This is a genomic window from Methylocaldum sp. GT1BB (genome assembly GCF_051027545.1).
GTDB lineage: Bacteria > Pseudomonadota > Gammaproteobacteria > Methylococcales > Methylococcaceae > Methylocaldum.
On sequence record NZ_CP194901.1, the window covers coordinates 57,672 to 113,776 of the forward strand.

At 59.6% G+C, this 56,105-nt stretch carries 56 protein-coding genes and 1 pseudogene (1 of these 57 only partly in view); 23 read left to right on the forward strand and 34 right to left on the reverse strand.

All coding sequences use genetic code 11. The features are described from left to right. From ACR2TX_RS00270 to ACR2TX_RS00280, 3 genes are all read right to left on the reverse strand, one after another. Positions 1-161: the start of a DUF5131 family protein gene (locus tag ACR2TX_RS00270; RefSeq protein ID WP_086135658.1), read on the reverse strand. Its footprint begins 436 nt before the window's first position; only the first 161 of its 597 coding nucleotides appear in the window; its start codon is at positions 159-161; its stop codon lies beyond the left edge, outside the window. Between the two features lie 79 nt (positions 162-240). Continuing rightward, positions 241-366, reverse strand: coding sequence for a hypothetical protein (locus tag ACR2TX_RS00275; protein WP_434129758.1), 126 nt, complete (start codon positions 364-366; stop codon positions 241-243). A 54-nt stretch (positions 367-420) separates the two neighbouring features. Then, positions 421-1,932 carry a bifunctional metallophosphatase/5'-nucleotidase gene (locus tag ACR2TX_RS00280; protein WP_434129760.1) on the reverse strand — a complete coding sequence of 504 codons (1,512 nt, stop codon included), beginning with the start codon at positions 1,930-1,932 and terminating at the stop codon, positions 421-423. 441 nt (positions 1,933-2,373) lie between these two features. Here ACR2TX_RS00280 and ACR2TX_RS00285 point away from each other — a divergent pair, with 441 nt between their 5' ends. Further along, on the forward strand, positions 2,374-2,694 hold the full coding sequence (locus ACR2TX_RS00285) for a hypothetical protein (protein WP_086135660.1): 321 nt from the start codon (positions 2,374-2,376) through the stop codon (positions 2,692-2,694). A gap of 123 nt (positions 2,695-2,817) precedes the next feature. Here ACR2TX_RS00285 and recD2 read toward each other — a convergent pair whose 3' ends face one another. After that, positions 2,818-5,055 carry an SF1B family DNA helicase RecD2 gene (gene recD2 / locus ACR2TX_RS00290; protein WP_434129762.1) on the reverse strand — a complete coding sequence of 746 codons (2,238 nt, stop codon included), beginning with the start codon at positions 5,053-5,055 and terminating at the stop codon, positions 2,818-2,820. A 730-nt stretch (positions 5,056-5,785) separates the two neighbouring features. Here recD2 and ACR2TX_RS00295 point away from each other — a divergent pair. Then, the gene (locus ACR2TX_RS00295; protein WP_086135693.1) at positions 5,786-6,469 is read left to right on the forward strand and encodes an SOS response-associated peptidase; all 684 of its coding nucleotides are present in this window, start codon (positions 5,786-5,788) and stop codon (positions 6,467-6,469) included. Positions 6,470-6,644: 175 nt separating this feature from the next. Here the strand turns inward: ACR2TX_RS00295 and ACR2TX_RS00300 are convergent, their stop codons facing one another. The 5 genes from ACR2TX_RS00300 to ACR2TX_RS00320 all read right to left on the reverse strand — a co-directional run bounded on the left by ACR2TX_RS00300 (position 6,645) and on the right by ACR2TX_RS00320 (position 9,641). Beyond that, complete coding sequence (locus tag ACR2TX_RS00300) at positions 6,645-7,211, reverse strand: Uma2 family endonuclease (RefSeq protein WP_086135694.1); 567 nt, start codon at positions 7,209-7,211, stop codon at positions 6,645-6,647. A 146-nt stretch (positions 7,212-7,357) separates the two neighbouring features. Then, positions 7,358-7,834, reverse strand: a complete 477-nt coding sequence (locus ACR2TX_RS00305) for an AP2 domain-containing protein (protein WP_086135695.1) — start codon at positions 7,832-7,834, stop codon at positions 7,358-7,360. A gap of 99 nt (positions 7,835-7,933) precedes the next feature. Continuing rightward, positions 7,934-8,413 (reverse strand): HAD domain-containing protein, encoded by a 480-nt coding sequence (locus ACR2TX_RS00310; protein ID WP_086135696.1) that lies wholly within the window; start codon positions 8,411-8,413, stop codon positions 7,934-7,936. Continuing rightward, a complete protein-coding gene (locus tag ACR2TX_RS00315; protein WP_086135702.1) occupies positions 8,410-8,808 on the reverse strand; it encodes a DUF4326 domain-containing protein in 399 nt (132 codons plus the stop codon). Before ACR2TX_RS00315 ends, ACR2TX_RS00310 begins: the two co-directional genes overlap by 4 nt. Next, positions 8,805-9,641 carry a phage Gp37/Gp68 family protein gene (locus tag ACR2TX_RS00320; RefSeq protein WP_086135697.1) on the reverse strand — a complete coding sequence of 279 codons (837 nt, stop codon included), beginning with the start codon at positions 9,639-9,641 and terminating at the stop codon, positions 8,805-8,807. The genes ACR2TX_RS00315 and ACR2TX_RS00320 overlap by 4 nt, the downstream gene beginning before the upstream one ends. A gap of 88 nt (positions 9,642-9,729) precedes the next feature. On the opposite strand from ACR2TX_RS00320, the gene ACR2TX_RS00325 reads away from it, so the two are divergent. Continuing rightward, a complete protein-coding gene (locus ACR2TX_RS00325) occupies positions 9,730-10,023 on the forward strand; it encodes a type II toxin-antitoxin system RelE/ParE family toxin (protein ID WP_086135698.1) in 294 nt (97 codons plus the stop codon). Between the two features lie 3 nt (positions 10,024-10,026). Beyond that, on the forward strand, positions 10,027-10,338 hold the full coding sequence (locus ACR2TX_RS00330; protein ID WP_086135699.1) for an addiction module antidote protein: 312 nt from the start codon (positions 10,027-10,029) through the stop codon (positions 10,336-10,338). Between the two features lie 18 nt (positions 10,339-10,356). On the opposite strand, the gene ACR2TX_RS00335 is transcribed toward ACR2TX_RS00330, so the two are convergent. The 4 genes from ACR2TX_RS00335 to ACR2TX_RS00350 form a co-directional block, all read right to left on the reverse strand. Then, positions 10,357-11,814: an RNA-guided endonuclease InsQ/TnpB family protein gene (locus tag ACR2TX_RS00335; protein WP_086135700.1), complete on the reverse strand. Its 1,458-nt coding sequence runs from the start codon at positions 11,812-11,814 to the stop codon at positions 10,357-10,359. A 14-nt stretch (positions 11,815-11,828) separates the two neighbouring features. Then, complete coding sequence (locus ACR2TX_RS00340; RefSeq protein WP_086135701.1) at positions 11,829-12,602, reverse strand: antA/AntB antirepressor family protein; 774 nt, start codon at positions 12,600-12,602, stop codon at positions 11,829-11,831. A gap of 6 nt (positions 12,603-12,608) precedes the next feature. Further along, positions 12,609-13,178 carry a conjugative transfer protein MobI(A/C) gene (mobI, locus tag ACR2TX_RS00345; protein ID WP_205781165.1) on the reverse strand — a complete coding sequence of 190 codons (570 nt, stop codon included), beginning with the start codon at positions 13,176-13,178 and terminating at the stop codon, positions 12,609-12,611. Positions 13,179-13,930: 752 nt separating this feature from the next. Next, positions 13,931-14,881, reverse strand: coding sequence for an IS1595 family transposase (locus tag ACR2TX_RS00350; protein ID WP_434129768.1), 951 nt, complete (start codon positions 14,879-14,881; stop codon positions 13,931-13,933). Positions 14,882-14,993: 112 nt separating this feature from the next. On the opposite strand from ACR2TX_RS00350, the gene tnpB reads away from it, so the two are divergent. The 8 genes from tnpB (at position 14,994) to ACR2TX_RS00390 (ending at position 25,317) form a co-directional block, all read left to right on the forward strand. Beyond that, on the forward strand, positions 14,994-16,148 hold the full coding sequence (gene tnpB / locus ACR2TX_RS00355) for an IS200/IS605 family element RNA-guided endonuclease TnpB (protein ID WP_086132921.1): 1,155 nt from the start codon (positions 14,994-14,996) through the stop codon (positions 16,146-16,148). Positions 16,149-16,203: 55 nt separating this feature from the next. After that, positions 16,204-17,256: a PRTRC system protein D gene (locus ACR2TX_RS00360; protein WP_086132922.1), complete on the forward strand. Its 1,053-nt coding sequence runs from the start codon at positions 16,204-16,206 to the stop codon at positions 17,254-17,256. Next, positions 17,249-17,500: a hypothetical protein gene (locus tag ACR2TX_RS00365; protein WP_086132923.1), complete on the forward strand. Its 252-nt coding sequence runs from the start codon at positions 17,249-17,251 to the stop codon at positions 17,498-17,500. The genes ACR2TX_RS00360 and ACR2TX_RS00365 overlap by 8 nt, the downstream gene beginning before the upstream one ends. A 63-nt stretch (positions 17,501-17,563) precedes the next feature. Next, positions 17,564-18,550 (forward strand): conjugal transfer protein TraF, encoded by a 987-nt coding sequence (traF, locus tag ACR2TX_RS00370; RefSeq protein ID WP_086132924.1) that lies wholly within the window; start codon positions 17,564-17,566, stop codon positions 18,548-18,550. Positions 18,551-18,570: 20 nt separating this feature from the next. Continuing rightward, positions 18,571-19,935 (forward strand): conjugal transfer protein TraH, encoded by a 1,365-nt coding sequence (locus ACR2TX_RS00375; RefSeq protein WP_434129771.1) that lies wholly within the window; start codon positions 18,571-18,573, stop codon positions 19,933-19,935. Between the two features lie 93 nt (positions 19,936-20,028). Next, the gene (locus ACR2TX_RS00380; RefSeq protein WP_168183695.1) at positions 20,029-20,172 is read left to right on the forward strand and encodes a hypothetical protein; all 144 of its coding nucleotides are present in this window, start codon (positions 20,029-20,031) and stop codon (positions 20,170-20,172) included. Positions 20,173-20,174: 2 nt separating this feature from the next. After that, positions 20,175-21,470, forward strand: coding sequence for an RNA-guided endonuclease IscB (gene iscB, locus ACR2TX_RS00385; protein WP_240506750.1), 1,296 nt, complete (start codon positions 20,175-20,177; stop codon positions 21,468-21,470). Between the two features lie 112 nt (positions 21,471-21,582). Beyond that, positions 21,583-25,317 carry a conjugal transfer protein TraG N-terminal domain-containing protein gene (locus ACR2TX_RS00390; protein ID WP_240506752.1) on the forward strand — a complete coding sequence of 1,245 codons (3,735 nt, stop codon included), beginning with the start codon at positions 21,583-21,585 and terminating at the stop codon, positions 25,315-25,317. 64 nt (positions 25,318-25,381) lie between these two features. Here the strand turns inward: ACR2TX_RS00390 and ACR2TX_RS00395 are convergent, their stop codons facing one another. Beyond that, positions 25,382-26,104 (reverse strand): cold shock domain-containing protein, encoded by a 723-nt coding sequence (locus tag ACR2TX_RS00395; RefSeq protein ID WP_086132926.1) that lies wholly within the window; start codon positions 26,102-26,104, stop codon positions 25,382-25,384. A gap of 186 nt (positions 26,105-26,290) precedes the next feature. Between ACR2TX_RS00395 and ACR2TX_RS00400 the strand changes: the two genes are divergently transcribed. Then, a complete protein-coding gene (locus tag ACR2TX_RS00400) occupies positions 26,291-26,548 on the forward strand; it encodes a type II toxin-antitoxin system Phd/YefM family antitoxin (RefSeq protein WP_240506754.1) in 258 nt (85 codons plus the stop codon). Then, positions 26,548-26,970 (forward strand): PIN domain-containing protein, encoded by a 423-nt coding sequence (locus ACR2TX_RS00405; protein WP_086132927.1) that lies wholly within the window; start codon positions 26,548-26,550, stop codon positions 26,968-26,970. The genes ACR2TX_RS00400 and ACR2TX_RS00405 overlap by 1 nt, the downstream gene beginning before the upstream one ends. A gap of 117 nt (positions 26,971-27,087) precedes the next feature. Here the strand turns inward: ACR2TX_RS00405 and ACR2TX_RS00410 are convergent, their stop codons facing one another. From ACR2TX_RS00410 to ACR2TX_RS00420, 3 genes are read right to left on the reverse strand one after another with little or no spacing between them, the layout of a single operon-like run. Next, positions 27,088-27,738: a FlhC family transcriptional regulator gene (locus tag ACR2TX_RS00410; protein ID WP_139840973.1), complete on the reverse strand. Its 651-nt coding sequence runs from the start codon at positions 27,736-27,738 to the stop codon at positions 27,088-27,090. 48 nt (positions 27,739-27,786) lie between these two features. Continuing rightward, the gene (locus ACR2TX_RS00415) at positions 27,787-28,110 is read right to left on the reverse strand and encodes a flagellar transcriptional regulator FlhD (protein WP_026608621.1); all 324 of its coding nucleotides are present in this window, start codon (positions 28,108-28,110) and stop codon (positions 27,787-27,789) included. Positions 28,111-28,131: 21 nt separating this feature from the next. Next, on the reverse strand, positions 28,132-28,701 hold the full coding sequence (locus ACR2TX_RS00420; protein ID WP_086132928.1) for a transglycosylase SLT domain-containing protein: 570 nt from the start codon (positions 28,699-28,701) through the stop codon (positions 28,132-28,134). 313 nt (positions 28,702-29,014) lie between these two features. On the opposite strand from ACR2TX_RS00420, the gene ACR2TX_RS00425 reads away from it, so the two are divergent. The 3 genes from ACR2TX_RS00425 to ACR2TX_RS00435 all read left to right on the forward strand — a co-directional run bounded on the left by ACR2TX_RS00425 (position 29,015) and on the right by ACR2TX_RS00435 (position 32,675). Continuing rightward, a complete protein-coding gene (locus ACR2TX_RS00425; protein ID WP_139840974.1) occupies positions 29,015-29,944 on the forward strand; it encodes a hypothetical protein in 930 nt (309 codons plus the stop codon). Between the two features lie 117 nt (positions 29,945-30,061). After that, positions 30,062-30,976: an ABC transporter substrate binding protein gene (locus tag ACR2TX_RS00430; RefSeq protein WP_086132930.1), complete on the forward strand. Its 915-nt coding sequence runs from the start codon at positions 30,062-30,064 to the stop codon at positions 30,974-30,976. Between the two features lie 121 nt (positions 30,977-31,097). Then, complete coding sequence (locus ACR2TX_RS00435) at positions 31,098-32,675, forward strand: sensor histidine kinase (protein ID WP_168183696.1); 1,578 nt, start codon at positions 31,098-31,100, stop codon at positions 32,673-32,675. A gap of 10 nt (positions 32,676-32,685) precedes the next feature. On the opposite strand, the pseudogene ACR2TX_RS00440 reads toward ACR2TX_RS00435, so the two are convergent. Then, positions 32,686-33,828, reverse strand: a pseudogene (locus tag ACR2TX_RS00440) (cytochrome P450); the annotation flags it as partial. A 43-nt stretch (positions 33,829-33,871) separates the two neighbouring features. After that, a complete protein-coding gene (locus ACR2TX_RS00445; protein WP_168183697.1) occupies positions 33,872-35,896 on the reverse strand; it encodes a TonB-dependent receptor in 2,025 nt (674 codons plus the stop codon). Positions 35,897-35,991: 95 nt separating this feature from the next. On the opposite strand from ACR2TX_RS00445, the gene ACR2TX_RS00450 reads away from it, so the two are divergent. The 4 genes from ACR2TX_RS00450 to ACR2TX_RS00465 all read left to right on the forward strand — a co-directional run bounded on the left by ACR2TX_RS00450 (position 35,992) and on the right by ACR2TX_RS00465 (position 39,649). Next, complete coding sequence (locus ACR2TX_RS00450; RefSeq protein ID WP_434129778.1) at positions 35,992-36,945, forward strand: response regulator; 954 nt, start codon at positions 35,992-35,994, stop codon at positions 36,943-36,945. Positions 36,946-37,260: 315 nt separating this feature from the next. After that, positions 37,261-38,346, forward strand: coding sequence for a hypothetical protein (locus tag ACR2TX_RS00455; protein ID WP_086132935.1), 1,086 nt, complete (start codon positions 37,261-37,263; stop codon positions 38,344-38,346). 703 nt (positions 38,347-39,049) lie between these two features. Next, complete coding sequence (locus ACR2TX_RS00460) at positions 39,050-39,292, forward strand: hypothetical protein (protein ID WP_086132937.1); 243 nt, start codon at positions 39,050-39,052, stop codon at positions 39,290-39,292. Positions 39,293-39,337: 45 nt separating this feature from the next. Beyond that, positions 39,338-39,649, forward strand: a complete 312-nt coding sequence (locus tag ACR2TX_RS00465) for a hypothetical protein (RefSeq protein ID WP_139840977.1) — start codon at positions 39,338-39,340, stop codon at positions 39,647-39,649. Positions 39,650-40,588: 939 nt separating this feature from the next. On the opposite strand, the gene ACR2TX_RS00470 is transcribed toward ACR2TX_RS00465, so the two are convergent. Further along, entirely contained in the window at positions 40,589-43,456 is a 2,868-nt protein-coding gene (locus ACR2TX_RS00470) for an adenosylcobalamin-dependent ribonucleoside-diphosphate reductase (protein ID WP_086132938.1), read from the reverse strand. Positions 43,457-44,024: 568 nt separating this feature from the next. On the opposite strand from ACR2TX_RS00470, the gene ACR2TX_RS00475 reads away from it, so the two are divergent. Further along, positions 44,025-44,564: a hypothetical protein gene (locus ACR2TX_RS00475; protein WP_086132940.1), complete on the forward strand. Its 540-nt coding sequence runs from the start codon at positions 44,025-44,027 to the stop codon at positions 44,562-44,564. A 672-nt stretch (positions 44,565-45,236) separates the two neighbouring features. Here the strand turns inward: ACR2TX_RS00475 and ACR2TX_RS00480 are convergent. The 6 genes from ACR2TX_RS00480 to ACR2TX_RS00505 form a co-directional block, all read right to left on the reverse strand. After that, on the reverse strand, positions 45,237-46,991 hold the full coding sequence (locus tag ACR2TX_RS00480; protein WP_086132942.1) for a hypothetical protein: 1,755 nt from the start codon (positions 46,989-46,991) through the stop codon (positions 45,237-45,239). An 80-nt stretch (positions 46,992-47,071) separates the two neighbouring features. Continuing rightward, positions 47,072-47,299 (reverse strand): hypothetical protein, encoded by a 228-nt coding sequence (locus ACR2TX_RS00485; protein WP_086132943.1) that lies wholly within the window; start codon positions 47,297-47,299, stop codon positions 47,072-47,074. Between the two features lie 14 nt (positions 47,300-47,313). Beyond that, positions 47,314-48,381 (reverse strand): DUF3150 domain-containing protein, encoded by a 1,068-nt coding sequence (locus tag ACR2TX_RS00490; protein ID WP_086132944.1) that lies wholly within the window; start codon positions 48,379-48,381, stop codon positions 47,314-47,316. Positions 48,382-48,593: 212 nt separating this feature from the next. Further along, positions 48,594-48,830 (reverse strand): hypothetical protein, encoded by a 237-nt coding sequence (locus tag ACR2TX_RS00495; RefSeq protein WP_086132945.1) that lies wholly within the window; start codon positions 48,828-48,830, stop codon positions 48,594-48,596. Positions 48,831-48,915: 85 nt separating this feature from the next. Beyond that, positions 48,916-49,662, reverse strand: coding sequence for a hypothetical protein (locus ACR2TX_RS00500; RefSeq protein WP_434129783.1), 747 nt, complete (start codon positions 49,660-49,662; stop codon positions 48,916-48,918). Between the two features lie 2 nt (positions 49,663-49,664). After that, positions 49,665-50,609 carry an AAA family ATPase gene (locus tag ACR2TX_RS00505; protein ID WP_086132947.1) on the reverse strand — a complete coding sequence of 315 codons (945 nt, stop codon included), beginning with the start codon at positions 50,607-50,609 and terminating at the stop codon, positions 49,665-49,667. Between the two features lie 136 nt (positions 50,610-50,745). Here ACR2TX_RS00505 and ACR2TX_RS00510 point away from each other — a divergent pair, with 136 nt between their 5' ends. Beyond that, positions 50,746-50,955: a hypothetical protein gene (locus ACR2TX_RS00510; RefSeq protein WP_086132948.1), complete on the forward strand. Its 210-nt coding sequence runs from the start codon at positions 50,746-50,748 to the stop codon at positions 50,953-50,955. Here the strand turns inward: ACR2TX_RS00510 and ACR2TX_RS00515 are convergent. The 8 genes from ACR2TX_RS00515 to ACR2TX_RS00550 all read right to left on the reverse strand — a co-directional run bounded on the left by ACR2TX_RS00515 (position 50,926) and on the right by ACR2TX_RS00550 (position 55,859). Beyond that, the gene (locus ACR2TX_RS00515; RefSeq protein WP_086132949.1) at positions 50,926-51,213 is read right to left on the reverse strand and encodes a hypothetical protein; all 288 of its coding nucleotides are present in this window, start codon (positions 51,211-51,213) and stop codon (positions 50,926-50,928) included. The two genes, ACR2TX_RS00510 and ACR2TX_RS00515, sit on opposite strands and share 30 nt — an antisense overlap. 238 nt (positions 51,214-51,451) lie before the next feature. Further along, on the reverse strand, positions 51,452-51,652 hold the full coding sequence (locus ACR2TX_RS00520) for a hypothetical protein (protein ID WP_086132950.1): 201 nt from the start codon (positions 51,650-51,652) through the stop codon (positions 51,452-51,454). 132 nt (positions 51,653-51,784) lie between these two features. Next, positions 51,785-51,916 (reverse strand): hypothetical protein, encoded by a 132-nt coding sequence (locus tag ACR2TX_RS00525; protein ID WP_280860329.1) that lies wholly within the window; start codon positions 51,914-51,916, stop codon positions 51,785-51,787. 324 nt (positions 51,917-52,240) lie between these two features. After that, positions 52,241-52,603: a hypothetical protein gene (locus tag ACR2TX_RS00530; protein ID WP_086132951.1), complete on the reverse strand. Its 363-nt coding sequence runs from the start codon at positions 52,601-52,603 to the stop codon at positions 52,241-52,243. A 158-nt stretch (positions 52,604-52,761) separates the two neighbouring features. Further along, positions 52,762-53,760, reverse strand: coding sequence for a lambda-exonuclease family protein (locus tag ACR2TX_RS00535; RefSeq protein WP_086132952.1), 999 nt, complete (start codon positions 53,758-53,760; stop codon positions 52,762-52,764). Beyond that, complete coding sequence (locus ACR2TX_RS00540; protein WP_086132953.1) at positions 53,757-54,107, reverse strand: hypothetical protein; 351 nt, start codon at positions 54,105-54,107, stop codon at positions 53,757-53,759. Before ACR2TX_RS00540 ends, ACR2TX_RS00535 begins: the two co-directional genes overlap by 4 nt. Before the next feature lie 73 nt (positions 54,108-54,180). Beyond that, a complete protein-coding gene (gene bet, locus ACR2TX_RS00545) occupies positions 54,181-55,188 on the reverse strand; it encodes a phage recombination protein Bet (RefSeq protein WP_086132954.1) in 1,008 nt (335 codons plus the stop codon). A gap of 107 nt (positions 55,189-55,295) precedes the next feature. Further along, positions 55,296-55,859: a single-stranded DNA-binding protein gene (locus ACR2TX_RS00550; protein WP_086132971.1), complete on the reverse strand. Its 564-nt coding sequence runs from the start codon at positions 55,857-55,859 to the stop codon at positions 55,296-55,298. Positions 55,860-56,105: the final 246 nt, after the last annotated feature.

A 56,105-nucleotide genomic window follows, 5' to 3' on the forward strand; every position in this document is an offset into this window, starting at 1 on the left:
CATTGCTTGAAAAAGAAAGCGGTCTCTAAAGCGGCGCATTCGTCACGGAGCGCCCGCACCCAATCCGGACGCATCGGCCGGGCGTGAGGCCCGGTTTCCCCGCCGATGACCCAATCAAGATGCCCCTCGACGTGACGTAGCGCGTCGATGCCATCAGAAATGTCAACCGCCCGGTGTGGTGAACCCGCATGCCGGGCAGCGTGGGAGGGGCGCGCCCACTAGGGCGTCCCCCTATCCCGATCAAAGCAAAGAAACCAATGCTGCCACGATGCCTGTCGGGAAGGCCATCAGCGCGACAAGTCTGATGAGAAGGCGTAGCTCCACCTCGCTTGGGTCGCGGCGGAGCAGCTCCGCCTCGCAGGTCATGGAGACCTCCGGATGGACCAGAGGACAACATGACCGGCACGGATTCCAAGATCCTTAATACCAAACCGGGCCAGTATTGGCCTTTACGGTATGACTCAGTGCGCCCCATTGCGCCCGCATGTGCTCAATCACCGCGAACCGGATGTCTGTCACCGGAGCGATTGCCTCCACGCCAGCTATCTTTTCGTTCAGAAACTCCAGCCCTTGCTCCTTGCCTTTCATCAAGAAATCGAGGATTGCGACCCTGTAGACGAGTTTGGGATCGAGCAGCGCCCCCCCGACACTCCAATTGTCACCACGACGGGCGACACCGGCGGTTTGCAGATATCCGCCTTTCCCTCGGTTGGCCCGGCCTTGGTTAAGCACCTTGCTCAGTAAGTCGCCGCGCATATCCACTCGCAGAACCTGGCCGCCGAAAGGAATCATGCGCAACACGTCGTATTGGGTGATCGGCCCCGGCGGTACCACGTCGTCGATGCGTACCATGCCGCCGTTAAATATGGCGAGGTCGGCCCCCGGCACCGCCTTCCACATGGCGGTCGCGATGAGATCGGTCAGGTTGCCTGAGCCGTTGCGCACCGTTCCCTCCAGCCCGTCCAAGGCTTCCGGTGTGTTTGCCACTGCTTGGTCGGGCTGGAAGCCGTCGGCACGGAAGGCCGCATAGCCGCGTTCCACCCAATCCTGCACGACCTTCGCCGTCTCGTGGTCCTCGGGGAGGGCACTGGTGATCTTACGGAAATGCGGCTCCATCTTTACCAGGCGGCGCTGACCGGTGTCGTACCCCAGGTCCAGCACATATGCCGAGCGGGCATTGGCATCGGCCTTGAAGATCGGCGCGAACCGCAGCCCGCGCCATTGCTGCACGTTGTCGTGCTCGTGCCCCCCCAGCACCAGATCGATTTCCGGCGCCGCAGCCACCAGCTTTTGGTCGGCTTCGAGGCTCTGGTGAGTCACGGCGATGAGAATATCCACTTGGCCGCGCAGTTCGCGCGCCTGCTGCACGGCAGTGTCGAGGGGGTTGTGAAAACGCACCCAGGCAGCCTTGTTGCTGTCCAGGGTGACGCCGATCAGACCGATGCGCACGGTACCGCCGCTCTCACCCGTGGCCGTGAACACGACATGGGGTTTCACATGAGGAAAAGGCTGGCCTTCAGCGTCGACGACATTCCCGGAAAACCATGTGAACGTTGATTCCTCGATTCGCCGGAGGAACTGCTCGCGCGTCACGTCGAATTCGTGGTTGCCGAAGGTCGCGAAATCAAAGCCGACGGTATTCATGACGGCGATCATGTGTCGGCCGGCCAGTTTTTCCCCGTCCACTACAGCCGTACCCAACGCTGACGGGCTGAGGCAATCACCGCCCAGGATCGTGTAGGTGCGAGGATTGGCTTTCAGGAGTTGCTTGCGCAGGGTAGCTAACCGCGCCATTCCACCCTGTTGACCGCCGGCTACGGGCGTGATTTCGTAAAGGTCGTTCAGGTGCAGGAATGTAATCGGAACGATTTCGGCGCAAACCGGCGTGCAAAGACACAGCAGGATGATGGCCGCCCAGCGCTTGGCTTTCATGCTACCCCTCAGTTGGCAATACTTCCAGGGCGGCATTATATCGAGCGTTGAGACGTCTCCCAGCATAACCGTGGCACGCTACATCGGCTTAAAACCCCGCAGCTTCTCGCAGTCGCCGGCGAGCTACAGTCCCAAGGGGGTGGCCGGTGTCCCGGAATCAACGTGGCACCTCGCGTAGATCCACCGAGACAGCAGGATCGCCCGACAGTGCCTTGGGCTGTTTGCCGTCCTATCAGGCGAAATCACGGTTGCATGAGATCTAATTTTTTATCTGGATAAATGTCTAAGTATATTCCGCAAATATTTGCGGAATCTCGACAGATTGGCTTGATTGGCGGGGTTGTCGTGCAGGTTGCCTATGCCGCAAGACTTCCCTGAATGTACTTAGACATTACCTAAAAGTAATGGCTACTCGTCCTACTACCCCGTATTGCGACGCTGATGAACGCCGTACGAGACATCAAGATCAATCCGCAAAAGATCCGCCAGTTCCTGCATCTCTCCCGTGAGGCGATGGGCCGGATATTGCGGGTGAGCGCCAAAACTTTGGAATGCTGGGAAAAGCTGGATGGCGTGCGGAACCCGATCCGGGAGATCGGCGAACTCGCCCTCCTGGTTTACACGCCTGAAGGCGTAGCGGCCTTTCTCGCGACTCCACTGGCGGAATTTCACGGGCGAACCGTCCTGGACCTGATGAGCGTGCGCGAATGCGACACCGTCATCGCGGCACTGGCCGCGGATGTCGAAGGACTCGGCTACTAACCCGCCCTTTGATCCAATCGCACCTCAAAGCCTGGACGAACCCCGCTTATCGCCATTTCGTCCAGCCGCCGCCAGTTAGGTTTATCGACTAAACTTCATGTCGAGCTGGGCTCCATTTCGAACTCACGACGGCAAACTGACACTCGTTTCCGCGAAAGTGGCTAAGCCGAGCGTCGTTTCGAATCCGGCCAATCGTTCCGCCAGCCGTGTCACCCGCTTCTTCGCCTTGCGATTCCGTACGGCCATAGCCAACGCTTTCCGCTCCGCAATCACCACCACCAGTTTCTTCCCACGCGTGACCGCGGTGTACAACAGGTTTCTTTCCAAAAGCATGTAGTGCTGCAGGGCGAGCGGGATGACCACGGCCGGATACTCGGAACCTTGGCTCTTGTGAATGCTGGCCGCGTACGCCAGGGCTATCTCGTCCAGTTCCGAGAGGTCATAAGTGACTGTGCGGCCATCGAAATCCACTGTTAAGGTGCTTTCTTCCTGATCGATTGTAGTGATGCGGCCAATGTCGCCGTTGAAGACGTCCTTGTCATAGTTGTTCACCATCTGAATGACTTTATCGCCCGGCGCGAACGTGGTTCCGAACTTCGTCACTTTGGGCTCGGCCTGACCATTGAGCAATTGTTGGAATTCGATGTTCAACGCGCGCACGCCCAAGCCGCCGCGGTTCATCGGCGTGAGCACCTGAAGATCGTTGACGGGGTGAACATCGAATCGCAGCGGAATGCGTTCGACAACCGCCTGAATGAGCTTCTTCCGGACGTCCTCGGGCGATTCAGCCTCAATGAGGTAGAAGTCGCTGGCTTCGCCCTTGGGCGTGGCGACCGGCAATTCACCTCGGTTAATCCGGTGGGCATTAACGATGATTCTGGACTCTTGCGCTTGGCGGAAGATCTCGGTGAGCCGGACGGTGGGCACAGCCTCCGAAGCAATGAGGTCGGCGAGCACGGCGCCGGGGCCGACGGAGGGCAGTTGGTCCACATCCCCGACGATGAGGAGGCCCGCAGCATCCGGCACCGCCTTGAGAAGCTGATTCATCAGGACCACGTCCACCATCGAGGCTTCGTCGATGACCAGCAGGTCGGTTTCCAGCGGGTTTGCGTCATTCCGCTTGAACCTGAATTCCTTCGGATCGAATTCAAGGAGACGATGCACCGTCTTGGCCTCGAGCTTAGTGGTTTCGGTCATCCGCTTGGCCGCCCGTCCGGTCGGAGCGCACAACAAGACACGGACTTTCTTCGCCCGGAGAATCCGCAACACGCTATTGACCAGGGTGGTCTTGCCGACTCCCGGCCCGCCGGTGATGATGGCCACCTTATTGCCGAGCACCGTCGTGACGGCTGCCCGCTGCGATTCGGACAGGGTTAGCCCGGTCCTCTCCTCGACCCAGGGAATCGCCTTGCCGGCATCAATCTCACCCCAGGGTGACACGCCCTCGAGCAGACGTCGGATGTGGTTCGCACAGCCCGTCTCGGCGCGGTACAGCGGCGCCAGGGACAAGATCTCGCCATCCGGCGTGGTTTCCCCGATGAGATTGTCCGCCTCCAATTCGGCGCCGATAGCTTGCTCGATGATCGCTTCCGGGACTTCCAGGAGTTGGGCGGCCATCGAGACCAGCGTCTCCCTCGGTGCCGCACAGTGTCCCTGCTCCGACCAGAGCTGAAGGGCATGGCGTACGCCGGCCTGGGCGCGAATCAGAGAGTCCGATGGGATGCCGAGCTTCTGAGCGATGATGTCCGCGGTCTTGAAGCCGATGCCCCAGATATCCAGCGCCAGCCGATAGGGATTTTCGGTGACCTTGAGAATCGATTCATCGCCATAGGTCTTGTAGATACGCACAGCGCGGGATGTGCCAACCCCGTGCGATTGCAGGAACACCATGATGTCCCGGATGACCTTCTGTTCGGCCCAGGCTTCGACCACTCGCATGCGGCGCTTGCGGCCAATGCCCTCAAGCGTCTCCAACCGCTCGGGCTCCTGCTCGATCACCTCGAACACCGCTTCACCAAACGCCTTCACCAACTTTTTGGCGAAGTGCGGGCCGATCCCCTTGACCAGCCCGGACCCGAGATACTTCTCGATGCCTTCCAGCGTAGTGGGCGGGACGACCTTGAGGTGATGAGCCTTGAATTGCAGCCCATGGGTCACATCATTGAACCAGCGCCCTAAACATTCGATGAATTCGCCCGGCGAGACCGAAGCGGCCGAACCGATCACGGAGACCAGGTCGCGCTGCCCCTTGACCTTGACCCGCAGCACGCAGAAACCGGATTCCGCACTGTGGAACGTCACGCGCTCGACCGCGCCGGACAGCCGTTCGTAGGATGGGGGGTCGGTTTCCTGAAATGACATGGAAGTCGTCATGGCTACTTGGACAAGCAAGCGGCTCAAATTTTTATCAGCTTAACACGCTGACGAAGCAGAAACCTGGAACGCGACCAACCGGAATCTGGAGCGTTCAGGCCAAGGAGGATGTCAACTCAGTTTGTCCACGTCGACGTAAAACAGGCCCGCATGGATCAGGTATTCTGGACTCAAATCCCCTGGTCAGGCTCAGACCCACTATTGGCCAGCGGTCAGCAGTCGCCATCCGCTTATCCTGGTGGGGCTTTCCTGCCTACGTGCGGTAACATCCGCAAAAGCTCGTATAGAAGACGATGCAGCGCCGAGCGAGAATATAGTCACGCTGGACACAGGACCTCGCGCCAGCCTAAAGGGAACAAGCCCGAGACAGACGGGTATTCGCTGAGAAGCGAAACGGATTGGAAGAAGGGCCATCGGATGGCCCTTTTTGCTGCTCACTGTTTGGTCTTCTATTCAGTTCAATCATCTACAGTGACTGGAACTGTGAGGGCGTGAGCAGATTGCTCGCGGATAATAAAAGGCCCGGCTGTGGGGTGGAAAGCCGGGCGTGTGCCGCGTTGTCGTAAGTTCAGGCGCAAGCGCATTTTATAAGACAACAGCGCGGTTAATTGAAGGTTAGACCAGCTTCGGTAAGTTGCAAGCCTACGATCATGGCCGCTCTGGTTGAGTGGCCGCATCCTAGGTGACCGCTTTCCCCAGACAGCATACACTCTCCTTCATGTGCGGACGCTTTACCCAATACACCGATCCCAGACGACTGGCCCGGCAGTTCGAGATTTCGGAAACCAAGATCCGGGTTTTCGATATCCGGCCCCGCTATAACGTCGCGCCGACGCAGCCTGTCTTGGCCGTCCGGTTGGATCATGAGGGCGAGCGAGAGCTGGTCCCGCTGACCTGGGGCCTTCTGCCTTTCTGGGCCAAAGAGTCCAAACTGCCCTACTCCACCATCAATGCGCGGGCGGAAACGGTGGCCGACAAACCCGCTTATCGGCAGCCGTTTCGGAAGCGCCGCTGCCTTATACCCGCAGACCTTTTTTATGAATGGAAAGCGGAAGGAACGGGCAAACAACCCTATGCTATCGGACTCGAATCCGGGGAACCATTTTCCTTGGCAGGACTGTGGGACCGCTGGGAAGGCGACGGACAGACGATCGAATCCTGCACGATCATTGTGACGCAGGCCAATGCCCTCATGGCGACGATCCACGACCGCATGCCGGTGATCTTGCCACCGTCCGCCTATGACGTGTGGCTGGATCCTAAAACCCCGTTGGAAACCGCCCAGGCTCTCCTACAACCGTTTACAGCCGAACCCATGCGGCTTTATCCCGTGAGCCGGCGGGTAAACAGCCCGAAGAATGACGATCCCATGCTGGTGGAGCCGCTTGCCCAAGCGATCTGAAGGCAATCGGGCGAGTTCCACCGGCCGTTAGCCCGGTCGTCGAACCGGCGCCAAGCATCGCCTCGTAGGCCTGCAGAGCATGTGCCTGACGCCGCCCAGGGAGCGGCGAATCGTACCGATGCATCCCCAGCGTGGTTATCGGCCAAAACCGTGGATCAATCACACCGTCGTGGACTTATTCAAACAGATGAAACGCTACCGCCTCGAACGGCGGCGCCTGGATCGCCTCGCCCGGCCCGAACCGGCCGATCGGGCGAAAGCTGCCGCCGTCGAGGATCAGCGCTTCGAGCCAGGGCGCGTCAGGCTCGATCATCCAGACGAAGGGGACACTGTGGCGGGCATACAGCGGAAGCTTTTCGTTCAGGTCGTAATCGCGGCTCGTGGGCGACAGCACCTCGCAAATCCAGTCGGGCACAACCCGGAACCGATGATCCTCCGGCATCGAGGGAAGCCGCTCGCGCCGCCAGCCCGCCAAATCCGGCACCGTTACTTCCGCATCGAGGACGAAGTGAACTTCCGGTTCGTCCAGAATCCACCAGCCGCCCGGACCTCCCACACCGTCCTCGAACGGGTCGCCCAACCTTCGGCCAAGCACACTGGCGCTATGAATGTGTTTGCCCCTGGGGCGCGGCAGCGCGTGAAGACGGCCGTTGACGAGTTCCGCCGTGTAGCCGGCCGGCACCGCTTCCAGGTCGGCGTAAGTTGCAGGGCCGGTAGAGACGAAATGGACTCGGGCACTCATTTGGAGTCAACCATTCGAAACGTGGGCGTTAGATATCATTGTATCGAGGATCGGGACTTATTCAGAGTTTCCTGCGGCTTTTTCGGGGCTTCCGCACATCTACGAATACAAACCGGAACTCGCACGTGCAACGTCGATGACACGACTCACCCTGCTTGCTCGATGTTCTTCAACCAGTGCTGCAACCACTCTGGCGGTGGCGGACAGGTTTTTGGCACCGGGTGACCGGTCGCCTGTCGTCGCACCTTGGCAGCCAGGCGGTACGCACCCTCGTAGCCGTACTTCCGAATTGAAAAAGACTGCTTGGCCTGCCGACCATCCCGGATAAATCGCGCGGTCCAGAAAGCTTTCGAGGGACGTTCGCGGCAATCCACAGTCACGGAAAGTCCGACATAGCCGTCCTGATTCCGCCGGTCGCGCGCGTGGTAACCGACTTTCGTGGCCGGTGGTATTCCATAAACCACGACCATTTCGTCGCGAAACCGCTGGGCGGCATTGAGAGCTTTCCGCTCTCCAGCATGGACGCTGTCTGAGAATAACCGTGAAGCGACCACCTTCCCGCCCTTGTAAACTCGTACCCACCACCCGCATGCGCTTGTGTCGAGGCGGGTGATGAAGCGCATCGGCTTCGGTGATTTCGAGCGAGGTCGCCTGGTCCGAGTCCTCGCCCTTTCCCGCTCGATCGAGCGTTCTCCTTTCAATTGACGGTCGTGCGGCATTGCCTATGCCCCTGTCCACAGAGAATGAGTCCACGCCGCAAGGCGGTCCGCCAGCCTCATCCGGCCGATGTCGTCCAAGGCCTCGGTTCTCGATAGCAAGATGAGCTGCGGGCAACCCGGCACGAACAGCGATTCACCGTCATCGATCGCAAGCCAGCGTTCGATGCCAAACGTACGACAAAACGCCTCGATCTCCCGTTGTCGAGCATACGGTCCGGGAAGGACCACGGTCGCCCCGATCAAGCGATCTCGGAATCCCGCCGAGAAATAGTCGAGAAGTTCGTCGAACGGCTCCCCTTCCCGCCAGTTTGATGAAATGACGATGTCGATGTCCGGATAGCCCCGCAGGGTCGCTTCGAACGCCGGCAGGTACCGGAACGTCGCCGATTGGCTGGGATGGAGCACACCGTCGAAATCCAGGAATAGCGCGAAGGGCTTCGGTCTGCGAATGCAGATGGGCAGGAGGCGATGGATCGGGTTCATCGATCGGTCGTCCGGTCCTGTGAATCCGGCCGCTTCTGAGCTTGAGGCGCGAGATCAGACCCGGCAGACCCCGCGATTTCAAGCAGCACGGCGGCATGGCAGTCGTCGGGTTCGCCCGGCTTCGGCAGCGGACACCAGCACGCGAGGTTCTTGCCCCAAAGCTCGCGACGCACGTCGGCGACAGTGAAACCCAGCCGGCCGGCCTCGAGGTCGGCCCGGAAGTCCGCTTGCGCACGCTGGCGCCGCTCGTCAACCGGCCACTCTCGAGGGTAAGCGTCCAGCGGATGCGGGTTGCCCCATCGGGTCGAGCGGTCCACCTTGACGGTATTCGGCGGCATACGCCAACCCTTGGTACGACGAAGTTGCACGCGGAATGGCGTGGTCGGTTCGTTCATCGGCGCGGCTCCGGGATCTGGTTCCATTCGCGTCCGTCGAGCAGACGACCCGCGACTTTCCTGCCCGCCCGGCAGAGGCGTGTGCCGTCGACATCGATCAGCCGTGCCGTGCGCGGATACGGTTCGGCCTCGAATAACGGCGCCCACTCGCCCCATTGCTTGAAAAAGAAAGCGGTCTCTAAAGCGGCGCATTCGTCACGGAGCGCCCGCACCCAATCCGGACGCATCGGCCGGGCGTGTGCGCCGGACTCGCCGCCGACGATGACCCAGTCGAGCCCGCGGCCTTCACTCGCCAAAAGCGGCGTTAAGCCAATCGCTCCAAGCAGCGGCTCGACGCTCAGTCCACGGACCCGTGCCGGCACGGCCAACAACTTCGGAATGTCGCGGCAGGCCTCGGCCTGATTGCAGACGGTGATTAGCAGCCAGACGTTCGGGTAACCCCGCGGCCCCCAGTCGGGCGGCAGCATCCGAGGGGCATTGCCGATGCGCTTCGTCACGAGTATCCAATCCAGCCAGGGCGTGGACCGAATCAGCGCCCACAGATCGGCGCGCCAGCCGTCTGGTACTTCGTTGTCGAACACGTCCGCCAGCGATGCGCAGAATACACGCGGTCGGGTGCCCGTCGCCACTGCCTCGCGGTTCCACTTCAAGGGCGTGCTCCAATAAGTCTCGCTGGTTCTCCGGCGTGGCCGGGAGGGTCCCCAGGTTACGAGGCCGCTCCGCTTCGCCCAGGTCTCGGCGTAGCAGTGGTCGCAGGCCAGACTCACCTTCGTGCAACCCACCCAGGGGTTGAAGGTGTGCGTGGTCCACTCGATCTTGCTGTGCTCGCCCATACTCTCGGCCGAAAAATTAAAGACCAAAAGGATTGTCGTTTGTGAACCATAGTTGACACGCGCTTCTGTGTCAACTATAAATCACACTATGGAACTCATCAAGAGCAGTACCTTTGATCACTGGCTACGCGGTTTGAAGGATCGCCGTGCCGTGGCACGCATCCAAGCACGGTTGGACCGTCTTGCAAGCGGAAATCCAGGCGACATTAAGCCGGTCGGCGAAGGTATCTCGGAAATGAGGATCAACTACGGACCCGGATACCGGGTTTACTTTATGCAGCGCGGGCCGGTCGTTGTCGTACTGCTTTGCGGTGGCGACAAGTCCAGCCAGGACCGCGACATTGCCTGCGCCAAAGTCATCGCCGCACAGTGGAAAGATTGAGTTATGAGCAGCGAAACCTTCAGCCGTTACGATACGGCCGATTATCTGGAAACCGAAGCGGATATTGCCGCCTACCTGGAAGCCGTTATTGAAGAGGGCGGCGACGATCCGGCCTTTATTGTCCACGCGCTTGGTGTTGTCGCCCGCGCGCGCAATATGAGCCAACTCGCCCGCGACGTGGGAATGAGTCGCGAAGGCTTGTATAAGGCTCTATCCGGGCAAGGAAACCCCAGCTTTGCCACGGTGGTGAAGGTGGCTCATGCCCTGGGGTTGCGGGTGACGTTCCAGCCTGAGACGCCGGCCGCCTGCAACTAGACATGAACTCTCCCGCCGCTAAACCGCTGGGGCGGTTGTAGCGGGGGTTTCCGGCCTTGCGGCTTTTGCTTCCTGGTTCCGCGTCCTCTGCGTCCGGCCGTTTCCGGCCGGACGGCTTACCGGGGACTCCCCAGGCGTGACTTCGGACCGTTCCGGCCCTAGTTTCCGCTCAGTCTGCCGGCGCAGGGCGCAGCGCGTGCGGCGCGGGGGTTGGTATTCCCCCGACAACAGCAGCCGTACGCCCCGGCGGGCGATCACCTGGCCCGCGTTGTGGTCGGCATGGTCGGTGTGCCCGCAGCGTTGGCAGACGAACTCGGACTGCGAAATCCGGTTCTCCGGGTGAATGTGCCCGCACGAGGCGCATTCCTGCGAGGAATGATGGGGCGGCACGCGCAGGCATAGTTTCCCGGCCCGCCGCGCCTTGTAGTGGGTGAAGGTGGCGATGCGTCCCCACGCGGACGCCAGGATCGCCTTGTTGAGCCCGGCCTTGGCGCGGGCGCCGTTCTTGAGCCAGCCGCCCGCGCCGTCGGGCTTGGCCTTGGGCGCGGCGGTCAGATTCCGGATCTTGAGGTCCTCGAAGACGTAAAGCACGTAGCGCCCGTCGGCCACCAGCTGGTGGCTGGCCTGGTGCGCGAAGTCTTGGCGGACGTTGCGGGTGTAGCGCTTGGCCGCGGCTACCTGGCGCTTCGCCTTCTCCCGGTTCCTCGATCCCTTCCGGCGCCGAACCAGGCGCCGCTGCCAGCGCCGTGCCCGCGCCTCCTTCTTGGCGATGCGGGCGCGCTGAACGAGTGAAAAGTCGAAGCGTTGGCCGTGATTGCCCGCCAGCGGGATTCCGACGCCCCGGTCGCCGCCGAAGGTTGCTGGCAACAGCTCCTCTTCGGAGAGTTGGCGAAGCCTGGAGAGGGTGTCGTTCTCGTCCGGTTCCGGCGCGCCGTCCTCGGCGCTGAACGTGAGATACCAACGCCCGCCATCGAGGACGAGGCGAATGGAGGCCGGGAGGCCATAGTCCTTGTGGGCGGTGAAGACGATGGGGCCGACCGGTGCCTTGCGGGTGCCGACCAGAAGCCGGTGGCCCAGGATTTCTCCGGTCTGAGTGGAGACGATAGGCTCGAACGCGAACAGCTCCGAGGTCAACCACAGGGATTGGGGACCGTGCCGCCGGTGAATCCTCGGCCGCCCGGCAAGCCCCTTGAAGAAGCGCTGATAGGCCTGGGCGAAACGCGCCGCGCCGTTGCGCAGGACCTGGGAAGGCACGTCGCGCAGCCAGGCGGTGTCGGGGCCGATGAATTGGCTGTAGGCCTGGTCCACTGGCGGCTGCGTGCCGGTCAGCGCCAGGGCTTTCCGGGCGAAGGCGCGGAAATAGCGGTCCTCGCCGACCTTAGCGTTGTAGATGAAGCGCTGGCATCCCAGCCAGCGCAGCAGGATTTGTTCCTGGGCCGGGGAGGGATAACAGCGGAAACGGTGGCCGATTTGCATGGGTCTATGATACGTTAGGGCGCATGACCCCCTCCTGGCCTTCGGCCCAGGAGGGGGAATGCGCGGGTGGGTTGTTCAAATGCCTTGTCGGTGTTTGCGATCATGGCGATATGTTTGGCGGCATCCATCGTTAGATGATACTCAACCCCCGGACGACCTCCCTTCGTGGAGTTATTCGGAATTTTCCGAAAAACTCCGTAATGCCTGTGTTCCTTGAGCCTGGCTCTCTTGAACTGGTCTTTTATCCAGTCCGCAAATTTGTCCCTCGATCCTAGGAATCCGTGCAAATCCCGCGCATTACACACCAGGTGCTCGATTCCGCCGATCGTCGCGGTGAACACGGGAATCAGTGGTCCGTTCCAGAGGGGTGCCTCCGCGGTTGTCGCCCCCGACTCATGGATCGGATTGCGTTGCTCGCTCGTCCGCCCCGGCACCGACGGCGGCATCGACATTCGTTCGAGCGAGGGCAACAGCTCAGTCGCCACCCATCTGCGAAACTCCTGTACTGCTTTCGGATTCTGGCCCGCGCGAATCAGTGCGCGAAGACCGGCCTCATCAACCACGGTCAGTTCCGTGGGACCGCTTGGTTCCTTCTCCAGGACGGCTGTACTTTTTTGGCTGTCGTCGATCCCGGCCAGCGCCGTCTGGCAGTCGCCAAGGCCGAGCGCGGCGCACACATCCACGGCCACGAACCAATTCCGCCCTTCACGACGGAGCACCCGCACGTCCAGATTGCCACCAAACGAGAAGGCTATCGCCGTCTCCAGGAAGACAGCGTTCGTTTTCACCCATCGTCAAGCCCCCTCCGTTTCGGTTTCTTTCGCCTTCGCCGATACCCGCTGCGCCGCCGCCTGCATCGCCTCCATAGCGGTGAACCGCGTGCCGCGCGTCTGCTTGTCGTAAGCCACCAAAGCATCGCGAATCCCGATCAGGAGGTCCATCTGCTTCCGGATATCGGCGAAGGCTGTTTCCACTTCCGTCACGAGTTTCGCAACCCACTCCGGCTCACCGTTTAACATCCGGTCCAAGGGATATTGGTAGCTGCGGCCGCGCGCGTAGGTCTTCCGCGCGATCGACCGCCGCTGGCCATCCAGGCGCATTACCCCCATTTCGTACCACTCGATGGAAAAGGCGCCGGTCTCCCGCACCTTGAGCCGCACCCCCAGCGAGCCCCGGGCGTGCAGCTTCTGGCCCACACGCCCGTCTTTCAGTCTGGCCCAATAGTCGTCGACCAGGAACTTCGCTTCCTTGCGCAGCGCGTCGAAGCGCTCCGCGAGCCAGACATAGGCCGGCTCCGTGCCGGTCACGACAGGCGGTTCTGGTTCGGTCCCTTCGCGCTTTTGAACAAGGTTGGAATGATTCATCGCGTCACCTAACTGTCCTATCTGGTTGGAACCACCCCATTCGGTTCCAATGGGTTTTCCAGCACCGCCCCGCGCGTTTGCCGTCGCGTTCACAATGTTTGGGAACCGGCATGGCCCTGACAACTTTTGTTGCCTTTTCACCCGCTTCGAGGCGGCTCCCTTACGACCCTAACGCCCAATCGGCCACTTGCAAGGGCGTTCTCAAATCGGCCGTTGACGCATCCTCCTTTCAATACTCAGGTCTATTCGCCCGGTTCCAACGACGTGGATTTTCGGACGGGCGCTCGGCAATCGGTCCTTGCCCCACGGTTCTCACAATGCGTTCCGTTCAAGCTTGCGATCGGCGGAAAGGCGCTGTCCAAAACACGATACCCCACAGGATGAAAAGCGGCGCTGCACAAAAACGGCAAAATCGGAATTTTGTGCAACGCCGCCCGGATCTCCCACCGCTATAGTGATCGGAACGTGCGACGACGTCGGAAGACGCCGCTGGAGACGATTTTCGACGTCTCCCGAGTCCTTTGGCGTCCGTTGCCGTCGCGCCCGCCAAGCGCGCGAGAGAACAGGGCGTCGCGCCGACACCTGTCAGCGGGTTTCGCCGCGTGTCGACACCAGTCAACTGTTCACGGAGATTTCTTGTGATGATCCGTCTGCGCGTCAGACCCCGCCGTTCAGGGCGGGGAAGGATAGCGCGGCGTTGAGCGGACGCAATGTCGGCGGAACGCCAAGGAGAGGCTTAAGGATTTTCCTGATTAGCGATGAACTTCAGCCAAGCGAATTTGCCACTCGGGTCGAGGCTTAGCGAACGCCGCGGCGCGCGCCAGCCGTTGAAGCAGGGTTTTGAGATTGAAACGCCGATTGAAGCGGTATTGGAACTCGGCCAGGTACCGCTGGGCGTATTTCTCGAATTTGAACGCGTGATAGGTGCCGGAAATGGCTGTCTTCAGGTTGCTCAACAGCGTATTTACCCAATGGAACTCCGGATGTTGCGCCGACTGCCGCCCAGAGCCCAGGATCAGGCGATGATGGCAAGCGACGACCTGGTGCAGCCTCCGAAACCCGCTCAGGCCATCGGTGAGTGCGTAGGTCGACGGGGCCAAGGCGCGTTGGGCCCAGACCGCGATAGCCTGCTGCGTGAACGGCAGGGGATCGACGCGCAGGAACAACGGACGCCCGTCGTCCGTGGTTTGTACCGCCATCACAAAGGCCAACTTGTTTTCGGAGCCACGCCCCGGTTTCCCCGGCCGCTCACCGCCCAGGTAGGCATCGTCGATCTCGACCCGCCCGGCCAGCTGCCGATCCGTTTCCCGTTCCGCCATCACCTGGATCAACTTGTGCTTCACCAGCCATGCCGTGCGATAACACACCCCGAGATGGCGCATCAGTTCCAGTGCCGAGACATTGTTCTTGGCCTGGGTCAGGAGATACATGGCCAGAAACCAGGTGGTCAGCGGCAGCTTGGTCGCTTGGAAGATCGTCCCGGCGATCAGCGTCGTTTGGCTCCGGCAGTGTCCGCATTGCCAGTATTTCCGCCCGGTCCGTTCGAACACCGTGTGGCGCGCGCCGCCGCAGACCGGACAGCGGAAACCGTCCGGCCAGCGCAGGGCCTCCAGTGCCGCTTCGCACTGCGCTTCACTGCCGTATTGCGTCAGAAACTCGGCCAACGACAAACCCTTTTGAAATTGCACCCGGTTCATAGGCATGGGACACCCCGCTTGTGATAGATGCCCATAGTCTAAGGACCCTAGCGGCTCACTATGTGAGCCTGTACTGAACTTCGTCGCTAATCAGGAGGATTTTTTAAATTAGCACATCATGAATGTCGTTCAGCGCGCCTACCGCTATCGTTTTTATCCGACTGCAGAACAGGAAACCATCCTGTCGCAAACGTTCGGGTGCGCCAGGTTCGTATACAACCATTTCCTGCGGGTTCGGACGGATGCGTTCTATCAGGAACAGAGGCGGATTGGGTACAACGAGACCGCCAAGTTGCTCACGAAATTGAAGCAGCAACCAGACATGGCCTTTCTGCAAGAAGTCTCGAATGTCGTCTTGCAGCAATCGCTGCGAAATCTCGACGCGGCATTCAAAAACTTCCTACAAGGTCGGGCGCAATATCCGACTTTCAAGAAGAAGCACGGCAAGCAATCCGTTCGCTACACGAGATCGGGGTTTCGCTGGAAGGACGGACAGATTTATCTCGCAAAGATGGATGAGCCTCTGAATATCCGTTGGAGCCGTTCATTCAAAGGGGAACCATCGTCCGTTACGGTCAGCAAAGACACGGTGGGTCGGTATTTCATATCGATTTTGGTCGAGGAAGAGATCAAGCCGTTACCGGTCGTCAACAAGATGGTCGGTATCGACTTGGGGCTGAAGGATGCTGTCATCCTGAGCGAGGAGGAGAAAATCCCCAATCCCAGCTATCTGCGCAAAGCAGAACGCAAGCTGGCCCGCGCTCAGAGGCGTTTGGCGAAGAAGCAAAAGGGGTCCAAGAACCGCGCTAAAGCTCGCCTCAAAGTGGCCAGGCTTCACGCGAAGATCGCCGACAGTCGCAAGGACTGGGCGCACAAACTCACATCACGGCTGGTGAACGAGAACCAAGTGCTGGCCGTGGAGAGTTTGCAAGTCAAGAACATGGTCAAGAATCCAAATCTCGCAAAGGCCATATCGGATGTGGGCTGGGCCGATATAACCCGGCTATTGGAGTACAAAGCCAATTGGTACGGGAGGACCTTTGTTCAGATCGACAAGTTTTATCCGTCGAGCAAACGCTGCTCGACCTGCGGTCACATCCTCGACACGCTCACGCTGGACGTTCGTTCATGGACCTGTCCGGAGTGCGGGGCCGAGCATTGCCGGGATGTCAACGCCGCCAAGAATATCCTGAGTGCAGGACTGGCAATACTCGCCGGAGCCGACGCGCTCAGGCTGCACGAGAAAAGTACCGCGGGGCACGCGGGAGCTTAGAAGCCTGTGGAGCTTGGGTAAGTCCTCGGCGGTTGAGCCAAAGAGGCACCGGGCGATGAAGCAGGAACCTGGAAGGCGACAACCAGGAATCCTCGGCCTTCAGGCCGGGGAGGATGTCAATATTGGGGTGGATGTCGGGTACGGAAATGTGAAATACGCCACGCGGCGCAGGGACGGTACCCTGGCCGCCGGACATTTCCCCTCGATTGCAGCCTTGTCCGTCACCCCCGAACTCAGCGATGGGGCGACGGACGGACTGAACGCGTTCCGGGTCGACGTCGGCCAGGAACATTACGTGGTCGGCGAGGATGCCGGGCTTGCCTTGGCCGGCCACGAATCCGGGCGGATCCTCAACCGCGCCTACCACGAATCGAAACCGTTCCTGGCCTTGTTTCGCGGCGCCCTCGCCTACCTCGGAAAACCGTCCGAGGTCGATCTGCTCGTAACCGGGCTCCTGGTGGAGTCTGTGCGCACCGGCCGGGAGCGGCTGGAGGAACGCCTGACGGGCGAGCACCCCTTGCCCGGCGGCAGCGTCACCCGCATCAAGCAAGCCTGGGTACTCCCCCAGCCGGTCGGCGGGTTTCTTCATCATGCGATCGGTCAGGGTGTCTATCAGGACCTCCGCGACAGCTTTTCGGTCATCATCGACTGCGGGTTCTTCACGGTGGACTGGATCACCGCCAAGGGACTCAAGGTCGCCTTCGATCGGTCCGGCAGCACCCCGGGCGGGGTCTCGCAGATCCTGGTCAAACTAGCGCAGGCGATAGGCGACGAACTGGGGGAACCCTTCGCTGACGTGGCCCGGCTGGACGAGGCTTTGCGGAACGGTCACCGTCTGGACTTATACGCCCGCCCTTTCGATTTCAGCCATTTGTGGCCGAGAGTGCGCCCGGTCATGGACCAGGTCTGCCAACGCCTTCTCGACACCGTCGGGACGATGAGCGATATCGGCGCCGTGGTTCTGGTCGGCGGCGGCGCTGCGCTCTATCAGGAATCCATCCGCAAGATTTGCAAACGAAATCCCCTGGTGCTGGTCAAGAATCCGATGTACGCCAATGTCAAGGGTTTCTACCTCGCCGGCGAGGAAAGGCTAAAAGCCCATGGCTGAGCCGATTCGCCTCAACCTCTTTATCGATCCGGAAGCGGATCCCGAACTGTATCGCTACCTGTCGGCGCTGCATCCGCGCCGGCGCTGCGAGCGTATCCGTTTTCTGGCCGAACAGGGCTTGGCGGCGGAGCGGACGGGCACACCGCTCCACACCCAGGCCGCCGAGGCACGGAACACCGGAGTCCGGAAGGCGGCGACCTCGGGTTCCCCGGATCTCGGCAGCGATCTCGCTGACTTGTACTAAAGAACCGCTTTTTTGGAATCTTTTGCAGCGCCGGCGCGCTGCATTTCTTGGAGAATCCCCCATATGCATCGGCATGTAACCCGCCTCTGGTTGGCGCTACTCGTCCTCGCGGAGCCTTCGGCCCATGCCCTGGATCCTTCATCCGGGGACGGGCCGTCTTTTTTTGACGATCACGCCCGCGGCTGGTTCTGGTACGAGATCACCCCCGAACCTGTCCCCGAAGCCAGACCGGAACCCCCGCCGAAACCGCCCGAACCGCCACCGTCGCCGGCGCCCGTGTCGCCCCAAACCGCTCCATCCGAAGAACCCGCGCCCCTGTCCGCCGAATGGTTCCGAAAGAATCTCGAACGCTACCGGGACCAGGCCATCGACGACCCGACCCCGGAAAATGTCGCCGCCTACTATTACCTGCAACGGGTGATGATGGACAAGGCCCAGCGCTTTACGGACGTAGCGCGGCACGTCGTCATGTCCGATCCTTATCTGGACGAAACGGTGCGCCGGCCGATCGCCACCTATGCGGCCAACGAGGCGAACCGTCAGTCTGGTCAAGCGGCGGGCGAGCTGCTGAACGAGATCGCCACGCAAGCCGGGATCCTGTTCTTTTTCCGCTCCGACTGCCCCTATTGCCATATCCAGGCTCCCATTCTCGCCATCCTGGAGCGCAATTTCGGTTTCACGGTCTATCCGGTGTCCCTGGACGGGAAACCCATGCCGCACGGGTATTACCCCACATTCAAGCAGGACCGGGGGCAGGCGGCCCGCCTGGGCGTCGTCTCGACACCGGCGATCTTTCTCATGAAGCCTCCTCACGAAGTCGTCCCCCTCGCGCAAGGCGCGCTGTCCCTCGAGGAGCTGACCGGGCGCATCCTGCTCGCGGCCAAGGAATCCGGATGGATCGACGAAACGCGCTACCAACACACGCGAGGGCTCCGCCCGGCGCCCCTGCTCATGACCGATTCCCCCGGCATCCCCACCGATGCCATCAGCGATCCGGTTCGCCTGATCGAAGCGTTGCAACAACCCGCCGACCGAAGGAGTTTGCCGTGATGCCCATCCATTCGTTTCCGATGATTGTCGCGCTGATCTTCGCCCTGCTAACGCCACTCCCCGCCGCGGCGGATTTGCAGGACGAACTGGACGGCATGTTCGACACCTTGACCAACGTGAACGAACCGACCGCCCACCTCGGCCAGCGCCGCGGCGCCATCACCGGCGGCAGTCTGGTGTTGCGCAACGGCATTACCAACACCAACCTGGTGTCCTTCGTTCCGCCCTCCTTCAGCGCCGGCTGCGGCGGCATCGATCTGTACGGTGGCTCGTTCTCCTTCATCAACTTCGATCAGTTCGTCCAACTCCTCAGAAACATTGCGTCCAATGCCGCCGGTTACGCCTTTCAGCTCGCGCTCGGCGCCATGTGCAAGGACTGCCAGAGCGTCATGAACTACCTGCAGCGGCAAATCCAGGAACTCAACCAGATGTTCAGCAACTCATGCCGGCTGGCGCAAGGCATCGTCAACGATACGGCGCGGGCGTTCGAAGTGCAAAAGCACGTCAACCTGTCCGAGATCTCCTTCACCAAGGGCATCACCGACGTGTTTTCCGCTTTCACCAACGCCAGCACCGTCGGCGATCCGGTCACGCAGGTCAAGGACAACGCGCCGGAGGACATGACCAAGGTGATCCAGGGCAATCTGGTCTGGCGGGCACTGAAAAAGCACGACGCCGGCGCCTGGTTCCGGTTCGGCGGCGACGAGCTACTCGAAGCGGTGATGAGCGTGACCGGCTCGATCATCGTCTCCGAACCGGAAGCAGCGGCCGACGGCCAGGGTGAGAACACGCCGATCGCAACCCTCCCGGAGATCCTCTTGATCCGTCATCTCATCAACGGTTCGGGCGAGAATGAGTACCAGAAAGTCCGGGTCTATCGCTGCGACGGCCATGACGGGGACGAATGCCTCCATCCCGTTCCCCGGGAGGTTGCGCTCACAGGACTCCGCCAGCGGGTCGCCGAGATCCTGCTCGGCTCACCCAACGCGGGGGAGGGACTGATCCAAAAATTCGCCACGGGGGATGGGGAGCTGACCGACAGCGAAATGGCGTTCATGGAAACGGTACCGGACGCCGTCGGCGGCATGATCCGGAACCTCGCCCGCGAGGATGCGGGCATGGCCAAACTGTTCGCGGATGAGGCGGGGCCCGTGATCGCGCTGGAACTGGCGCAAATCATTCTTACCGACATGATGACCGCAGTCCGCGCGGCGGCAGCCCTGGAAGACCACGCCTATGCCAAACGGCTCAACGAAACCCTGGCGCAGGCCAAGGAATCGGCTGCCGCCGAGTACGCGGCCCTTTCCGGCCGGTACGGCAATCCGCAGACGCTGATGGCGTTCTATCAACACCTGATGAACGCCGCCAAAGCCCGGAACTATTGAGTCGCCGCCTCGATAACACAACTCGCAGAATCCATTCTGCTCGTGAATCGTTATCGTGAGACTCAACCAGCCCGCTCGAAAGAGCAGACGACGATGAGTGGAGCGCAAGCGACACACTCCGGAATGCTTCTCCAGTTCCGGACCCTGTGGGCGAAAGGCATGACGCGCGAGACGGTACAAGCGCCAAGCCTGAGCCTGAACGACCTCATCGCTCCGGGCGAGGAGCCCCTTACTTAACTGTGGTGAAAACCGATGAATCGAGTGTTTGTTTTAGACACCCGCAAGAAGCCGCTCATGCCCTGCACACCGTCGAGGGCAAGGCGGCTGTGTTTCGCAGGCAGCCGTTCACGATCATTTTGAACTACGACGTCGCTCCGAGCCCGGTTCGGGTCGAATTCAAGGCCGATCCGGGGAGCCGGACGACGGGCCTGGCCTTGGTGGCCGAGTTCGCGAAGCGGGGCCGGACGGTGATCTTCGCCGCCAACCTGCATCATCGCGGGCAGGCGATCCGGGCCAACCTGGAGTCTCGCCGTTCACGGCGCCGTGGGCGTCGAGGCCGCAAGACCCGTTACCGGAAAGCGCGTTTTTTGAACCGGGTCCGGCCTGCCGGGTGGCTACCGCCATCGGTTCAAAGCCGGGTCGATAACGTGGCGGTCTGGTATGGACGCCTGAACAAGCTTTCGCCCCTCTCTTCGGCGGCGGTTGAGACCGTGCGGTTCGACATGCAGGCCCTGGTCAACCCTGAAATCTCGGGCATTGAGTACCAGCAGGGCGAATTGGCCGGCTACGAGCTGCGCGAATTCCTGCTCGAAAAGTGGGGGCGTCGGTGCGCCTACTGCGGGAAGGAAAACGTGCCGCTCGAGATCGAGCACATTCACCCCAAGAGCCGGGGCGGATCGGATCGGGTGTCGAACCTGACGCTTGCCTGCCGGCGGTGCAACGAGGCGAAAGGGAATCGGCCCGTGGAGGCGTTTCTGGCCGACCGGCCGGAGGTGCTGAAGCGGATTTTGGCCCAGGCCAAGGCGCCCTTGAAGGACGCCGCGGCGGTCAACAGCACACGCTTTTCCATCGGCAACGTGCTCAAAGCGTGGGGACTGCCGGTGACGTTCTGGAGCGGTGGCCGGACCAAGCTCAACCGGACCAAGCAAGGCTATCAAAAAGATCACTGGATCGACGCCGCATGCGTGGGTGAAACCGGCGCAGCGGTGGCGATACCGGAGGGCATGAGGCCGTTGCAGATCAAAGCGACCGGACGCGGCATCCGGCAGGTGGTGCGGACGGACAAGCACGGCTTTCCACGCAACAAGGCTGGACGGTGCAAGCGGGTCAACGGTTTCCAGACCGGGGATTGGGTCCGGCTTGTCCAGCCGAAAGGCAAGTACACCGGCGAGTATTTCGGAAGGCTGGCTGGCGTACGTACTGATGGGCGCTTCGACATTAAACCGAACGGCAAACCGGTGACGGCGAACTGGAGAAACTTTTCCTTGATACAACGAGGTGACGGCTATGACTACGCCTTCGAGCGGGCGGCTTGAATCCCAACGGCGGCGAAGCTTGATCGAGGCGCGGGCCTTGCCGTGCTCCGCTGCGCTATGCAACGGCGCGGCGGGGTCGTTAAACGTCCTGGTTTAACTCCGAGGACACGCCATGTTTGAAATCTTTTCCGTCGGGGACTCCGCCTACCTGGAGGCGGTGCTGAATGCCGTCGCCATGATCGCTCAGACCGGCGACTACCGGATGGCCGCTTCGGTGGGCGCGGTCATGGGCGTGATTCTGGTCATGATCCGGTCGCTGGTTCAGTGGGACGGCCGCGGCATCCGCTACCAGGACATGCTGATCGCCGTGGTCTTGTGGATGATCATGTACAGTCCGGCGGTCCGGGTCTCCATCGAGGATGCCTACACCGGCGATGTGCGGGTGGTGGACAACGTGCCGCTCGGCCCGGCCGCGGTCGGCAGCATTCTGTCGAACATGGGGTACCGCACGACCCGGCTGTTCGAGCAGGCCTTCTCGCTGCCCACGATGACCGAACACGGGTTCGCCGACACCCTGACCACGATCACCGCCGTTCGGAAAAACCTCCTCTCCCGAATGCACCTGGGCGGCGCCAATGCGCCGAGCGCCGGGGGCGACGTCGAAAACAGCGTGATCAATTACGTAAAGGAGTGCACCCTCACCGGCGTGGATCTGAACCGGAAATCCATTGATGAAATCCTGCGGGACCCCGACCCCTTGAACGCCATCCGGTTCGACACGGCGATCTATACCACCGAGATCTATGTCGGCGGGCCGCCGCGCATCCTGACCTGCACCGACGCCTGGACACAATTGTCGGCTTATATCGACGACCGGTTCGTCCCGCTGCTGGAGGACTTGCTCACCGATTTCCTGGGCGTTCCGGCCCCCGCCGATGTTACGCCCAAGATTCAGGACGCGTTCGATGCCTTGGCTGGCGCCGGCGCGGTCGACGCGCTCCAGTACATGAAGATGGCGGCGATCCTGCCGATGTTCGAGAAGGGCGTGGTCGGACGCCACGAGGATGCCATGCACTGGAACAAGGCGGCCATGGTGGAGCAGGCGATCCAGCAGCGCAACACGCAGTGGGCGGCCGAGGAAACCCTGTTCAACCGCATCGTCCGGCCGATGATGGCGTTCATCGAAGGCCTCAGCTACGCCATCGCGCCGATCATGGCGTTCGTGATCATGCTGGGCGCCTTGGGCGTCCGCATGAATGTCGGTTACTTCTCGATGCTGCTCTGGATCCAGCTGTGGATGCCGATCCTGGCCGTGGTGAACCTGTTTATTCAGATGGCCGCCTCGTCCAAGCTGGCCGCGCTGACCGGCGCGAATTTCAGCCTGCCGTCGATGTACGGCATCTATAAAATGGACCAGGAGCTTCAGAACTGGCTGGCGGTCGGCGGCATGCTGGCGGCCTCGACCCCGGCCATCACCCTGATGCTGATCTACCGGGGCGCGGTCACGGCGACCCACTTCCTGAGCCGGATGGACGGCGGCGACCACGTGAACGAACGGATCGCGGCGCCGGACGTGATCGGCCCCGCGCCGGTGTTGAACCTTCAACCGATGCATCAACAGGCGCCGCTCTCCGGCGTCACGCTGCATGGCGCGGAACGCGTGCTGCCCACTTTCAATGCTGGGACCGACCTAAGCGCCTCGGTATCCTCGGCCTACGGAGCGATGGAGCAGGCGGCCACCAGTTTCATGAGCAACCTCCAGGCGACGGCGTCCAGGAGTCACAGCCTCACTACCGAGGGATCGGACCTGCATTCGCTCGCTGACAAAATTGCGAGCAGCAGTAGTTACACGGACAAATTCCTGCGGTCGGTCGGCGAGGACTTCGCGCAGCGTTACAGTCATTCCGGCATTTCCGGCGACCAGTTCGCCGCGGCTCTGGCAGGAGGGATCGGCGGCGACTTCGCACGGCACGGAAACGAATCCAGGGACCAGTGGTTCAAGCGCGTCCTGCCCAAGCTTTCCGGTCAACTCCAATCCGAATTCAACGTCAGCGATCGGACGGCGAACGAGATCGCGTCCGGCATTCTTTCCAAATGGGGGGAAGATCACGACTTCCAGACCGGCCTTGAGCGCAGCCTGGTCACCGACGCGCAGCAGAGTACGCGCGACGTTGCGGCTTTCGGTCTGCAAAGCCAGGAACTTTCGACGCTTCAGCGCAGCGCGACCGACGCGCTGTCGGCCTCGGAAACCTACAACGAGACCGTGACCACGCAACGGCGATTCGGCGCGCAGGCGGCGTTCGGGGCGGCCGAAACCGGGATGAAGATCGCCCGCGACGCGGGCCTCTTCGAACGGCTCAGCCGGACCCTCGACCGCTATGGCCTGGTCGGCGATACCCAGCGCCTGGCGGCCGAATGGCGCGCGATCGGGCTGATCGCCGATCGGGATCAGGCCTATGCCGCCGCCGGCCTATCGCTGCTGACCGGATTCTCGGCGCCGCACTTCCGATCGCTCGATGCCGAGGAAACCCGCAAGGCAGAGCTCGCCGGCTATCAACTTCTGGGCGACGTCTGGCACGCACCCTCGCCGGGCAACGATCTGAACGCCGGCCGCAACGCGAACCTCCGCGATGCCGCGCCCGCCTTCGACGATGTCCGAAGCCGCGTCGAGCAAGCCAACCTCCACGATCCCCGCGGCGAAACGGCCGGGATCGAGGACCGGGTTCGGGGCCGAATCCGCCAGGAGCACGCTCGAGTGGCGGGCGGCGAGGCGGCGGTTAAAGGCGCCTACCACGACAGCCGGGCCACGCTGCGCCGCGAATCCGATGAGGCCCTGCGAGACATCCAGGCGAGAAAGGCCGATTACTTCCGGGGAGCGATCGCCCGCGCGGCCAACGATTCCTCGCCGGCGGAGTTCGCCTACGATTATGTCGGCGGCGCCTTGTACAGCATCGGCAAGAGTATTTCGGGAATCGGCGCCGGCGCGAAGAATCTCGTCTTCGGCGGCATCGGAAGCGAGTTTGAGACGACTTACGAACGCGCGTTGCGGGACGGCAAGGGCAAGCTGGAGGCCGTGGGCGAAGCGCTGGCGACGCTGCCGGAAAGCGCTGCAACCCACTTTAAGGCGGGCATCCACAAATGGGCGGACGAGCGCGTCGCGGCGGTGGCGGATCGGCTGACGCCCGCTCAACAGGACTATTACCGGGCCGCGATATTTGAAACGTTCGCGGGACTTCCGTGGGCAAAAGCCGATCTCGGCACCGATATGATTGTCGGCATAAACCGGTTATTGATCGAATCCATGCCCAGTTCCGAGGTTTTCCGCAACGCCGAACGCGGCCTTCTACAGGAAAACCCGGAAACGGGTGAAGATATCGCCCAACTCCTGCGTCAGGCCGCGACGCAGCACCGTCCAGACCTCGTCGATCTCATCGGCAACTACAATCGAGCCACGGGCTCAACAGCAAGCGGTATTTCCGATCAGAGCTATCCCACCTTTGCACAGGAACGTCCCACCCCAGCGGATTTGATCCCGATCTTTCAAGAGATGGAAAGCCGGTACCGTTTGCCGCCCGGATTGCTGGAACGGATGGCGAGCGTGGAATCGTCCTTCAACCCGCTCGCCACGTCTCCGAAGGGCGCAGTCGGTGTAATGCAGCTGATGCCCGCCACCGCCGAGCGCTTTGGCGTGACCGATCGGACCGATCCGCGCCAGTCCATCGAGGGTGGCGCCAAGTACGTTCGGTGGCTGTTGGATCATTTCCAGGGCGACCTTGTGCGAACCGTTGCTGCGTACAATGCGGGCGAAGGCGCTGTCGAGCAATACAACGGCATCCCCCCGTTCCCGGAAACGCAGGACTACGTGCGCCGCGTACTGGGGAATCAATTGGCGGCAAAGCGCGATTAACGATCGGGGGGATGACATCCTTATAAATTTGTTTTATTTGGACAAGCGACTTTAGCTGTCGAGGCTAATCATCAAAAACAGAATGATGGTGGATATTGCCAGGAATAAATCGATATACGGGATCTGTCAGCAAATCAATCTCATTATCTGTTTTTTCCGCGAAAAATACTAAGTCTTCATCCCCACCTGCAAATCTTACTTTCTGACTTCGTATGTCCTTTTCGTCCGCATGCGTCCACTGCTCCGCTGGCCGGGTTGGTTGCGTGCTCTTCTCCACACCCAACAATCGCCATGCTAAAGTCACGATTGACCGGCAGAACGCGCGCACGAGCTTGATCAGAAAATCAGCGACAAAGCCGATCCAGAGAATGACCCCTATGCCCAAAATAAATTCGTTCTGGTTCTCGCGCGCCAACCAGAACAATACCACCGAGCACAGAACCACCCGCCAAAAAGGCGATCCGATCGACGCCCCGTCCCTCTTAATATGCTGTGATTGCAGTGCTGAAATCTTCCCGTTCGCCCGGTCGACTTCAACCAAGGACGCCGGATCCAGTCTGACGTTGACCGCACGCGGCCCTTTCTGGTGATCCTGTGGATCGAACAGAACGAAAGCGCCGGTTTTCGGCGTGAAGCCTGGCGCAGCGTCGGCGAAGTGGAAGAAGCGGTCCACGCCATCTCTACCGGTGATAAATCCGTAGCCCTTCTTGTTTGAGAACCACTTAATCACACCGTTGCTTGGAAGGGTGTCTAACGTGCCTAACTGAGCGGGATCCGGTTTGTCCATTGCACCAATCCACAGAACTTCGCCGTAACGACAATCAGAGTAAAACCCTTTTGGGAATGAGGGCAAGCCGCCCATCCCCTTTATTTACATAGTACGACGCCGAGGCGGCGTCGAACCACGGGGCCAATTGTGGTCCGCGCCGGCATATAGTAACATATCTACATAAATGATTCCGAACAGCGTTACATGATGACCATCACCACTGTATCCAGTCGAGAGTTCAACCAAGACGTAACCCGTGCCAAGAGGGCCGCCGAACATGGCCCCGTCTTCATCACAGATCGGGGCAAGCCATCACATGTGCTGTTGAGCATCGAGGAATACCGCCGCCTCACCGGTAAGCGCCGGAACATCGTTGAAGCGTTGTCGATGCCAGGACTCGCCGATATCGAAATCGAGTTTCCGCGCTCGCGCGAGCTTCCCCGACCGGCGGACTTTGATTGATGTTTCTGCTCGACACTAATGTCGTTTCCGAACTGCGCAAGGCCGGCGATGGCAAGGCCGATGCCAACGTCACGGCGTGGCTGTCAGGCGTAGACGCGGCGAGCTTATACATCTCCGCCATCACCGCCATGGAGCTTGAGCTAGGCATTCTCCGCGTCGAGCGACGCGACGCCGCTCAGGGTGAGAAACTACGCACGTGGATGCGCACCCGCGTTCTTCCCGAGTTTGTCGAGCGGACGTTGCCGATTGATGCGGCTGTAGCGTTGCGCTGCGCCCGGCTTCACGTACCCGATCCGCGTTCCGAACGGGATGCGTACATCGCGGCTACGGCGCTCGTCCACGGTATGACCGTTGTAACGCGGAACTTGGCCGACTTCGAACCGACTGGCGTTCGCCTTCTCAATCCTTGGAACAAGGCCTGAAGTGCGTGAGCCATAGCAGAGCGCCAAGTACGAGTGACTGCCAAACGCGTTCTTCAATCGAACTAACGGCTTGAGCTGGCAAGACCATTATCGGCCGTCGGTCGCCGATTCCGGACGCTAAGCCGCCATCTCATCATCCGCAGGCGCAACATCGCCTGCGGTCTGAGGAAGCTCGCTATCGAGCACCGGCAACTCCACGACATCGTCGCCCATCGAAAAGCTGGCGCCCCGTCTCTTCGCAAACCCCAACGCGCAGTATTGGCATACCGGCGGAAGTTTGCAATCCTCGATGACCAGATACTCGCCGTGGCAATCCGGACAGTGGCGGAGATGCGCCAGGCCGCAGCGCAATGCTTGAGCGAGCACCCAGGCTTCCGTGATATTGGCGGGTCTGACTTTGCCGAACGGACGGCGGAACCGTAACGCGTTCGGATAGCACTCATGAAACAGATCCCAGGCCGCTATCACCGCCTTGGCATCGACGCTTTGCCGGTTGTCGAGCGCGCTTGCCTTCAGGTACAAGGACGCAAACGCCGACAAATAAACCATGGATGCCCGATTATTCGGGATCGACTGGATCCTGGGGCTCGGTCCCGATGGCGGTCCTTCCCCTTGGTGAATGCATCGGTGCATCTCGCGCAGTTCCTCCACCGTGAGACTCCTGACCGCTTGAAATACGTAAGGAATTCTCAGTCTACGGACAATCAGCTCGCATGCCAGTTTCTGGTCTGCCAGTCTATCGGTGAAGCTGAGTGATTCATCACACATGCGAAAACCTCCCGGAGAACTCGGGGTGCCGTTCAACTGGCAGCTAGTTCATTGGCGGGCGGGAACGCCGTTGCTGCCGCCCCCGACCAACAGAATGAGCCGTCTTGCGCTGTCCTCATCACTGAGCTTACTGCCGCCCATCAAGATTTCCCGCCAGCACCCGGGGGCGAAACGCGGCGCAAAGCACAGCATGTCCCTCTGAGCGATGGTTTGCAGCCGCCGGATAGGAATGGCCGGAAGCAAGCGGACGGCATCAGGTGTCAGACCCAGCTTGACCATGGCCTGATGCGGGCGGCCGGACATCACCATTTCCCGGGCTTTGATCAGGTATCCAAGATTCATTTCGTAGATGTCAGTGTTATCGGTTTCCATTTCTTCACCTCCTAAAACAACTTAGAACAGCGTTTTCAGCAACGCCGCAACCGCCAGGACCTTCCGTCCATAGCGAAGCGCGGCATCCACGTTCTCCCAACTGTGGTATCGGCCGATACCCAATACGAGATTGCCTGGCGTGGAACCGATGGCCTCGGCCAGCACGTCGGCTCCGATGCGGATATTGGTCGTGGGATCCAGCAGCTCCTCAGGCTGCGTGACACGATGCCCGTTCCAGCGGACACTGACCTGCATCAGCCCGACGTCGATATTCGAACTACCGTTGGCCAATGCAGTTTTCAAGATGGTGTGAGCTTCCGCCCTGGATTTCGGAAGGATCGAACGCCCCGCTAGGTTGAGCGCCCACGGCCAGGGCTTTGCGAGGGACTGATGGATGCGTTTTGATTCCATCAACGCGACGGCGTAGAGTATGTAGGGATCGAGACAGCGCGATGCGGCGATCTCCCACCAGATGGTCTCTTGAATACGGTGATCGCCAACCTGGCGTATGTCGGAATCCGCCTCCCCGATTTCCCGTATTTGCACCGGATCCTGAGCCCAGTTGGCCAGTGGGAACAGGAGAAAAGCCATTACAGCCGCGCATGCGCGGCTTCTCTTTCCATGGCGCGCGCATGGCAGGCGAAACAGGATCGATCCAAGAATCCAAGCGTGACTCAGAAAACGTTCCCCACCCATCCCATGTCCCCAGTAATCGACTACTTTGTCCGTTTCGGACAATCAGGCATGACTTGCCCTAATTTCCTTCTATAATCAAAAACCGTTAGGCGTGTAAGGTCGGAATTTACCACAATAGAAATTTAATACAATTATTTTTATTTGTGAATTTTTGTATATGACGACATCTCAACCTTCCCGGTCTCAGTCGGATGCCGCTATTCCTGGCTTGAGTGTACTATCCGACGACGGTCGGATCATTACCGGCCGAATGGCGGTCGCGGACTGGATCGCCGTGCTCAACCATCCCCGCCAGCGGGATAGCGATCGCCATGCCCGCGCTCGGCATTGGGCGGAGGCTCGGCACGCCGAGGGCGCCGTCCTCGATCATCTCGGGCATGTGAAAGCCGCTCTGCTGAATGGCGTTCTGTACAAAATCGATGGCCACACGCGAGCGCTGCTGTGGACACGAGGAGAACTGCCAACCCCGACCGAAGTGCACGTGACGGTATATCGTGTCACCTCGCGCGCGGAACTGAATGCGCTCTACGGAACGGTCGACGCCGAATCGGCCGCTGAAAGACAACAAGACAAGATCTCCGGCGCGTACCGGGAAAGCGGACTCGTTCTCACCTCCACCCGTCTGAAATCCGGCATGATCGGGTCCGCGCTCAATATTGCCTTGCGCGGCCTCGTGCGCCGTAATCAGCCACGCGACGCCAAACCCATCGACGTTTATCGGGCCGTTCACCTGTTCCGACAGGAATTGGAGATCCTAGACCGTCTCGATCCTCCGAACGACTTGTTCCAAACGGGTCTGATCGCCGCTGCATTGCTTATGCTGGCGTTGAAGCCGCGCTCCGAAGATTTTTTCCGTGCCGTGGCCACGCGATCCGGCAACATGCGCGGCGGCCGCGCCGATCCGGTTCAGGCGGTCATCGAACTCGTGGCGCCTTTGCTCAGAACCGGACGAGCGCGAAATCAATTGGAGCAGGAAGACCTGTGCGCTCGGTCTCTTCGGGCGGCAAAAATCTGGTTAGGCGGCGAACGCTCGCGCGATTACTGGATGCTGAACAAACCACGCGCGGAAACCATCTTGGACTATTGCCAGAAGGTAAAGGCATTAAAGGGTGTGTCACTCGATGATCCCGATCTCTGATGGGTTCGTGCTCAACGCCAACTCGGCGATGGACGGCGGACCCGCCAAGCTGAAACACCATCAATCCGGGCTGGACCGCGCTGCCAGGCCTCTTTCCAATGGCATGCGGCGTCAACCGTGCGGTGGTTGAAGACCCTGGGTTGCCTATTCCTTTTATGTTTCCTCGCGCGCATCCCGGCCGGTGCCGCCGCGCCACCCATTGCCGTTATCGTCCCGATAGCCGAAGAGCCTGTCGGCCGGTTGTATGAGTCGATTCTGTCCGGCATCCGGACCCGATCGTCAGCCGAGGTGCTTAGGATCAACCCCCGTACCGAAGCGCGGGATGCCCTGACCTGGGTTGCCGGCGTTCATCCAACAGCGATTATTTTGCTGGGCCGGCCGGTCTACGACCAGCTTTATTCTCGATTGGCGGCTGTTTCGACGGTTCCCGTGCTCGTCGGCGGTGTTTTCTTTCGGAGCGGAACGGAGTCACCGGAAGGCATCGATTTAACCATTGAGCCGCTCGCCTTCCTGTCCCGGGTGAAGCAGCTGATGCCCAATCTCAGACGCCTTTATACCGTCAAAACACGCAGTGCTTCGCCGATGCTCGTTGATGCCGCACGTCGTGCGGCCAATACCCACGGGTTGGCGCTTGATATGGTCGACGGGACTACTCCGCAGTCCGAAGGGCTGGCGTATTGGTCCGCGCTCGACCGAGCCAAATCCGGCGAAGACGCGGTATGGATCATGCAAAATACAAGTGTGGTCGAAACGCTGTTTCCGCACCTGATCGAACGCTCGTGGTATCGAAAAATTCCGCTGTTGTCGGTTAGCGGCGAGCATGCCGAGCTCGGAGCCCTCATAGCCGCTTATCCGGATTACGAGGCCATGGGGGCACGCCTAGCTGAGCTCGCCCTCAATAAACTCCATTCACAAGGACCACGGCGTGAAATGGTGAAGGATCTTCGATTTTGGATTAACGACCGGGTGCGTGCACACCTCGGCATTAATCTGCCCCCTGCACTGGCTCCTGAAGTGACACGAATCCGTTAGCTGGAAGGTTGCATCTCTGCAATGGTATGCGAAAAAACCTCACAAACACCCTGAGACCCGCCACCTAAGATCGACCATGCGCAAGCTTCACCGACAGCCACGGCCCATACAACGTGAGTTGATGATTCCAGCACTCGGCGCTGTCCTGGCTACGAGTACGATCTCAGCTGTCCTCTCTCTGATTTTACTCACGGCGCAGCTGCATACGTATTACCTGGACCAGAGCCTCCTTAGCGCAAGATCGCTCGCAGACTCCAGTGCTGCTGTATTCATTTTAGGCTCGCGAGATCTCGCTGAACGCGTCGCTGGCGCCGTCGTAACTAAAACAGATGTTTCCGGAATCGCATTCTTCGGCCCAGACGGTGAACTCCTGTTCGAGCCTTTCGGAGACGTTACGTTACCATCGCCTCTTACAATCGAGCACCGCTCAGATCCATACCTAACATCCGAAACCTCCGCCAACTGGTACCTCATCGTACCCGTCGATGCTCGCCAGTCCGGTCACGCAGCCGATGCTCCCGCAACCGAACGACTCGGTTACCTGGGCATCGCCGTACCCAAACAGCCGCTGCATCAAATGCTACTGCTGGTGACTCTAATCACAGGGGCGGTCTCCATACTCGTGTGCTTTCCAGTGCTTGCCTGGCTGAACCGCCGTATCCGCCGAATGGTATGGGCGATCACGACGCTGTCCGATGCCGTGCAGCGCATCGACCCCGCTCGTCCGTCCACCTCGCTGCCGTCCTGTGACGGCCCCAGGGAACTGGTACTGATCAACCACGCTTTTACCGGACTCCTTAAGGCCATTCAACGCCACCAGGGTTCGCTGGAAGCGTTGGTCGAACTGAGAACTCAGGAGCTGCGGGAAGCGCGCGATGCGGCGCTGCGGACCGCCCAGTTTCGAGCCCAATTCATGGCGATGCTGAGTCATGAGATGAAAACTCCGCTCAACGCCATCTACGGATTCGCGCAATCAATCGCCGATGACCTCGTATTCTCGGACGATGGCCCAGCCGCTACGCGCACCCGAAACATTCTCCTCAACGCCCGCAAGCTAACGGACTTGGTAACACAGATCCTGGAGATCGCGCGCATGGAGGAAGCGAAGACCGAACTCCAGCTCGAAGCGGTCAACGTCACTGAAATCGTCCGGCAGGCCACCGATGCTTTGAAACCCTTGGCGGAAGCCAATCGCAATCACGTCTCGATTCGCTGTCCGGAAAAGCTGAACGCGGTGTTGGATCCCCAGAAGTTCGAACGGCTTCTTATGAACCTTGGAACCAATGCCTGCAAGTTCACCGAGTGCGGTCAGATCCGCATTGAGGTAACCCTTGATGATGATCATTTCGAGGTCGCTGTTATCGATTCCGGCATCGGTATCGATCCCGCCGATCAAGAATTGATCTTCGAACCATTTAGACAGGTCGATATGAGCCATAAACGTCGCTATCCCGGCACCGGGCTTGGCTTAGCGATCAGTCGCCACTATTGTGACATCATGGGCGGGCGCCTGACGGTATCAAGTACGCCAGGACAGGGATCGACCTTCACCGTCCGGCTGCCACGGCGGGTCGATCAGATTGCAGCCGCGGCACGATCTGAATCCGGCACCCGCCTTGCGGTCGCAGCAACAATCCAGAACGGGGATTTACCCGATAGTCGCATGGTACATAGAACTCGAAGCGCCGCAGCAGAGTAACAATGCTTTGCAGCAGAATTCGATTGGCTAGATGTAAGCCGAGACACATATGACGTCCGCTGCCGAAAGGCACAAATGAACAGACCCCCGGCGCACGTGCCCCTGGCCCAAAGCGCGCCGGATCGAAACGCTCCGGATCCGGCCAGATATCAGGCAACCGCTGCGTTATATAAGGGCTCATCAGGACCAACGAACCTCTGGGAATCGCGACGTCGCCAATCCTATCGTCGCTGACCGCATACCGGAGCAGAGCGATTGCCGGCGGGTGAAGTCGCAATGACTCCTGTACGATGTCCCATAAGTACGGTAACGCCTCGGCATTAATCTCGTCCTCCCCCCAATTCAGCACGTCCTTCCTGGCTCTCTCTGCAATATCCGGATGCTTGGCCAGTTCATACAACAACCACGTGAGCGCAATAGCCGTTGTCTCCTGCCCGGCGATGTACAGCGCGACGATTTCGTCCCGCAACAATTTTGCATCCATCGAGCAACCCGTGTCGGGGTCGACCGTTTCCCGCAGAAGGGCTATTAGACCCTGTCGCGTGCGAATTGCCTGGGCGATGAGCGGATCCACCACCCGGTCAACGGTTTGGATCGCTCGTTGGAAGCGCCAACTGGACGGCACAGGAAGCCAGGAAAATATCGGCCCCATGAGCGCTCGTCCTAGCGTCTGGACGAGAAACTCCTGGTGCACCACATGAATCGCTTCGATTACCTCCTGCGCAGCCTCAGTTTGACCTGCCTCCTCTCCAAACAAGACCGATGTCATGATGGCCTGTGTGAGGACCGCGCACTCGACTTCGACCGCTAGCCGCTCACCGGCTTTTCGGTCCCAAGCGTCCGCTAAGTCGACGAGTTTCCGGTCGATGAGATCGGCCCATTGTTTAACCGCCGCATTCGTAAAGTGCGGCTTCAACATCCGCCGCTGACTCGCCCACGCCGGACCATCGTTGTTCACCAGGCTGTCACCAAAAACACGCTTGGTTACGCTGGCAAATCGATTATTAATGTAAACGCCAGCCTGCTCGCGCTGATAGACGTGCCGCACGTGCTCCGGGCGTGTTACCAGAAACGCTCTGTAGGGTCCTAACCGAAACAGAGCAGGGCAACCCTGCTCGGCCAACGATTGAAAGAAACCCGGCAAGTCGGTCATGAGCCGATAAGTAGCACGAAAACTGTTCAGCCTGTGAACCTCCCTAGAATCTCACTCGAACCTGCCCCAGAAAACTGCGCCCGGCCAGCGGAATATCTGTTACGAACGGATCCTCAGACAGTGCAGGCTCCCAGATGTCCGCATCGAACGCATTCTCGACCCGAAACAATACATCCAGCCCTCTCAGGACTTCCGTCCGAGTAACCGTGAACCCAACGCTGAGGTAATCCTTGACCGGATTTTTGCTTACACCAGTGGCGCGTGGTCGGTCGGCGACCGCATTCAGGCGGGCGTCAAACTGCCAGTGCGTCATAGGATTCCAGTGCAGGCGAGTATAGACATGATGACGTGGTAGTGAAACCAGACCGCTCGGCAATCGATTATCCACAGGCTGCTGATGGGAGTAGTTCGTGAACCATCCGAGATCGTCCGTCAATCGAAAAGACGCAGCAAACTCAAAACCATAAACCTCGTAATCACCGCTGTTTCGAAAATTTTGTAACGCGGGGGTTGCGACGGGCAATCTCTCATTGACGATGAGGTTCTTCAAATCGGACCAAAATCCGCTTAGCTCTACTCGGTTCGTGCCGAAGCGCTTCTCCACACCGATTTCGACCGTATCAACTGTCTCCGGATCGAGCAATTGCCCTTGGATGAGTTTCGCACTGCCGTTTTCGAGGAAGCTTGGCGGCCTGAACGCGCGTCCATAGCGAAGCGAAGCGGTTATGTCGTGACTCAGGTCGTACATTACGGACAGCCGAGGACTAACGCTCACGCCCACATCGGAATAGCCATCGAAACGGACGCCAGCCGTCACCACCCCATCGTCAAAGGCGCGCCAATCGTCCTGCAACAGCCCGTAGATAATGGTGCGCTCGCGAAAAGCCGAGAGCAGATCGGGGCTGACAGCGGACACGGGCTGAAGGCCGCCCAGCGGCATCAAACCGCCCGTTATCGGATCTGGCGCGAAATTGATCCGGCTACCCACTTTGTCGGTCCATTGGTGCGCAAAACCGATTTCGGAACGCAACGTGTGTCTTGGAAACCCTCGATACAACAAGCTCACCCGAGAACCGACGGTACCGATCTGGGTACTAACCGATTGCCTGACACCGTCGGCAAATGCTCCGAACGCACCTGGCGGAAATATCTGAAAAGAGCCGTCGTTATCCAACCATGTAATATAGGTATTCCAGGTAATCAAGGATGATTTGACCTGGTCTTGGTAGGTCACATCCCCCACATAGAAATTGTTGCGGAGTCGACCGTTGGGATCCAAGGTATCACCGATGCCAACGCCGACTCCCGCATCCCGAAAGCCTTCGTAAATTCCGCGAATCCGCCAGTGATCCGAAATTCCCACATCAAAAGAGGCGACTACCTCGTCGCGACCGACATTGAGCGCTCCAGACGACAAGGATGCCGACGACCCAAACACGGCATCCAACCCGGTTTGAGCATCGGTGGGCACCCGTCGGTTTGGCCCGTTCGTGCTGCGCCCGTAGGCAAAGAACGACGCGTCCACGTCGCTACCCTTGTGCCCTTTGGTCAGCCAGCCTGAATAAGTGTCAAAGCTGCCAACCGCCCCCCCAAGCTCGCCAATCATGGTTTCGTCAGCGTTCTTGGTGACGATATTAATTACGCCGCTGAGCGCATTGCCGCCATGTACCGCTGAGCCAGGCCCGCGGATGACTTCGATCCGAGACATGGCTTGAACCGGCATGTTCCAGATGGAAGTCCGTCCGCCAGTCACCGCGTCTTGTATAGGAACGTTATTGACCATGACAAGGATTTCGGCATTATTTTGCGTCGCGACGCCGCGAACCCCGTATATGGTCCGAAACCCGACCGCATTACTCACGTGGAGGCCAGGCACAGTCTCGAGTACGTCATCGACGGTCTGGGCGCCCATCGCCTCCATTTCCGCCCGGGTAATGACCGTAGCCGCAGATGGCGCATCGGAAAGCGGCTGCATGTAGCCGGAAGCGATCTCAATGGCTCGCGCCGATCCCAATTGCAGGAGAAGGTCATCTTCTTCGTCTTCGGCTGCTACGACGATTGGGATCATGAGCAGTGCAAGTACCGTCCTTAGTGCTCTCATTGTGTGACTATGGTAACGTTCTACTTACAATGTTAGCCGATCAATCAAGGACTGAAGAACTCGTGCGAAAAATAATCGACATCAACAGGCTGAGCCCGCTCCGACGTGAGCGTATCTTGATCTTCGGGAATGAAGACGTCCTTCAGACTATGGCGCTGAAGGCTCTGCACGAGTCTGGTTTCAGACGGACAAAGTGCTGTTCCGGCCTGACGGAAGCCGTAGCGATTCTCTGCAATCATCTGGTACACGCGCTGATTGTGCTGAGCACTGGCGACCAGGTCGATCCGCTGGCGGTGGTCCGGCTCGTACGGAGCGGCTTTTTCGGCCCCGACGATATTCCGATCGTCACCGTAACGGATTCGACCACCTGTATGGTGGTGGCACCACTCATTCCGGATACCGGTGCGGTCGCCCTCGATATCTCGGACACGTGGCGGTTAGCGACAGTCTTGGATGACGCCCTGCGCCAACGAGCGCATCCGACCGTTTTGAGCGTAGATGATGATCCCGAGACGCATGCCACCGTCTCGGATGCTTTGGACGAACTCTACCGCGTGTCTTGCGCGTCAAGCGGTGAGGAAGCGCTAGGTCTGCTGAAAGATCGCTCGTTCGATCTCATGCTATTGGATTTGATGCTCCCCGGGCTCCAAGGCGATGAGATCCTGACTCGCCTGCCCCACTCTGCGCCGCCCGTCATCGTTGTGACCGGCGTGGATTCGGTCGATCGATTCAGGTGTTTGATGACTGACGGCGCCTATCACGTCATCGAGAAGCCGATTGACTATGGCGGATTGCGCCGCACTTGCGCAGCCGCTCTCCGAAGTGGCCGCGTCTCCGTGCTATCAAAAATGACCATCGGATTGGAACGTTCGTTCAACAGTGTGGCAGAACTGCTGATCGGTGCCCACGATGCGCTGGAAACGGGACGAACTGGACGCGCAAAGGCTCTCCTCGCCGAGGCTCAGCAGTTGCTACCTCCACTGGTGCGCTCCGCTTCCTTGGATGATTTCCTTTGATCGCGCCGCGGATCGGACATAGCCGGAAGCCAGACCGGACCAAAAACACCGAACAATTGACCCGGCGTTGCAAATAATCGCCAAAATTGCAATTTTCTGCAGCGCCGGCTGACTTCAGCGCTGCCATAATCACCGCTGGTCTTTTCTAGGCGGATCCCATGCCCAAAAGCTGGGAATCCCGGTCTTCGTGCCCGAAACTGCAAATTTAAGGATTCCAACTCCGACTCTTGTAAAATCGGCAGGGGAATCCGGTGACACTCCAAATCCTCCGTCTACGGAGAAAAAAAGAATGTGTTACAACGGAGCCTATAATCGATGAACCAATTAACGGACACCAGTCCCGGCGGTGATTTACCGTTTCCCCCGCGCAAGAAACCGATGAACAGTTCCGCGTATAACAACAATCAATTAGATCTTTTCCAGACGTTCCTCTGCAACCCCAACGAACGCGAAAGACTTTCTAATACGATCGATATTTGGGATTCGATCCCGCGGTATTCGATTTCCCGCCAAGAACAAAACAAGCGGCGCGATGCGAACGGCGGATTGCCCATCCTCGCAATTCAATTCGAATATCGTGGCCAACCGTACATAGCCAAGATCCAACCTGCGCGTATCGAAGAGCCCGATGGAGTTACGCGAGATTATTACCCAAGTGCTTCCGAGGAATTGGTCGAAGATGCGCTCCGAAAAATCGCACTCCGCCAAAATCAAGGATTTTTTGAGAAAGACAAGTACCGGAGCGGCGTCGCATTTTCCCTTTATGAACTACGCGAAGAATTATCGGCTCGCGGGCACGCGCGCTCTTATCAACAGATCATCCAAAGCCTAACTATCTTGCAGAAAAGCCACATCGAACTCCGAGTTGGCGAGGGGCGTGGTGAGGCGTTCCTTGCCGCCAATTACTTGCCCACGCTGTCTGCCGTTTCGAAGAAGCGGCTCCTTGAGGATCCTGGCGCACGATGGATTGCTCAATTTCATCCACTGGTCACACAAAGCATCGATCAAGTAACCTACAGGCAATTCAACTACGAGGTCATGATGTCGTTACCGACTCAACTGGCCCGCTGGCTGCACAAGCAATTGTCGATCAAATTCACCTTCGCCGGCCTCGCGTCAAAACCTTTCGAGATGCGCTACTCAACGATCAAGCGCGACAGCAATTTATTGAACAGGGGCCGCGAAGTCGATAACCGCCGTGACGTCGACGAAGCCTTTGCTGAATTAGTTAAGATGAAGGTACTACGCGAAATTGAAAAGACGAGCATCACGCAAGGAAAAGGCAAGGTCGTCGAGGTAGTTTATCAGCTGTTTCCGTCCCCTGAATTTGTTAAAGAAATGAAGGCGTCGAACAAGAGGGTTCTCAATTCCAAACCGGCCGCTACGGAATCACTACGGTAGTTTTAGGACACAGCAGACCGAAATTCCGGTAGTTTTAGGGCATAGCAATCAGTAGCTATAGGGCACACCAGAAACTTATCCACAGCCTGTCATCCTGGCCTTCGGTAGCTCTAGGACACAGCAACGTGAATTCTCGGTAGCTTTAGGACACGGCAGAGCAATTTTTCAGTAGTTATAGGGCACAGGGTGGTCGATTTCCGGTAGTTTTAAGGCACACCGGAACAAGCTCAGACATGGGATACACCGAAACTCGGTAGTTATAGAACACAGAAAACGGAGGTTCTTCTCGATAAATCATAAACTTGCGACCTCTTATCCTTTTAACCTTTTTTTAATCTTTTTGTATTAACCTCCATCTTCGTCCCCTCCCCTGTCCCGCAAAATCCCGCCATCCTACCAGTCCACCGAAAATTCAGCGCGGAAGCCGCGTCATTCATGACTGGGAGGAAGCACTGCCACAAAGAGTTTAAGTTCATATTTACGTTGTCTTTGTGATAGACACATCAATGTGAAGACAACACTTCAGATCAAACTGCTGCCGAATGAAAGTCAGCATGCTGAGCTGAAAGATACCATGCGCGTGTTTAACGACGCTTGTAACTACATCGCGGAAGTGGCCTATCGGGATTAGTGTGCATCGAAGTTCAAACTGCGAAAGCTGGACTAGGATGATGTGCGAAAGCAATTTGGTTTATCCTGACAGATGATGATTCGCGCCATCGCCAAGATCGTCAAAGCCCATAAGCGCGACAAAGCCATGCACTGCTTTTTCAAGCCGACGGGCACCGTGGTCTACGATCAGCGCATCATGAGCATCATGGGACTGGACACCGCCAGTCCTCCTGACTGTGCAGAGGCGTTTGTCTATTCCCATGCAGATGGGCACCTACCAGCGCGTGCAGTGGCATCGCACCAGAGGCCAGGCCGATTTGGTGTTGGTCAATAATGTTGTCTATTTGCTGATTGTGGTCGAACACCCGAGGAACCGCCAATCGACCCACAAGCCTTCATCCGCGTGGACCTAGGCATTACCCGGATCCCCACAAATTTCAACTGCAAGAACTTCTCGGATCAATCGGTAAAGCACATTCAACGCCGTTACCACAAACTGCGCAAGGCCTTACAGGCTAAAGGGACACAGTCAGCTAAACAACGGCATCTCCGGAAGATTTGGCGCCGGCGATCACGATTCCAGCGGGACGTCAATCATGTCATCGCCAAACGCCTTGTCGAGAACGCTAAAGACACCAGACGCAGCCGGACACCGGTACCGAAGTCCAACAGGGCCAAACATAGCGGGTAATCCTTTATTCCAACTCTAAGCCTTCATCGCCTACAAGGCCGCTATCACGAGAATCCCCGTGGTCTTTGTTGTCCCGTGGTATACCTAGCGCACCTATAGTGTCCGCGGCCATGCAGAGAAAGCCAATCACAAATCCCAATCCCGGTTTCAGTTTATCCCCTGAGCCCATACTGAGAACGCGGATACCAACGCGGCAATGAATATCACTCCTAGAGTCGAAATGTCATGCGGCCGATCGTAGCATGCAATGGTCGGAACGAACGCCGGGAGCATAGTTTCAAGCCCCTTGCTTCAAGGCTTACCTTTACCCACAAATTTGAGGGAAGCTGAGGGATGGGCAGCGAGGGCGCAACACGAGTTTGGCCAAACGGACATCGGCGGCGCTAAAGGGGCTTTACCGATTCATGGAAAATGACCGTATTAAACGTCAGGCGGTATTGAGCCGTCATTACTACGCCACGGCGAAGCGGTGATGTTGGCGGTCCAGGACACGACCGAGGTGGACTATACCCACCATGCTGTGAAACCCCGGGGTTACCCTGCGACGTGTTTCTGGACCTGGAACAGTGGCAGGCCTTGGCGCCTTATAAGCGCCGTACCCGGACCCCACCCACGCGACGCTGTGAATTGCCGAACTGGGAGGTTATCACGGCCGCCATAGCGGGCAACCGCCGGGCGTGACGGTGGTTTGATGTGGCCTGCGGCGGCTTGATAACCTGGTGGACAGGTGGCTCGTTCTCAACCCAAAAAGCCATAGAAAAAGATGTACGTAAAGATAAGGCCTAAAGGCGTGGGAGGATGTCAATCGTCGCTTTCTTACACTGCCAAGACTACAAATATCAGTAGTTTTAGGACACACCACGCAGTAGTTTTAGGACACAGCACACACGATCTCCGCCGGTAAAAACAGCGGCACTCCAATCTGGAGTGCCGCGCTCATCATCCACAGGCCCCGGTCGTGCCACAGGCCGTGCAGAAATCACAGCCATCCTTCCGAATGACAGCGTAATTTCCGCACTCGTCGCAGCGCCTGCCGGGTGCCACCTCCATGGCGCCCGCAGCACGGGTACGAAGGGACACAATATTGTCGGCCTCGTACGTCACGAGCCCCATCTCTTCCACCGGATAGCCATCCTCATCAAGAACACCCAGCATGGCATACCGATGGATCAGCAGCCTTGCCAGGTAAGCCACCGTGGACGGATAACTCGACTTGCGCTTCTGTCCCGGCACCCAGGCGAGGAAATCCCCTCGCGCTTCCGGAAAATCCAGCAACTGGCGCAGCTTCGCCCCGATCCAGGCGGGATCGATCACCCGCATATCGAAAGACAGACTCTTGCAAAGTCCGTCCAAAACGCGGGGGTATTCACCGGACAACCAGACCGAGTACGGCCGACGGCTGCCATTCGGCAACACCAGTTCCTTCACGCCCATCACGAAGTCGTCGCCCGTGCCGGGGTTCAGTACATCGACCGTCCAGCTCAGCGTGCCATCGGTCCCGGTTTTCGGTTCCTTCGGCGACATCAGAGCGTCCAGCACGGGCGTGCCGGCGATCACCATGACGGCTTCCTCGAACACGCCTAGCTCTTTGCACCGGTAGTGCACGAGTTGGGCGAACCCGGCCACCAGACTGGGCACCCGGAGGGGTTCGCCCTCTGGCGGCAGGGCCAATTCGAAGCCATCATCCCCGTGCGCCTTCATCAAGCTGTCCAATTTCGCCTTCACCCAGCCGTGATCGTTGGACCGCATGTCCATCGACAGCGACTTCGCCAAGGCGCCGAGCCCTCGAGGTTGTTCCGCCCCGTTGATCCACACCTCGAACGGGTGCTTTCCCCCGTTTTCGATATGGCCAATGAACAGTGCGAAACTGCCACGTGGATGATCAACCATGTAGCACCAGGCCGGATTGCCTCCCACTGGACGCGGCCGCTTTCGCCACCGCAAAGAAGCCAGCGTGGGTTCCGGCACGGCATCGAGACGCAGCCTTCGGTCCGGATCGGACCGGTCGAAGTCAGGCTTTTGGCCTTCGTCCGTCGCGGCCGCACTGAGCGTGCCGGTGGACGAATCGGCCACCAAAACCTGTCCGACGATCGTATTCGGCCGGTAGGTCGCCAGCCCCTTCAGGCCCGCGTGCCAGGCCTCCAGGTAAAGGTCCTCGAACGCCTCGAACGGATAATCCGCCGGCACGTTGACCGTCTTGGAGATCGACGAGTCGATGAACGGCTGGACCGCTTGGAGCATCCGCATGTGTTCGAGCGCCGAGATCTCCAGGGCGGTTACCCAATGCGAAGGCAGATTGGAAACATCACCACCCGCCTCGCGATAGAGGCGGTAGGCATGATCCTCCACGGCGTATTCCTCAATCGAGCCATCCGACATCCGTTTCTTCCGGGTGTAGGTCCAGGCGAAAGGTGGCTCGATGCCGTTCGAGGCGTTATCGCAAAAGGCCAGCGAGATCGTGCCCGTAGGCGCAATGCTCAGCAGGTGACTGTTGCGAATACCGTGCATCCTTATGCCCTCCCGGAGCGCTTCCGGCAACCGCATGACAAAGCCCGACGCGAGATATCGCTCCGCCTCGAATAGCGGGAAGGCACCTTTTTCCTTGGCCAGCTCGATGGAGGTCTCATACGCGCGGTTGCGTAAACCTTCCGCGATGCAGGCCACTCGTTTTCGAGTATCCTCCCGGTCGTAGCGCAACCCGAGCATGATCAAGGCATCTCCAAGTCCGGTGAACCCGAGTCCGATCCGCCGCTTGGACATCGCTTCCTGACGCTGCTGCTCCAATGGCCAGTACGTCACCGCCAGCACGTTGTCTAGCATGCGGACGGCAGTGCCGACCACCGTACCGAAATCGTCATAATCAAATGACGCTTGGTCGGTGAACGGCTGTTTCACGAACTGCGTCAGATCGATGCTGCCCAAACAGCAGCAGCCATAGGGCGGCAGCGGCTCTTCGGCACAAGGGTTGGTCGCCTCGATGGCCTCGCAGTAATAGAGGTTATTCTCCGCATTCATGCGGTCCAGGAACAGCACCCCCGGCTCGGCATGATCATAGGTGCTGCGCATGATCTCAGCCCACAATTCACGGGCTCGGATCCTACGGTACACCCAAAGACCATCCTCACGACGAACGGCGCCGGCCGCCTTCTGTGCTTCGCTGGGTTCGGCCTTGTGGACCAGTTCCCATTCGAGGTCAGCTTCCACCGCGTGCATGAACGCATCGGTAATGCCCACCGAGATGTTGAAGTTACGGAGTTCACCGGCGGTATCCTTCGCATGCACGAAGTCAAAGATGTCCGGATGATCGCAACGCAAGATTCCCATCTGAGCGCCCCGTCGCGCACCCGCCGATTCCACGGTCTCGCACGAGCGGTCGAAGACCCTCATGTACGAGATCGGCCCCGAGGCGCTGCTGGCCGTGCTCTTGACCGTGGCGCTGTTCGGGCGGATGGCGGAGAAGTCATACCCCACACCACCCCCGCGGCGCATGGTCTCGGCCGCTTCCGACAAGGCCGTGTAAATACCCGGCTTGCCGTCGACCTCTTCCGAGACCGAATCCCCTATGGGTTGTACGAAGCAATTGATCAAGGTGGCTCTGATGTCCGTTCCGGCCGCGGACATGATCCGGCCGGCTGGAATGAATCCCCCTTGTAACGCTTCGAGAAAACGTTTCGACCAGGTTTCTCTGTCGTTTTCCACCGAAGCGAGCGCTTTGGCAACCCGCCGAAAGATCTCATTCTGTGTGGATTCGCCCTGCTTGGCGTATTTCTCCAAGAGAACGTCTTTGGATATAGGCTGTGTTTTCATTGTTATCTCCTTCGTTTCAAGGTTACCCGGCCCACCGGGATTCTCAAAACCTCCCACGCGGAAGGCCTTCAGAATCCCGGCGGGATGGGCATGATGGATGCCCAAAGGAGACATCAATCCCCCACAGGGGAGTAACGCTCCCCTGGGCAGGGTTTTAAAGGGTTGAACGATCGTTAGGGCGCTATTCTTTCCAGCACGATTTCAGCAGCTGCCCGTGCGTCTCGTAGCCTGAGAAAGCGTTTCGAAGTACATCCTCCTTTTCGAGAAGGTGCTTCTCCCCGCCAATAAATACCGTCCAGTGAGAGCCCAAATCCGCGGCCTCTGCACTTGAATACGTACCCGACTTTGACACTGTCCTTGAATAACCAGTAGTCACCGTTCGGTTTTCGCTTCGTAGTGATCATGTTCGTAGCTGCAGAATCTCGGGCCGTATCTATGACGTTTTTGCTCCTCATGCCGAAATTGATGTGAACGAGGAGCATCCCAAGGGGTATGCTCCCCGAAGATCGCTTGCAAATCCAGGTTTCTCTGTTAAACGTTCGGATGTGACCCCTTGTGGAGAAATTGGATGTTTCAACGAATCCAGTGCCGGTTGGCCGCCCTTCGAATCAAGTCAAGCTTGAACGCCAGGAAACCTCGGGATCCCGATCAGCAGGCGGCCGAGGCACGTCAGACAATCGAGACCTGTAATGACTACTTCCGCACGCTCGCGGCGTTGGAGGACGAGTTCGCCGACTTATCGGACCCCGACCTCCAGAATTCCGCCGACCGGCGCCTCCACGCCAACATGACAGCGCTACGGCGTTTGGCGCCCGAGATGGCCCGAAAGAAGGCGCTTGCCGCAGCATACCTCCTGGAGCGCGGTGACACTTCCCAGGAGAGTGCGAGTTCAGCGCCATCCGCCGATCGCGACGGTTGGCAGCTGATCAATGGGGGCCGGGATCACTTCGTCCAGCTCCTGGACGAAGTGATCCATGCCTTGGGACTGCTCGCGCCTTGGGATCCGGAAATGAGCCGGATAGCGGATCTCGCGTCCGCCCGGTGCCGCGTCCTAAAACGCCGCGCATCACTTCAAGTTGTGCCTGCGCGGTCGAACGATCCGCAGTGAACAGATCCATCTGCCCGTTCTCCGATCGGGGCTTTCGAGTTCGCATCTTGATGGCGGCCTTTTCGGCCTTCAATTTCGCGAGCTCGATCTCGCACCGCGCGATTTCGATCTCGAGTTCGAGTTGCGCGAGTCGGCGGGCTCCCGGATCACGGGGACGCCGCGCACGGATGGCGTCCTGGACCTCCCGAGAGAGTTGTTGCCAGTTCCGATCGGGAATCGGCATCCGAAGAATCGGCGCCTCCTCGCGTTGCACCGGTCTTGGCCGGCGTTCAGCCACAACGGTCGCCAGGGTCCAAAGCCCGGTGGCGACCGTTTGGAGCGCGGACATCACGGCTTTTATCGCCAGGATGGCCAGCCCCAGGAAAATCACTCCGAAAAGAAAATTCATAAGCGCACCTCTGACAAAAAAGGAGCGCCATGAACCCCTGGGGGCGATGACGCCCCGGTGGGGTTGATGAATGACTGCGAAGGGCTCGCAGCCGTCGAATAACCGGGCTTGACGCACCCGGTTCGGAGAAGATTGACTTCCCCGCCGCCCGGAGGCGGAACGCCTGCCAAAGGCAGGAGTCAGCGCTCGCCGAAACGAGCGTCTGAACGAATCGGCTTTTCCGCTGACCTCGCCGTCTGCAAGATCAGGGGAAAAGGCGCCGACGCGAAGTCGGCGCACGGATTTTAGGCGGCGATTAGGAGATCCCGCGACAGCTCGAACAACCGGGCTCGAAGCTCATGGAGCTGCATGATCGAGATCGAACATTCAAAGAGGTGGCTAACCTCGATTCCGAGGCCAATCCCCACCACCTTGATCCCGGTCGCGGCACAGCGGGCGAGAATATCCCGCGTGGCTTCCAGGCAGTCGGGCTCGCCGTCGGTCAAAGCCAGAATGACCTTGCGGGGTTCTCGGCAGGCCAGCAATCGGCTCGCGGCATACCAGAGGCCTTGGGCCAGCGGCGTGCCGCCGTCGGTTCCCAAACCGAAATAAGGCGCACGTTGCCGAACCCGTTGCCCGTGGTCCATCACTCGATAGACGCTGTCGGCACGGCCCTCGTATCCCGGAAAGGCCGTGACCGCCGGATTGACGCCGGATAGGCCTTCCAGCGCCAGGGCCAACGCCATGCAGGCGTCCCAGGCCAGGTCGATTCTTTGACCCACGACGGTCTGCTCGTGGATCACCGTACCTTGCATCGAAGGCGAACGATCCAAAAGCACATGTACGGCGGTGTTCGGCGCCGACTGCGGCGAGCGCCGTTCAAACACCCGCGCATCGCCAGTGGAGAGCCGGTAGAGGCGGTTTCTCGCCACCTTACGGCCCGAGGCCTTCGCCACGGGTCGTTTCAGACGACTCGCTTGCACCAGGCCCTGCAACGTGGCCCGGATTCGGCTCGATTCCCTCACCGTTTTGTCGAGGAGCCCCTGACCCTCTTTCGGTCGGCTCGGCGGCTCATCGGCCGTCGGGAAGTCAATGTCCGCGGCTTGAGACGCCGTGAGTCTCAAGATGTCCCGAGCGCATTCGAAGAGATCCTGACCCACATCGTCGGCTCCAGCAGATAGAACCGCCCGCAGCACGTGGACCGCCTCGTCGGTAGTGCTGTCTGGCGAGTCCGAGGACGGCGATGCAATGGCGCCATCGACCGGTGCATTCGGATCAATCTCTGGCGCAGCGTCGGCACGCCCACTCGGGGTGTCAGTCGTGGCGCTATCGTCCGATTCGGCCGGCCGAGGATTGGGCTGGGCGTTTCCGGTTGGGGCGCCTGGCCCGCTCTGGCCTCCTGAATCGGACGGCTGCTCTTCATTTGCCTTCTCCAGTTCGTCCTGGAGCATGCGCAGGATGCGATCGGTCAGGCTCAGGCACTCCCGCGTTCCGGTCAGAGCCGGAACCTCGGACAACAGCCCGAAAAGCCGGGTCACCGCGCCGGACGGAAAACGGTCCTCGATCAGGCGCTCCGCCGCATCCGCCAGGTCCGCCAGGGCTGTTTGTCCGAGTTCCCGTGTCCGAAGGTGGAACAGCAGAAAGGCCTGCAACACCGCCGCCGGATGGGTATCCGGCTGAGGTACCGTGAAACCGCCCTCGGCGATCAGCTTTCCGACCGTCTTCTCGATCGTCAGGCGCGTACCCGGATAGCGTTCGGCGAGCCGCCTTTCAATGCGAACATCCTCAAGGACATTGAGGATGGCCTTCCGAATCGGCACCGAAGCCGCCTGCGCGAAGTAGTCGAACGCCGTATAACGGACATGGCCCGCCTCGTGGGCAAGGTAGCCCCAGGCGACGTCCCGGTAGCCCGGATTGTCGCCGTCGTAGGCCGGGACAGTGATGGTGTCACCGTCCGTCTCGGCGTCCTGGCCGCCCACACGGACCTTGACGCCCAGCTTGTTGCCCAACGCCGCAGCGACGATGGGGAACGCGTTGTTTAGGCTTCGATTCGTTTTCATAAATTCTTTGCCTCCATTAAAAAGGAGGCAAATCCCACCCCGAAGGGCGCGATTTGCCCCTTGGGGGTGATGATCAATGGCTACGCTTCACGGGGCGCCTTAATCGCAATCCGGTTCCCGTTTTGATCGAAGTAATGACTCAGACCAAAGCGAAGCGCCTCTCGAATAGCGGCGGCATGGGTGTTGCCGTCCACGAATCCTTGTGACTTGTGAAAGAGTCCTTCCGGCCCCTGAACACCGAATTCCGTTTGCCAGCCACCCGGAGGCACACCGCAGTGGATGATCCTGACGGTTCTCATGATGCTCATTGCCGTGCATTCATTTAGAACCAGCAGTCATCCGCCGTGGCGGTCGTCACCAAAGGCTCCGGAACGGAATCCAGCGGCTCGGGTTCAAAGGAGGACGCGTCCGGTTCCAGCTCTTCCGCGAGATCATCGAACAGACTGAAGTGGTCGATGACCGGAGATACCGATTCGGCTGGGCGATCCTCACCCGGAACCGAAGCCGGAGCACTCCCGTGATTCATCGGAAGGCTCAGCTCCGGTATCTGCGTCAGCCCTTCCCCGTGACGCTTGATCTTGTCGGGGTCGGACAGCAACAGGGCGGTCGCAATCATCTCGCTGAGGTATGGCCCATCCAGTGCGCCGGTTTTTGGTATGCGGGCCAGGAGATCATCAAGCGTTGCGACGACCGGATGGACCCGATGATCCAGGAACGCCAGCCCATTGAGCTTGTCCCGAATCCGTTTGAAGGGACTCAGGGCCTTGCGGGTGACCGCCTGGCGTCCCAACAGGGAGCTCTCGACCAGGTCGTTGGCGTCCTGGGCGATTTCCCGGAACAGGGTTTCGCTCAACGAGCCGACCTTGCGGTCGAGCGACGACTCGGCTGCGCCTCCGGTTTCCGTCGACTCCGGGTGTGACACCCGGTAGATAATGTAATCGAACCGGAGCCCGGCGGCGACGACCTCGACGGGATCCACGGCGCGGCGGATCGCCTGTTCGAAACCGGGATGTCGCGCGATCCAGGCGTCGATAGTTTGATCGTACCGAGCCAGGAACTCAGCCCGGGCCTCCCGAAATCTCACGGCAATCTGCTCCAATTCCGACCGGATCGAGTCGAGCGAGCCTTCCGGGATGGCAAAGCCGCCGAGAAAGCGCGTACCGACCTTGAGGCAAACCCGCTCGGCCTCCTTCTTGAGGCGGTTGAACACCGCGAGCTCTGTGGGATCAGCGATTTTCTTCGATCCCAGCGAGGCCAGATCCTCGGGCGGCAGCACGCTGCCGTGAGCCAGGATCAGATCCTCCTTGTGGAGTTTCTTGCGGCCACCCCAAATATGGGCGTCGATTTTAACCACCCGCAGGCGGTCGAGAATCATCGTGGTCTCTTGCATGGTGCAGTCTCCAAAAGAGAAGGAACGCACCTTGCCTCAGGGGCGAATCGATGCGCCCCTTCGGGGTTGATTGGATAGTCCTCGGGTGTAAGCTGAAAGAATCCAGCCACCACCGGAGATGATCATGACGTCCAAGGTCGTTCACGGCGGGCGCGATCGCCTGGAACATCAACTCGTGGCAGCGCTCTTTTCACCTGCCACTGAGCCTGAAATTAGATGGCAACAGGCCGTAGGTCGCACGGCTTCCATCCGTCATGGCCACCATCATTCCAGTCGCCGGCGATGGTGATGTTCATCTCCTGGTTGCGCGGATCCCAATAGATGCCGGTCACCAGAAACGTGCCGCGCCAGTCACACGCATAGGGCGTGCTCTCCTTCACTTCCACGGCCATGCCGAAGGTGAGCGGCTTGCCGTGCTCCTCTTGAAACTGCTGCATCTCAGGGTTCATACGGTCCTCCAAAAGAGCCATCGACTTAAAAAGAGGGGAGGCTCTACCCAAGGGGATCGCCTCCCCTTAAGGGCTACGAGAAAGATCAGAACCAGTGGTCCTGATCCGTCTGAATGATTTCCGCTAGATCGATGCGCGGCTGAAGTAGTCCCAGCGCTTCAGCCATGGGCCTGACGTTCTCCAGATCGGTACCGAACTGGGCCAGCACCGGGGTTTCCGTTCGGAGATCGGTCCCGATTTCGAGACCGTCCTCGGTCGCGATCGAAACCATCACGCCGTCGGGCGCCCGTTGCTTGAGGCTCATCAGAACCAGCACAGGCATAACGCCTTGGTCCAGCCCGATTTGGCCTGCCCCGGAAGCGCCGGTCCCCGGAATTCGCCAGTGGCCGATAACCCCGGGTTCGAATTCGGCGTGGTCGCTCCGATCGAGTCGGAATGCCATAGCCAGATCGTCTGCCGCACTCGCCACCGCTCGGCCCCAATCGAGCAATTGCGCTCGCGGCACCGATCGGTCGATTCTGATACGCCAGTAGAACGCTTCGGTCCGAACCTCGGGTGGGGCTGGCACTGGCGTCTCTTGGGCATCCATCTCGACCGGCTGGAGTTTGCCCTGATCATCGATCCGCACCTGACCGACATGCACGTATCCCTTGCGCCGCTTGGCGTTTTCCAGGGCCGTTTTGTCCCGACGGCGGGTGCTGATCTGTGGCAGGGTCGGTCCGGTGGGATCCCAACGGGTCGTGATGGTATCGTCCGAATTGCGCCGGATCGCCCAGTCCTTGCTGGCCCCGTTCGGATACGTGAATCGGTACAAGTCGTACGTCTCCATCACGGTCACGTGCTCCGCCAATCATCCCCGAAAACATCGGCGGCAATCCGATGGATCGCCAGCCGTTGCTCGGGCTCGGCCCGCAAGGTCAAGGCCCGGTCCAAGGCGTATTCCAGGGCATTAGGCGCGCCCTTGAATGCCACCGTTAGCGACGCCCAGCGGATGAGTCCGCGTGTGGACATCGTCACGCTGAGCATTCCCGGTCCCTCCTCACTGCCGACGAAGAGCTTTCGCACCTCGTTGGCAACATGAATCATCTTGTCCCGGATGACGGCCGGGATGGCCGGCACCGTCTTTGCGAGAACCGCGTCTTCCAATTCCGGTTCCGGATAGCCGATCTCAATCAACCGGAAGCGGTCCAGAAAAGCGAGGTTCTGCCGCAGCACGCCTTGGTAGACGCCGCTTTGATCCCCGCCGCCGGCGCTGTTGCCGGTGGCGATCAGGCGGAACTTCGGGTGCGGACGAATCACTTCGCCGCCGTTCTGCGGAATCACCAAGGGTTGGCCCTCAAGGACGTCGTTGAGCCCGGCCAGTTCGGACGGGTCCATCAGATCGATCTCGTTCACGATCAAGAGGTGTCCGTCGCGAACGGCTTGGGCCAAGGGGCCATGCACGAACTGCAGGTTGCCGTTGACCAGTGTGAACTGGCCGAGCAGGTCGTTCAGTTCCAACCGGCCGTGGCAAGTGACCGCGTCCACCGGCCAGTTCAGCCGGGCGGCGATCTGCGTGACCAACGAGGTCTTGCCGGACCCGGTGGGACCCGTCACATAGAGCCCGTCGCCATGGGTTTGGCTCAGGAACGCCAAAACATCCCGCAGCGGTTCCCTGCGGAACACGTACTCCCGTTTGACCGGGATCTTGGGATGGCCGCCGTCGGCGAAGCCTTCGACGGTCAGCTTGGCCGGAGCCTGGATGCCGAAGGTGTCGGCAATGGAAAAGGCTTGGTACATCGTTCCTCCTATTTCAGGATTTCACCCGGCGGGGAGGCGCATGATCCCCAAGGGGACATGAACCTCCCCTTCGGGGTTGCTAAACATAGACGCTGCGGTACGATGACGCGATGGAACACCGTACCCGGAGCGATCCATGATCAAATTGGGCAATCACCTCAGACTGACGCAAGACGAGCTCAAGGCCTTTCGGGCCATGACCGGCGTCCTGAAGCCGCCCCAGACAGTCGAGGAGCACAATGCCGCGCTGGAAAAGACGGCATCGGCGTGGCGGGACGAGGACGAGGGTCCGGCGTCCCGTTTGCTGCAAGCCGTGCTACTCGCGGAACGCATCCCTAAGGAGTAGCTCGGCGAGCAGGGCGGACTTGCGGCGGCCGATCGCCTTGAGCCCCAAAAGTTGGCGGAGCGTTTCGGCTTGGCCGCGGTCGAGCAAGGACAAGACGATGGTCCTGGCCAGGTCGTCGTTCAGTTCCCGGAAAACATCCGGCTGCTGCACCAGCACACCCGCGACCGTGGCGGGTTTGAGCGTCGCCATCTCGAGGATCTGATCCTCGGCGGCGATACGGGCGGCCATTCTTGAAAAACGGGTGTCGCTTCGTTTCATGATGTGTCTCCTGCTGAAAAAATCAGGGGAGACATGTCCCCCCAGGGGCAGAATCTCCCCTGAGTGGGTTGCAAAAACTTACTTGCCTCGTTGGAGGAGAATCAGATGGTTGATTTGACAGTAATCGATGGGCAACGAGAGTCACTGGAGCAGGTTGCTATCGAAGCCTTTCATAGGAACGATATGCGGCTGCTTGGGCAAACACTTGCTGCCTTAGAGCCGAAGGCGCGCTTACGGCTTATCCTTTGCGACTCAGACGGGCGGCCTTGCGGCGCGCATGGAGTTCTTCGCGGAGAAGGTCCGCCACCCGAATAAAACCTGTTCTGAGATCCTCGTCGGAGCTGTCCAAAACCGCATCGATCGCATCGAGTTTTTCGATCAACTCGTGGTCTGTAGCATTCAAGCAAAAGCGTCGAATAATCTTGAACACTTCTTTCATGTCGTGCCTCCTTCTAAAAAATCAGGGGAGACACGTCCCCCATCAGGGGCACTATCTCCCCTGGGCGGGTGGTCAAACAGCACGTTGCAAGCGCGGCTTGGTGCAACTGCATCAGGTCGGCGTTTCGAACAATCAGTTCGCCAGGACGTTTATGGACGTCCGCACGAACATCCAGAACCGGTCCTCGGTCTCTGGTGGCAGCGACAGTCCCGTCGCGAGAAGCATCAGGAAACCAATCAAACTGCTGATCATTTCTCGGGTCATGGCAACCTCCCAATACATCCAAGAGGTGCCACGCCCCCTCCGGGCATAGCGCCCCTTGGGGGTTGATGAAAAACTGCGGCGTTGTCAGTCCGCAGCGGTTGAATTACCGGGCTTGACGCACCCGGCGCGGAGAAGATTGACTTCCCCGCCGCCTGGAGGCGGAACGCCTGCCCAAAGGCAGGGGTCAACGCTCGCGGAAACGAGCGTCTGAACGAATCGGCTTTTCCGCTGACCTCGCTGAGGCAAGGACAGGGGAAAAGCCCCAACCGAGGTTGGGGCGAATGTTTTTATTCCAGTGAGCCTACGGTGATGTGGGGCTGGATGTTATGCCGTACGTCGGCACTCCGCATACTCCGGCTCTGTTAGGAATTGCTTGAATGTGCAACCGGTGATGTCTCTGATATCCAGGTATTTCAGATACACCCGTTTCCTGCGGGGGTAGCGAATTCGTCTATGACTTTCAATCGCAGCCGCTCGACCTTTCTCGGTTGTACAGTACCAATCGTAGCCGCCTTGCTGGCTATACAACCGCACCACGCCAATCTGGGCCATTTTCTGCAGGTGTTGGTCTCTACGGTTTGCGCAATAGTAGTCGCGATATGGCTTCGGATCGCGCAAGGAGGGATCATCAATACCAAGCATATGTCTCAATGTCTGCAATTGGTCTTCTGTTAGCTTCTCGCTCATAAACACACCATGATCCGTTTTATGAAAGAGTTGTTATGCCTCTGATTTAAGGCTCCACACACCAAAATCCGAAGAGCCTCCAACTCAAAGGGGGCGCATCACAACCTTTGGATGATGAATACGCCCCTTTGATTAGGGTTAATTAAGGACTATCGACATCAGAACCAGGCATCGACCTCGGCCGCCTTTTTCAAGGCTTCCGGCTCGAACGGCACTTCGGTTCGCTTGTCGTCTTCCGCCCTGACGGTGATCCGAACGCGCTCAGAGGGTTTTCTTCGGAATCGCTTCAGATCGTTCTCGGTCAGATTAGGCAGAAACTCCGTCACGGCCGCCTTGTAGTCGATGGCGCCTTGTTGGAGACAGCGGCTGATCCGAATACCCGATGACTCGGCGAACGCGAACTCCCCCATCATCTCGACCAATTGCCGCTGCAGCTCGGCCAGCGCTTTTTCGATCGCCTTGGTTTCCGCCGCATAACTGGCCAATTTCTCGTTCAACTGCCGGTAGTCGGCGGCCAGGCGAAACCACGCCTCCAGGTCGGGCCCGCTCGGGATGTACAGATCGCGCATCGGATCCAATGGTGGCTCCGTGCCGGTTCGGACGCACTCCCAAAAGCGCCGGGCGGCCTCCACCAGCCGGGCGATACAGTCCTCGTCCCGGGGCACTTCAAGATCGAGAAAGGCATCGTCGCATTGGAGTGTCAGGTACCCGAGATCGGATTCCGACACGTAAATCTGGGCTTGAACCTGCGGGTAGTAGAGCTGGTAAAGCACCGACTGGACGCCGTTCGCCACCGCGTCACGGAAGTTGTCTTCCGTAGGCGCTTTGAGTTCGACCGGCCGACCGCCGTCGGTCAGACCGTCGAAGCTGGCCCGTACGATCGGTTCTTCCGTCGATTCGGCACAAACCGGGAGCAAAAGGACATCATGTCGCGCCTCGTAGCGACGCCGCGCTTCCGGTTCTTCCCGAATGCCGCGCTGGACGTTGGGATTGCCGGACAGGTCCTGTTCAAGGAGCCGGCCGGTCTTTTCGGCCCACAGTCGCCAAGGCGTCTTGTAGGGCGATCCCAACAAGACGGTCGCGTCCGAGGCCGTGACCCCGGCGCGGCGCCAGGCATGCCATTCAGGGCTCCGTTGCGCCAGATCCACGATCTTCATGCCGACCTCCAGCCGCGAACGGGCGCGTCGACTCGATCTCTTTGCACGCTGAGTTGGGCGGCAATCGATAGAACGTTGCTCGTCTTCCGCAACCGGCGGGCGCAAGCCGCGGCCTGCTCCGCATCGTCGAAAAACAGAAGCGTCGCGTCGTCGGTCTCATAGAGCCGAGCGCCGTAGGCTTGGGCGATCTGCTCGAAACTCGTCGAGGCAGATTCGCCCTCCGATTGTATCCAGATACGCTCCAGGAACTGCCGCCCATGCTTGCGCACGACGGCCGGGGTTTCGTAACGGTCCCAGTCCGTGTGGAGCGGGAGCTGGTTGGGTGATTTAAGGGTTTCCTTTGTCATGGCATCCTCCAATGAAAAGGGCGCCATGACTCCCGGGCGGGGCATGACGCCCCGATCTGGGGTTAATAGAAAATTAAGCCGTTCGACGCGCGCGGCCCGTCGTTCCAAGGGACTCGCGAGCTTGCCGGAACGCGGCGTGTGGCGTTCCGTCCGGCACCGGTGGTGTTGCGCCGTTCTGGCTGGCCTTCTTCAGCTCGGTCAGAACGTAGGTCAGCTCGCTACCGCCGTAGTGCTCATTGGCCCAGTCCGAAGCGGCCTGCCATGCCCCGGCCTCGCGGGCTCGGGTGATCAGCGCCTCTGTCTTTCGCTTGACTTTGTCACTGATCTGCGAAGGATCGATCGCGTCTGGTTGCCCGGCCGGCGGCTCCGTCTCGCCAGGGTCCTCTTCGATCCGGGTAGCCGTCCCTTCGATGACGGGAGCCGCCGCCGGATCGTCGATCACCTTGCCTTCCATTTCCTCGGCGGCGTAGTCGCCGCATTCTTCGGGAAAGGCTGCGCGCAGCGAGGCGGCCTTGGCGCACTTGTGCAGCTGTCCGCGGGGCCGCTTGATCCACATGCTGGTCGGCACTTCCGAGTTCTTCCCGCCCGCGCGTGAGTAGGCTTCGAGCCAGTAGACCGGCTCGGTGAAGGCACAGCGCTTACCGGCCACGATCCGGTAGACCGTCACCTCGCACCATTCAGGGAAAGTCACCGTAGCCTCGACCTCCTCCCATTTACCGTCCGAGTTTTTCGCCCGTCCGCTAAAGGTGTGCGTCCGGTCCGGTCCCCATTTCGGCGGGTCCATGCCGGCCCAGGCATTGGTCCGTGAGGCCGTGGTCTGGATCTCCTGGATCGAGGGCCAGACCGTCTCGACTTCGCGGCCCAGGGCGGCGTTCCACATCGGTACCACGTGGACCGGTCTCTTGAACACGTCCATTCCCCTCGCCTTGCAATAGTCCAGTGCCATGAGGATGGCGGCCGGGGTCTTGGCGGTCGGGAACAGGACATCCGTGAGAAGTTTCCAGGTTTGCACGGTCAAACCGTGCGCCTGAGTGGCTTCCACCGGCATCGGCAGCCGGGCGTGCGTATGTGCTTCTGACATGGTTGATCTCCTTGTGATGTTATAGGGGACACCATGCCCCCATCGGGAACCAAAGTGTCCCCAGATGGGAATGTGATCGATCGAATCGGCTCGGTCGCCGGCCGTTCTTAACGGAGGATCGGATTCTCGATGAAGGTCACGAGTCCGATCTTGCGAGCCGGCCGGGTAGCGACGGCGAACGCCGAGACGAATGGGATGTCGTCATCGAAATCGTTTAGATCGTCGAACGCTGAACCCGTCTGTGTCCTAGAACTACTGCCGCCACGCGGTGATGGGGCGGGAGCGTTTTTGGCCGATCGATGGCCGGATTGCGCCGGATGACCGTGAACCTGCTCTCCGCCACCGTTCTTGGGACTGAGCATCTTCAGCTCCTGTCCCACGATCTCGGTCGTGTACTGGTCCAGTCCGTCCTTTTGCCACTTGCGAGTCTGCAAGCGCCCTTCGAGATAGATGAGCGAACCCTTCTTGAGATATTCGGCAGCAATTTCACCCAGCCGTCCGAATAGAACGACCCGGTGCCATTCGGTATTTTCCTTGCGTTCTCCGGTTTCCTTGTCCTTGTAGACTTCTGACGTGGCGATCGCGAGATTCGCGATAGCCGTGCCCTCGCCGGTGTAGCGGACTTCGGGATCTCGACCGAGACGGCCGATGAGTTGTGCCTTATTCAACATGATGAGTGCTCCCTCCGCCGCGCGCGGGACATGAACAGGTTGAAAAGCCGGGGTGCGCGGAACGCCGGCGGACACGTCCAAAGGGAAGCACATGGGAATCCCTGCAGGGGTATGTGTCCCCCTGGACAGGGTTTTGGATAGCCTGGCGGGATGGCCCGCGCGGCTGGTACTGGGCTGTTTTATTTGAGACCCCAGCTAGGTCTTCCTCAACGGCGAACCGTCGAGGCAGAACGTTCTGCTGAAAAC

Coding starts and splice junctions, on each gene's coding strand:
- ACR2TX_RS00275 (WP_434129758.1), bottom strand. CDS start 366: ATGACCTGCGAGGCGGAGCTGCTCCGCCGCGACCCAAGCGAGGTGGAG.
- ACR2TX_RS00280 (WP_434129760.1), bottom strand. CDS start 1,932: ATGAAAGCCAAGCGCTGGGCGGCCATCATCCTGCTGTGTCTTTGCACG.
- ACR2TX_RS00285 (WP_086135660.1), top strand. CDS start 2,374: ATGAACGCCGTACGAGACATCAAGATCAATCCGCAAAAGATCCGCCAG.
- recD2 (WP_434129762.1), bottom strand. CDS start 5,055: ATGTCATTTCAGGAAACCGACCCCCCATCCTACGAACGGCTGTCCGGC.
- ACR2TX_RS00295 (WP_086135693.1), top strand. CDS start 5,786: ATGTGCGGACGCTTTACCCAATACACCGATCCCAGACGACTGGCCCGG.
- ACR2TX_RS00300 (WP_086135694.1), bottom strand. CDS start 7,211: ATGAGTGCCCGAGTCCATTTCGTCTCTACCGGCCCTGCAACTTACGCC.
- ACR2TX_RS00305 (WP_086135695.1), bottom strand. CDS start 7,834: ATGCGCTTCATCACCCGCCTCGACACAAGCGCATGCGGGTGGTGGGTA.
- ACR2TX_RS00310 (WP_086135696.1), bottom strand. CDS start 8,413: ATGAACCCGATCCATCGCCTCCTGCCCATCTGCATTCGCAGACCGAAG.
- ACR2TX_RS00315 (WP_086135702.1), bottom strand. CDS start 8,808: ATGAACGAACCGACCACGCCATTCCGCGTGCAACTTCGTCGTACCAAG.
- ACR2TX_RS00320 (WP_086135697.1), bottom strand. CDS start 9,641: ATGGGCGAGCACAGCAAGATCGAGTGGACCACGCACACCTTCAACCCC.
- ACR2TX_RS00325 (WP_086135698.1), top strand. CDS start 9,730: ATGGAACTCATCAAGAGCAGTACCTTTGATCACTGGCTACGCGGTTTG.
- ACR2TX_RS00330 (WP_086135699.1), top strand. CDS start 10,027: ATGAGCAGCGAAACCTTCAGCCGTTACGATACGGCCGATTATCTGGAA.
- ACR2TX_RS00335 (WP_086135700.1), bottom strand. CDS start 11,814: ATGCAAATCGGCCACCGTTTCCGCTGTTATCCCTCCCCGGCCCAGGAA.
- mobI (WP_205781165.1), bottom strand. CDS start 13,178: ATGAATCATTCCAACCTTGTTCAAAAGCGCGAAGGGACCGAACCAGAA.
- ACR2TX_RS00350 (WP_434129768.1), bottom strand. CDS start 14,881: ATGCCTATGAACCGGGTGCAATTTCAAAAGGGTTTGTCGTTGGCCGAG.
- tnpB (WP_086132921.1), top strand. CDS start 14,994: ATGAATGTCGTTCAGCGCGCCTACCGCTATCGTTTTTATCCGACTGCA.
- ACR2TX_RS00360 (WP_086132922.1), top strand. CDS start 16,204: ATGAAGCAGGAACCTGGAAGGCGACAACCAGGAATCCTCGGCCTTCAG.
- ACR2TX_RS00365 (WP_086132923.1), top strand. CDS start 17,249: ATGGCTGAGCCGATTCGCCTCAACCTCTTTATCGATCCGGAAGCGGAT.
- traF (WP_086132924.1), top strand. CDS start 17,564: ATGCATCGGCATGTAACCCGCCTCTGGTTGGCGCTACTCGTCCTCGCG.
- ACR2TX_RS00375 (WP_434129771.1), top strand. CDS start 18,571: ATGATTGTCGCGCTGATCTTCGCCCTGCTAACGCCACTCCCCGCCGCG.
- ACR2TX_RS00380 (WP_168183695.1), top strand. CDS start 20,029: ATGAGTGGAGCGCAAGCGACACACTCCGGAATGCTTCTCCAGTTCCGG.
- ACR2TX_RS00390 (WP_240506752.1), top strand. CDS start 21,583: ATGTTTGAAATCTTTTCCGTCGGGGACTCCGCCTACCTGGAGGCGGTG.
- ACR2TX_RS00395 (WP_086132926.1), bottom strand. CDS start 26,104: ATGGACAAACCGGATCCCGCTCAGTTAGGCACGTTAGACACCCTTCCA.
- ACR2TX_RS00400 (WP_240506754.1), top strand. CDS start 26,291: ATGATGACCATCACCACTGTATCCAGTCGAGAGTTCAACCAAGACGTA.
- ACR2TX_RS00405 (WP_086132927.1), top strand. CDS start 26,548: ATGTTTCTGCTCGACACTAATGTCGTTTCCGAACTGCGCAAGGCCGGC.
- ACR2TX_RS00410 (WP_139840973.1), bottom strand. CDS start 27,738: ATGTGTGATGAATCACTCAGCTTCACCGATAGACTGGCAGACCAGAAA.
- ACR2TX_RS00415 (WP_026608621.1), bottom strand. CDS start 28,110: ATGGAAACCGATAACACTGACATCTACGAAATGAATCTTGGATACCTG.
- ACR2TX_RS00420 (WP_086132928.1), bottom strand. CDS start 28,701: ATGGCTTTTCTCCTGTTCCCACTGGCCAACTGGGCTCAGGATCCGGTG.
- ACR2TX_RS00435 (WP_168183696.1), top strand. CDS start 31,098: ATGATTCCAGCACTCGGCGCTGTCCTGGCTACGAGTACGATCTCAGCT.
- ACR2TX_RS00445 (WP_168183697.1), bottom strand. CDS start 35,896: ATGATCCCAATCGTCGTAGCAGCCGAAGACGAAGAAGATGACCTTCTC.
- ACR2TX_RS00455 (WP_086132935.1), top strand. CDS start 37,261: ATGAACCAATTAACGGACACCAGTCCCGGCGGTGATTTACCGTTTCCC.
- ACR2TX_RS00460 (WP_086132937.1), top strand. CDS start 39,050: ATGATGATTCGCGCCATCGCCAAGATCGTCAAAGCCCATAAGCGCGAC.
- ACR2TX_RS00470 (WP_086132938.1), bottom strand. CDS start 43,456: ATGAAAACACAGCCTATATCCAAAGACGTTCTCTTGGAGAAATACGCC.
- ACR2TX_RS00475 (WP_086132940.1), top strand. CDS start 44,025: ATGTTTCAACGAATCCAGTGCCGGTTGGCCGCCCTTCGAATCAAGTCA.
- ACR2TX_RS00480 (WP_086132942.1), bottom strand. CDS start 46,991: ATGAAAACGAATCGAAGCCTAAACAACGCGTTCCCCATCGTCGCTGCG.
- ACR2TX_RS00485 (WP_086132943.1), bottom strand. CDS start 47,299: ATGAGCATCATGAGAACCGTCAGGATCATCCACTGCGGTGTGCCTCCG.
- ACR2TX_RS00490 (WP_086132944.1), bottom strand. CDS start 48,381: ATGCAAGAGACCACGATGATTCTCGACCGCCTGCGGGTGGTTAAAATC.
- ACR2TX_RS00495 (WP_086132945.1), bottom strand. CDS start 48,830: ATGAACCCTGAGATGCAGCAGTTTCAAGAGGAGCACGGCAAGCCGCTC.
- ACR2TX_RS00505 (WP_086132947.1), bottom strand. CDS start 50,609: ATGTACCAAGCCTTTTCCATTGCCGACACCTTCGGCATCCAGGCTCCG.
- ACR2TX_RS00510 (WP_086132948.1), top strand. CDS start 50,746: ATGATCAAATTGGGCAATCACCTCAGACTGACGCAAGACGAGCTCAAG.
- ACR2TX_RS00515 (WP_086132949.1), bottom strand. CDS start 51,213: ATGAAACGAAGCGACACCCGTTTTTCAAGAATGGCCGCCCGTATCGCC.
- ACR2TX_RS00520 (WP_086132950.1), bottom strand. CDS start 51,652: ATGAAAGAAGTGTTCAAGATTATTCGACGCTTTTGCTTGAATGCTACA.
- ACR2TX_RS00525 (WP_280860329.1), bottom strand. CDS start 51,916: ATGACCCGAGAAATGATCAGCAGTTTGATTGGTTTCCTGATGCTTCTC.
- ACR2TX_RS00530 (WP_086132951.1), bottom strand. CDS start 52,603: ATGAGCGAGAAGCTAACAGAAGACCAATTGCAGACATTGAGACATATG.
- ACR2TX_RS00535 (WP_086132952.1), bottom strand. CDS start 53,760: ATGAAGATCGTGGATCTGGCGCAACGGAGCCCTGAATGGCATGCCTGG.
- ACR2TX_RS00540 (WP_086132953.1), bottom strand. CDS start 54,107: ATGACAAAGGAAACCCTTAAATCACCCAACCAGCTCCCGCTCCACACG.
- bet (WP_086132954.1), bottom strand. CDS start 55,188: ATGTCAGAAGCACATACGCACGCCCGGCTGCCGATGCCGGTGGAAGCC.
- ACR2TX_RS00550 (WP_086132971.1), bottom strand. CDS start 55,859: ATGTTGAATAAGGCACAACTCATCGGCCGTCTCGGTCGAGATCCCGAA.